Genomic DNA, 56,841 nt, shown 5'->3' on the forward strand with positions numbered 1-56,841 from the left:
TGAATCTGTTGGGCGGATTAATCGCGTACTGCTTGAGGGATAAAAAGCCCAGTCTAGATCTAACAGCTCAAGAGTTTGAGCTGTTAGAGAGTAATTGCTTAGTTCTGGCTTAACCAGATCTCAGGTTAATTAAGATTTAAGTGATAATAAAAAACCCAGCATAAGCTGGGTTTTTTTATAAATGGTGCGGAAGGAGAGACTTGAACTCTCACACCTTGCGGCGCCAGAACCTAAATCTGGTGCGTCTACCAATTTCGCCACTTCCGCACAAATTTTTTAGATAACTTGATTGACTCAAATCATCATTGTAATTGGCAGGTCTACCTGGATTCGAACCAGGGAATGGCGGCATCAAAAGCCGCTGCCTTACCGCTTGGCGATAGACCTACAATGCTGTTAATTTAATAACAGTCTTATCGATAAAGCAACTGTTCAACAGTAACTAACGATAAATGGTGGCTACGACGGGATTCGAACCTGTGACCCCATCATTATGAGTGATGTGCTCTAACCAGCTGAGCTACGTAGCCACGACTAATCAATGGTGCGGAAGGAGAGACTTGAACTCTCACACCTTGCGGCGCCAGAACCTAAATCTGGTGCGTCTACCAATTTCGCCACTTCCGCACAAATTTTGTAGATAATCTGATTGACTCAAACCATCGTTGTAATTGGCAGGTCTACCTGGATTCGAACCAGGGAATGGCGGCATCAAAAGCCGCTGCCTTACCGCTTGGCGATAGACCTGTTGTTGATAGCAGGCTATGCTAACTCAATAAATGGTGCGGAAGGAGAGACTTGAACTCTCATACCTTGCGGCGCCAGAACCTAAATCTGGTGCGTCTACCAATTTCGCCACTTCCGCACAAATTTTTTAGATAACTTGATTGACTCAAATCATCGTTGTAATTGGCAGGTCTACCTGGATTCGAACCAGGGAATGGCGGCATCAAAAGCCGCTGCCTTACCGCTTGGCGATAGACCTGTAATACTGAACTTGGTGCGGAGGGAGGGACTTGAACCCTCACGTCCTAACGGACACTAGCACCTGAAGCTAGCGCGTCTACCAATTTCGCCACCACCGCAAATTCAGTCAATGCTGACACAGTATTGATGGAACTAAATAGTTGGCAGGTCTACCTGGATTCGAACCAGGGAATGGCGGCATCAAAAGCCGCTGCCTTACCGCTTGGCGATAGACCTACATCGGTTAACAGCTATCTACTGCTGACCTCTAATATGGTGCGGAAAGAGAGACTTGAACTCTCACACCTTGCGGCGCCAGAACCTAAATCTGGTGCGTCTACCAATTTCGCCATTTCCGCAAAACTTTACTTTTATAACGAGATAATGGTGCGGAAGGAGAGACTTGAACTCTCACACCTTGCGGCGCCAGAACCTAAATCTGGTGCGTCTACCAATTTCGCCACTTCCGCATCTCGTTATTGTACCTAATCTCAAAGGAAGAGGTAAAATAAGTGGTGGCTACGACGGGATTCGAACCTGTGACCCCATCATTATGAGTGATGTGCTCTAACCAACTGAGCTACGTAGCCATCTTTTTAGAGCGAGAAACTATAATCTATTCTCGCCATCAGTTCCAATAGTTTTTATGTATTGAAACCTAAAGAAATAATGGCAGGTCTACCTGGATTCGAACCAGGGAATGGCGGCATCAAAAGCCGCTGCCTTACCGCTTGGCGATAGACCTACGGTGATAAGTAGCCCTTAGGCAGCCTATCGATAAATGGTGCGGAAAGAGAGACTTGAACTCTCACACCTTGCGGCGCCAGAACCTAAATCTGGTGCGTCTACCAATTTCGCCATTTCCGCATTATTTCCTAACTATTCTACTCAAAGAACACTTAGGAAATGGTGGCTACGACGGGATTCGAACCTGTGACCCCATCATTATGAGTGATGTGCTCTAACCAGCTGAGCTACGTAGCCAATTGCTAAACTGCTTATCACTCACAGCCAGCGTTACGCTCGGAGTTTCGAAGTTGCCTTCTCGCTGCGAACGGTGCGCATTATGCGGATATGGCTGTAGAGCGTCAATAGTTTTTTTGAATAAATTCCTCAAAACCAACTGTTCGAGTTTTTTTTAAACAAAGCTAGCTATTTCTGATCAAAATCTATCCCAAACCGAGTGATTTTCTCATTGTACGTCAAGCAGATGATCATGGTTTATTAGCGATGAATGTAAAAGTAAGCCATGAAAGTTCGATGCAAAAAAAAGCCAACATTGTGTTGGCTTCTTTCGATAGTGGTTAGGTTTTATACGTTAAAGCGGAAATGAATGACATCACCATCTTTGACAATATAATCTTTGCCTTCTAAACGCCATTTACCCGCTTCTTTGGCACCACTCTCGCCTTGGTACTGGATGAAGTCATTGTAACCGATCACTTCGGCACGGATAAATCCACGTTCAAAATCGGTGTGGATTTTTCCTGCTGCTTGAGGAGCTGTCGCGCCTACCGGAACGGTCCAAGCACGGACCTCTTTAACCCCTGCGGTAAAGTAAGTTTGCAAATCAAGCAGTTCATACCCTGAACGAATCACTCGGTTTAAGCCTGGTTCTTCAATACCCAGATCGGCAAGAAACTCAGCACGCTCTTCTTCTTCTAATTCAGAAAGTTCGGCTTCAATAGCAGCACACACGGCCACGACAGAGGCATTTTCTTGGGCTGCATGAGCACGGACCGCGTCTAAATAGGGGTTATTTTCAAAGCCATCTTCATTCACATTAGCAATGTACATGGTTGGCTTAAGGGTGAGGAAATTAAGGTATCCAACCGCAGCAAGTTCTTCTTTGCTTAAGGGGACAGAGCGTGCAGAGCCACCTTCAGTCAGTACTGGCAACAGTTTTTCTAAGACACTAAGCTCAAATTTAGCGTCTTTATCACCGCCTTTTGCACGTTTCGTTTGACGTTGAATCGCGCGTTCGCAACTGTCTAAGTCGGCTAAGGCGAGTTCAAGGTTGATCACTTCGATATCTTCAATGGGTGATACTTTACCGGCGACGTGAACAATATTCTCGTTCTCAAAGCAGCGGACAACGTGACCAATCGCATCGGTTTCGCGGATGTTGGCTAAAAATTTATTACCTAAACCTTCACCTTTTGATGCCCCAGCCACTAAACCTGCGATATCAACAAACTCCATTGTCGTTGGTAGTATGCGTTGTGGATTAACAATTTTTGCCAAGGCGTCGAGACGCAAATCAGGCACTGGTACCACACCAGTGTTTGGTTCAATAGTACAAAACGGGAAGTTAGCCGCTTCGATACCTGCGTTAGTCAGTGCATTAAAAAGGGTTGATTTACCTACGTTAGGTAAACCCACAATGCCACATTTAAAACCCATGTTTGGTAACCTTATTCAGCTTTGAACGTATGTAAGCGGTTTTGCGCTTTAGTTAGGCCATCTTTCAGTAAAATATCGAGACAGCGAACAGATTCATCTACTGCTGCTAGTATGCACTCGTGCTCTTTGTTAGGAGCTTTACTTAACACATAGCCTGCGACTTTGTCTTTGTGTCCTGGATGGCCAATGCCAATACGAAGACGATAGAATTCTTTATTGTTGCCTAATTTACTGATGGTGTCTTTTAACCCATTATGACCACCATGCCCGCCACCTTGTTTAAATTTAGCCACGCCGGGGGGAAGATCCAGTTCGTCATGAGCGATCATGATCTCTTCCGGTTTGATTTGATAAAACTTAGCAAGGGCTGCGACGGCTTTACCAGATAAATTCATATAAGTCGTTGGGATCAGTAAACGCAGATCTTCACCATTAACCAATATACGACCGGTTAATCCGAAAAACTTCACTTCACTTTTCAGTGTCGTATTGTGCACTCGGGCCAGTTCTTCGATGACCCATGCTCCTGCATTATGTCGAGTATTGACGTATTCAGGGCCCGGGTTGGCCAGACCGACAAGTAATTTAATTGGTTGACTCAAGGCTAGGATCCCTTCGGAAACGAAAAAAGCGCGGTATGATAGCATAGAAAAATGCAAAAGGGCGAGATGGCTGATGCTCGACGCCATGAAACAAAAATACCTCGTCATATTTGACGAGGTATTTTACCGATCCAAGACTATCGCTGCTTAGTTAAACATCGCTGAGATAGACTCTTCGTTACTGATTCGGCGGATAGCCTCGGCGAGCATGGTTGATAACGTTAATTGGGTAACTTTACCTGTTGCTGCCATTTCTTTAGATAAAGTGATGGAGTCTGTGACGATCACTTGGTCAAGCACAGAATTTTTGATGTTTTTTGCGGCATTGCCTGAGAAGACAGCATGGGTTGCATAAGCAAACACACGTTTTGCTCCGCGCTCTTTAAGTGCTTCAGCCGCTTTGCATAAGGTTCCGCCGGTATCGATCATATCGTCAACAATCACGCAATCACGGCCTTCAACGTCACCGATTAAGTTCATGACTTCAGAGACGTTGGCACGAGGACGACGTTTATCGACAATCGCGATATCAATATCACCGAGTGCTTTTGCTGTTGCACGAGCACGTACCACACCACCTAGATCCGGAGATACGACGACAGGATCTTCTAAGTTACGTGCTTTCATGTCTTCCAAGAGAACGGGTGTACCGAAGATGTTATCTACCGGTACATCAAAGAAACCTTGAATTTGCTCTGCGTGTAGGTCAATGGTTAAGACCCGATCAACCCCTACGTTAGAGAGAAAGTCAGCAACGACTTTCGCCGTAATTGGAACACGAGCAGAACGCACTCGACGGTCTTGGCGTGCATAGCCAAAGTAAGGGATGACAGCAGTAATACGGCCTGCTGAAGCGCGGCGCATTGCGTCAATCATTACCACCAATTCCATTAAATTGTCATTGGTTGGTGCACAAGTTGATTGAATAATAAATACATCGCTACCACGAACATTTTCGTTGATCTGCACTGCCACTTCTCCATCAGAGAAGCGAGAAACAGTAGCATCACCAAGGGAGATGTATAGACGTTCAGCAATACGTTGGGCTAGTTCAGGTGTGGCGTTACCAGCAAATAGCTTCATATCAGGCACGGTGGAAACCTCAGGGTTGCGTCCAGTTTTTAATTAGGTTGGGTGTCGGCTGATTGGTAATCAGCCAGTGTCTCTTTTAGTGGTGAAACGTTGCGGCCTTGAGCGACAAACGCAGAGACAGTGTCTGGGAGTTTCGCAAGGACAGCTTGCGCTTCTTTTTTGCTCGAAAATTCAGCGAAAACGCAAGACCCGGTCCCGGTCAATCTTGACGGCGCGTATTGTAGCAGCCATGAAAGTTGCTTATCAACCTCTGGGTACTCCAATCGGACAATTTTTTCGCAATCGTTTTCGTAGTTCGCATTGAGTAGAGTATTAATATCACGTTTTGCTGTGTTTCTCGGTAATTTTGGATGAGAAAAAATTACTTTTGTCGCAATACTCACATTTGGGCGAATCACGAGATAATGCTTTTCTTCGGGCTGTACCGGTTGGAGCTTTTCTCCAATACCTTCGGCAAAAGCTGAGAAGCCGTGAATAAAAACTGGAACATCGGCCCCTAAGGTTAGGCCAATCGTCGCGAGTTGATCATCGCTTAACCCACAGCTCCATAAATAATTGAGTGCGACCAACACCGTTGCCGCATTAGAAGAACCGCCACCAATCCCCCCGCCCATTGGTAAGCGTTTGGTTAGTTGAATATCTGCGCCGAATGAGCTCTCGGTTTGCTGCTGTAAGGCGCAAGCCGCACGGTAAATTAGATTATCTTGCAGTGCGACGCCAGGCAGTTGCGGTGAGAGTGTGATTTGCCCTGTCTGATTCGCGGTAATCGTCAGTTCATCGCCATAATCGATAAATTGAAATAATGTTTGCAGGTCGTGATAACCATCAGCGCGTTGTCCGGTAATGTACAAAAACAGATTTAATTTCGCGGGTGATGGCCATACGGTTGGTCGTTGTATCATGGCGTGAGTGTCCATTTAGATATCACAAGGTTAATCGAGGTGTCCTGTTGGGTGAGTAATACTCGGTCTGGCAGAGGGAGAGGTTTATCTTGCCAGAGATATTCGCGGTAGCGATGATAATCTACCGTCCAGCGCGAAAAACCTTGGTTTTTTTGTAATCTAGCCAAGGTATTGTTCGAATTTAATTCAAAGTGATCGGCTTGAGTGGGTAAGCCGACAATCCATGCTTGTAAAAGCTCAATAGGGAGCGTTAATCCAGTCAGAGAGGTAATCAATTGTTCGGCACTGTCAGCGCGGTAGACGTTGTCATCATGGGTGATGACTTGCGCTCCTTGTTGATCAATCGATAAGTTTAATACCGTCTGTCCTAAAAAGGTCGTTAGGCGGAGCTGGGTTTGCTGAGGTGAAATTTGCCACTGAAAATTAAGAGATTGACGCTGATTGGGGTCAATATAGGCGAGTTTTCCAACCAGTTGAAACTGCGTAATGGTCTTTAAGCGAGCTTGGTGCGATTGCCATTCAACGTCACTAATGGGGTCGGGAATGCTGCTACAGCCCCATAGTCCTAAGAGTAAGGTAATAATAAGAAAAATACGTGGCGGTGATATCATCATATGCTCGTTATTTATCCATTTATGGGACACAAGAGCCGTCACTATACCATTGATATCACGAACTCGGGAAAACAAATCCCAATCGCTCTTTCAATAAATAGGTGCATCAAGTAAAATTCGCCGCTCAATCCACTTCTTATCAGAGAACCCTCGATACATGTCCTTGCTTGTTATTGGTATCAATCACAATACAGCTTCGGTTGAGTTGCGAGAAAAAGTGGCCTTTGGAGCAGATAAACTGTCCGAAGCGTTGCGCCATTTATCTGGCCAACCTTACGTCAAGGGAAGTGTGATTTTATCAACCTGTAACCGAACTGAACTGTATTGTGACGTTAAGGTGGCAAGTAAGAATAAACTGATAGAGTGGTTATCTCAGTTTCATCAAGTCAATCTGGAAACCTTAAAGCCGAGTTTATATGTCCATGAAGAGCAAGCGGCAATCCGTCATCTGATGCGCGTTGCTTGTGGATTGGATTCATTAGTACTGGGCGAACCACAGATTTTGGGTCAAGTAAAACAAGCGTATGCGGATTCGCGAGAGAATCGCATGGTCGATTCGGCCTTAGATAAGTTGTTTCAAAAAGCGTTTTCGGTTGCTAAGCGTGTGCGGACTGAAACCGACATTGGTGGTCATGCGGTCTCTGTTGCTTATGCCGCCTGTACGCTGGCAAAACATATTTTTGAATCGTTAACGCAGGCTACGGTGCTATTAGTTGGCGCAGGAGAGACCATCGAATTGGTCGCTAAACATTTGGACGGTCATGGTTGTAAACGAATGATCGTTGCTAACCGAACACGCGAACGGGCCATGGCATTAGCGCAAAATTTTGACGCTGAAGTGATTACCTTAAATGAGATTCCAGATTATTTAGCACAGGCGGATATTGTGATTAGTTCGACCGCTAGTCCGCTGCCCATCATCGGTAAAGGGATGGTCGAAAGCGCGCTCAAAGCGCGTCGTCATCAACCGATGCTGTTAGTCGATATTGCCGTTCCGCGTGATGTGGAATCACAAGTCAGTGAACTTGACGATGCTTATCTCTATTCAGTGGATGATTTACAATCGATTGTTGAGAGTAATATTGAGCAACGTAAGATTGAGGCGATTCAAGCCGAAGCGATCGTCAGCGAAGAAAGCGCAGAATTCATGAGTTGGATGCGCTCGCTGCAGGCGGTCGACAGCATTCGTGACTATCGTCAATCGGCGAACAATATCCGTGAAGAATTACTCAGTAAAAGTTTACAAGCGTTAGCCGCTGGAGGCGATGCGGAAAAGTTATTGGTCGAATTAAGTAATAAACTCACCAATAGATTGATCCATACCCCAACGCGCGCGTTGCAGATGGCAGCCGAGCAAGGGGAGCCAGCAAAACTGGCAATTATTAGACAAAGTTTGGGTCTTGATGACCTGTAATAATTTGTAAATCCTTATTTATTAAAGAAGAAACTATGAAAGCGTCGATTTTAGTTAAGCTTGAATCTTTGGTGGAGCGCTACGAAGAAGTGCAACACTTATTAGGCGATCCTGCCGTGATCGGTGATCAAAATAAATTTCGATCGCTCTCAAAAGAGTACTCGCAGCTCGAAGAAGTCACCCAATGCTTCCAAGCCTATCAGCAAGCTCAGGAAGATTTGCTGGCCGCAGAAGAGATGACCAAAGAAGACGATGCTGAAATGCGCGAAATGGCCCAAGATGAAATGAAAGCGGCTAAAGCGGAAATTGAACGCTTAAGTGCTGAGCTGCAAATTCTTCTGTTACCTAAAGATCCGAATGATGATCGCAACTGTTTCTTAGAAATTCGTGCTGGGGCGGGTGGTGATGAAGCCGGGATTTTTGCTGGTGATCTGTTCCGGATGTACAGCCGTTTTGCTGAGAAAAAAGGCTGGCGGATTGAAGTCATGTCGGCGAGTGAAGCTGAGCATGGTGGTTACAAAGAGATGATAGCCAAAGTTAATGGTGACGGAGCTTACGGGGTATTGAAATTTGAGTCGGGCGGTCACCGAGTGCAACGTGTTCCCGCGACCGAATCTCAAGGTCGTGTACATACTTCTGCGTGTACTGTGGCTGTGATGCCTGAGATCCCTGAAGCCGAAATTCCTGAAATTAAAGCCAGCGATCTAAAAATTGATACCTTCCGCTCATCAGGAGCAGGTGGCCAGCACGTTAACACGACGGATTCAGCAATTCGAATTACTCACTTGCCAACGGGGATTGTGGTTGAGTGTCAGGATGAGCGTTCTCAACATAAGAACAAAGCTAAAGCGATGTCTGTACTTGGCGCTCGGATTGTTCAGGCTGAAGAGAAAAAACGTGCGGCGGAAATCTCCGATACCCGACGCAATCTACTTGGCTCAGGCGATCGCAGTGATCGCATTCGCACTTACAACTATCCACAGAGTCGAGTGTCCGATCATCGTATTAACCTCACCATTTATCGTCTCAATGAGGTGATGGAAGGCGATTTACAAGCCTTGATTGATCCTGTTGTCCAAGAGCATCAAGCGGATCTGCTGGCTGCGTTATCTGATAACCATTAATTCATTCATTATCATGACGATACAAGCCTTATTGGCTAACGCTAAGCGGCAACTTATCGAGAGCGGCAGCGATTCGTCGTCTCTTGATGCCGCGCTGCTGCTTTGCCATGTGTTACAAAAACCGCGCTCCTATTTATTGACGTGGCCAGATAAAAGGCTCGATGCAGACGCTATTTCTGCTTTCGAGGTGTTGCTCGCACGGCGTATCGCCGGTGAGCCGATCGCTTATATTATTGGTGAACGCGAATTTTGGTCGCTGCCCCTAAAAGTCGCACCATCGACCTTAATACCTCGTCCGGATACTGAACGCTTAGTTGAATTAGCACTGGATAAGGCCGCATTTATTGAGGGCGATATCCTTGATCTAGGCACAGGAACTGGAGCTATCGCATTAGCGCTTGCTTCAGAGCTACCTCAGCGCCACGTGCTGGGGATCGATCTGCGTTCAGAGGCCGTTGAGCTTGCCGAGGATAATCGCAAACGATTACAGCTCTCCAATGTCACATTTTTGCAAGGCAGTTGGTTTACCCCTCTCGCTAACGGTATAAAGTTTGCTTTGATTGCTTCTAACCCGCCTTATATTGAGGAACACGATCCCCATTTACAGCAAGGGGATGTTCGTTTTGAACCGAGAAGCGCTCTGGTCGCAGGCGATAATGGATTAGCCGATATTAAACATATCGCGACTTCGGCGCGTGAATATTTACTCGATCAAGGCTGGCTGTTGTTTGAACATGGTTACCAACAAGGCAAAGCAGTGCGAACTATTCTGAGTGAACTGGGCTATCAGCAAGTGGTTACGGAGCAAGACTACGCTGGTAACGATCGAGTCACCTTGGGTCAATGTCGATTTTAAAGAGGAACACATGTACGAAGTACTTAAATCACTCCATCTCTTCACTATAGCTACTAGCGCTTTCTTATTGAGTGTTCGTTATATTTTAATGATGATGGATTCCCATTGGCTACAACATAAGTTTCTGAAAATTTATCCGCACATTAACGATAGTCTGTTATTAGTTACTGGCATTTGGCTTATCGTGATCACTGGCTTTATACCTTATACGGCTGCAGCGCCGTGGATGACCGATAAAATTACTTGTGTCTTGGCTTATATCGCTTTGGGCTTTTTTGCGCTTAAGTTTGGTCGTAATAAGCTGTTACGCTCGTTTGCTTTTCTTGGCGCGATGGGCTGGCTGATCATGGCGGGTAAAGTGACGGCTTCTAAAGCACCGATGTTTTTCAGTTAATATTATGGACTCGATAAATCAATGCTGAATTTATTTGATGAAGATTTTGATGCAATGGATTTAGTGGAAGGTGCGCTGGCATTAAATAAAGCCATCAATCCGGAGACTAAAGTCGATTGGGCTCTCGCTGAATTGCAAAGGCTGTACCATCAAGCTGAGTTAGCTTTAGCTGATGAATCAAATAGAAAGCAGCGCTTTGCCCTATTTTTGGATGTTTTTTATCATCAATGGGGCTTTGTTGGCGATAAAGAAACCTATTTTCATTCTCGTAACGGTTTTATTGATAAAGTCCTCGAACGTCGTCAGGGAATACCGGTGAGTCTTGGAGCGTTGCTGCTCTATTTTGCTAGGCGCTTTGATTTTCCCGTGCAAGGAATTACTTTTCCTACCCAGTTTTTACTTGAAGTGCAGTGGCCTGATGAAGCTCCGCTGTATCTCAATCCTTTTTCCGGCGAGTTTGTCTCGAAATACATGCTCAATGCGTGGTTGGTTGGTCATAAAGGCCCTTTGGCCCGCTTGCAGGCTGAGCATCTAAAACCGACCGATAATCCAACGATTATTGGTCGTTGGTTAGCCTTATTGAAAAGTGCCTTGTTGCGCGAAGAGCGCTATACTTTGGCGCTGCGCTGCACCAATTTAGCGTTAACCTTTGTCCCTGATGATCCTTATGAAATACGCGATCGTGGTTTTATCTATCAGCAGTTAGACTGTCATCAGGTGGCGTTATCCGATTTCCAATATTTTATTGAACACTGCCCTGATGATCCCGCAGCGCAGTTACTCAAGAATCAAATGAATGCGCTAACGGTTTATCCAGTGACGCTGCATTAATCACAACTTAAGAGAACTCACTATGGAACAAAAAATTGTTCATATCGGTCATATTCCGGTCGCCAATGATCATCCCTTTACTCTGTTTGCTGGTATGAATGTGTTGGAATCTCGTGATTTGGCGATGCAAATTTGCGAGTACTACGTCAAAGTAACCGAAAAGCTTGGTATTCCTTACGTGTTTAAAGCATCGTTTGATAAGGCTAACCGTAGCTCGGTACATTCATATCGTGGGCCAGGTTTGGAAGAGGGCATGAAAATCTTTCAAGAGCTGAAAGAGACCTTCGGGGTGAAAATTATTACCGACGTACACACCGAAGCGCAGGCTCAGCCAGTCTCTGAGGTCGTTGATGTGATTCAATTGCCAGCATTTTTAGCACGTCAAACGGATTTAGTCGAAGCGATGGCAAAAACGGGCGCAGTCATTAACGTTAAAAAACCGCAGTTTATGAGCCCAGGACAAGTAGGTAATATTGTTGAAAAGTTCGCGGAATGTGGCAATGAGCAAGTCATTTTATGTGAGCGTGGTGCTTGCCATGGTTACGATAACTTAGTAGTTGATATGCTCGGATTTGGCGTGATGAAAAAAGCCTCTAAAGGCAGTCCAATCATTTTCGATGTTACCCATTCACTGCAGATGCGCGATCCATTAGGAGCCGCTTCCGGTGGTCGCCGTGAACAAACCGTGGAACTGGCTAAAGCTGGTTTAGCGACGGGCATCGCTGGTTTATTTATCGAAGCTCACCCAACGCCTGATCAAGCGAAATGTGATGGTCCTTCGGCCTTACCGTTGGATAAGCTCGAACCTTTCTTAGTACAAATGAAAGCGTTGGATGATTTGATTAAGAGCTTTGCACCGATCGATATCCGTTAAGTTCAATCCTTACGTTTTAAAAAAACGGGTAAGATAATTCCTTACCCGTTTTGGTTTGGGCAATAAGGAGTAGTTAAGCATGACCCCAGCCATTGATTTAGCGAAAAAAAAGCACATCGCCCACACGATTCATCACTATGAGCATGATCCTAGTCATCCGAGTTATGGTTTAGAAGCTGCGCAAGCTTTAGGTCAGGACCCCGCGACGGTATTCAAAACGTTATTATTCTGTCTCAATGGCGAAGCTAAGCATTTGGCCGTTGCGGTGATCCCCGTTGAAAAAAAACTCAACTTAAAGCTCGCGGCAAAAGCGGCCAAAGCGAAAAAAGCTGAGATGGCCGATCCAGAGATCGCTCAAAAGATCACGGGTTATGTGGTGGGTGGGATCAGTCCGTTAGGGCAAAAGAAACGCTTGCCGACTTTTATTCACAGCAGTGCCGAGACATTGACCACTCTGTGTGTTAGTGCAGGCAAGCGTGGTTTAGAGATAGAGCTTAGTCCACAAGATCTCACTAAGCTCACTGATGGACAGTTTGTTGATTTGTGCCAATAAATCTGTCGATTTGTGGTTGCAAGTGGTGATATGGGAGGCCCTCGTTTATCTTGATGAAGTCTATTGATGGTCATCGGATGAACGAGAGCGTCACTGATCATTTTCTTATTTTAATTTGTCGCCATCTGGCGACATGATCAATGCTTATCCATTTGCGTATTGTCGACCACGTGGTTTTCACCGAGATCTTTTGGCAACACTAAGTTGAGAATAATTGCCACAATTCCACACAAACTCACACCTTGTAAACTAAATTCACCAATGCCAAACGCCATACCACCAATCCCGAAAACCAGAGTGACGGCGACAATCACAAGGTTACGAGATTTGTGTAAGTCGACTTGGTTCCGGATTAAGGTATTAAGTCCAACGGTGGCTATCGATCCAAATAATAGAATCATAATTCCGCCCATCACCGGGATTGGAATGGTTTGTAACAATGCTCCAAGCTTGCCGACCAAGGCTAATACAATCGCCGTTACTGCCGCCCAAGTCATGATCACCGGGTTAAAGGCTTTGGTTAGCATTACCGCGCCAGTGACTTCACTGTAGGTTGTATTTGGTGGTGCACCGACCATACTGGCTGCTATGGTCGCAAATCCATCTCCCGCAATGGTACGATGTAACCCCGGTTTTTTAAGATAATCTTTTCCGGTGACATTAGAAATTGCGAGCATATCGCCGACGTGCTCAACGGCTGGAGCAATCGCGACCGGAATCATAAATAAAATGGCATTAATGTTAAATTCAGGAAAGGTGAAGTTTGGCAATGCTAGCCACGCGGCTTGTTGAACCGGAACAAAACTTACCACACCAAAGTACAGAGAAACGCTATAACCGGCGGCAATCCCTGCACAAATAGGAATGAGTTTAAAAAAACCTCTCGAAAAGACACTGACACCAACGGTCACCAGTAGTGAAATCGCTGAAATCCATAACGCAGCTTGTGCATCAATCAACTGTACTGAACCATCCCCCGTTCTGCCCAGTGCCATATTGACCGCAGTAGGTGCGAGACCTAATCCAATCACCATGATAACTGGCCCAACGACCACGGGGGGTAATAGCGTATGTACAAAGCCCACGCCTCGAACTTTAATGATAGCGCCGAGTAAGACATAGACTGCGCCTGCGGCCATTAGGCCCCCCATTGTTGCCCCAATTCCCCAGGTCTGTACGCCATACATAATGGGAGCAATAAAAGCGAAAGAAGAGGCGAGAAAGATAGGTACAGAGCGGCGAGTAATGATTTGGAAGATTAAGGTGCCTACACCAGCCCCAAACAGAGCAACGTTAGGATCAAGCCCGGTCAGCAATGGAACCAGAACCAGAGCACCAAATGCGACAAATAGCATTTGTGCACCTTGAATGGCATTTTTCATCGTGTTTTCCCTGAAGCAAAATAAAATTCGCGGGATTCTATCATCTTTGCAAACGATTGCTATGGGTTATGGATCAAACTTTTTCTGGTTTCTGATCATTAATAAGCTGAAAAGGTTTGGCATTGCGACTGATGAGGCAGGAATCAGGAAGGAAAAACTGCGGAAAATTGACACTGGCTCTGGTACTGCGCCTTGCCCCGACCTAGATAGTTGCTTATCATCAATGCTCACTTGGAATTTATGGTAATCGTATGCGCTATTTCGTTTTGTTGTTGATGGGGTTAATCAGTCTGCCTGTATTGGCGTTAACCAAAATCAATCTGTACCAAGCTGAAGTTGTGATCGACGAGCAGCACAATAACCCAGAAGCTGAAGCTCGAATTCGTGCCATGCAAGAGGTGATTGTTCGAGCCACGGGGAGTCAGGACTCATTGAACAATGACGTTGTCAGTAAAGCGCTGCGTCAAAGTGCTCAATACGCGAATCAGATCAGCTATGGACAACTCAATGATCAAAGAACATTAAGAATTGCCTTTAGTGGACCACGCATCCGAGCTCTGTTAACTCAAGCGCATTTAGCATTCTGGCCAGAAGACCGGGCCAATATTTTAGTGTGGTTGGTAGAAGAATCTGACTATGAGCGGCGTATCATTTGGGAGCATTCACAAACCGACGTTGTATCGCAATTAAAAATGCAGGCTGAGCAACGTGGTTTACCGCTTACTTTTCCTGTCGGTGATTTTGAGGATGTGACGAGTATTCAAAGCTCCGATCTTTGGGGCGGCTTTACGGAGTCAATTGCGACGGCGAGTCAACGCTATACCAGCGATGCCATTTTAGTGCTACGAGCTCAAGGTTCCACTTTGCGTTGGGCGTTGTACGATCAATCCGCCGAACAGATGCTAACCTCTCCTAAAGTCCCAGTCAGTGGTCAGACTTCTGGCGAGGAGGCAATGAACACATTCATCGATGTATTGGCTAATCACTACGCTAAAAAAAGTGCGGTGTTAGTGGGTAGCGAGTCTTCACAAACGCTGTGGGCGGCATTTAAACCGATTAATAATGCTCAGGCTTTCTTTACCTTGGAGGAGAGCGTGAGACGCTTAAGCTCAGTCGCCTCTTTGGATATTGTGAGTATTCGAGGGGATGAAGTTATCTTCAATGTGCATTTATTAGCTAGCGAAGCTGATTTCGCTCAGGAAGTGCTTCGTCTGCGCCAAGTAACGCAGAGAGCGGTACCGAAACTCGTTGAGCGTGAAAATATTGAGCAAGAACAGGAGAAAGAATATCGTGAACCAGAGGATAAGCGACCGGTGGTGACACCACCTAAAAGAACCCAGCTTTATTTTTCTTGGCAAGATTAACTTCCCCCTGTTTAAGGGGATTGATGGTTGCTGAAGATGTTAATCGGTAAAGTCAGACAAAATCCCTCCCACCGATTTAATTGACTTGTCCCAGCCCTTTTTAGAGGTTGGGACTCACGTTTTCAATTAATGATTATCACCCTCGTTTAAGGCAACGGCGAGTTGAGCAAGGCGTTGACCAAGACGTTGGGCTAATTCACTCTCATCATGGGTTAAGGTGCTATTTGCAGAGTCAGCCACATGACTGGCGCCGTAAGGGGTGCCACCAGATCGAGTGGTATGCAGCTTGGGTTCTGAATAAGGAATCCCCATAATCAACATGCCATGGTGCAGCAAAGGTAGCATCATGGTCTGTTGAGTCGTCTCTTGTCCGCCATGTAATGTTGCCGAGCTAGTAAATACGCAGGCTGGTTTATCAATTAACGAACCTTTTACCCATAGTGGGGTGGTTTGATCCCAAAAATGTTTTAATGGTGCCGCCATATTTCCGAACCAAACGGGGCTACCGACGGCTAAGCCATGACACTGTTCTAACTCATCGAAGGTTAAGTAAGGATCACTCACGTTTCCTTGCGCAGGTTCTAGCTCAGGAACAGTACGTAAAATTGCCTCACATCCAGAGACCGACTCAATACCTCGGGCAATATGCCGAGCCAAGCTACGGGTACTTCCGTGACGACTGTAGTACAGAACGATCAGACGAGTCATAAAATATCCAGTACCTGTTCTGGTGGACGACCGAGACGCGCTTGTTGATTGGCAATCACAATAGGGCGTTCGATCAGAATGGGGTGTTCTACCATGGCTGAAAATAACGCCTCGTCAGAGAGGGTAGGATCGGCTAAATTCAGGGTTTTATATAAGGCTTCTTTACAACGCATCATGTCTCGAACCTGACTATGAGGTAACTTTGCATGAATGGCTTTGAGTTGTTCAATGGTCAATGGGGTTTGTAAATAGTGGATAATGTTCAGCTGCAGGTTACGTGCTTCTAATAGAGCTAACGTTTCGCGGCTTTTAGAGCAGCGTGGATTGTGATAAATGGTAACGGACATCCTCTCTCCTTAATAAAGATGGTTTATTATTTAAGTTGCTTATTGTTCTGCGAGTTGACGAGGCTGTGGTATTGGCTGCGTCATTTTCCCCAATCACATAGTTTGTCGATATGATTAGGGTTTCACTCGCTTACCAATCATCAATTACTCCCAGTCATTGTTGGCTAACAATCGCCTTGAGTCGCTAAGTTTATCGTAGGGCTAAAAATCGATCTCTTTGTACCATGAGTTGATCGAGTCGTGCATCATAGCGAGCTTGTTGCAAACTACCCAAAGGAGCAAGCTGACTGGCTTGGGTATAAAATTGAATCGCTTTATTCCAGTTCGCACCTAAAGCAAAAATTTCAGCCCTGGCTGCCAAATCTTCTGCGCTATTACCGCTTCGGCTATTCGCTTCTGCTAACAAATGCCATCCATTGACGTCATTGGGGCGCTCATGGGTGTAGCGTTGTAAAATACGAATGGCTTCTGAAAATTTTTCATCTTTGATCAAGACATTGGCGTAGTTTATCACCAATACAGGATTATTGGGTTTTCGTTGCAGTGCTTGAGCCAGCATGGATTGTGCTTCTGTGGCGCGTTCAGTATCAACCAAAAGGTCACTCATCGCATCGAGATAAAAATTATTATCAGGATGGCTTTGTAGCAACTTTTTCAAGCGACTTTCGGCTTCGTCGTATTGCTTAGTATCAAGATAAACGAGAGCTTTACCATAATCAAAGGCGGCGGCCATACCCGGATCAGCTTTTCTTTGGTTACGCTTAAACCAATCTAATGCGGCTTCACTGTTGATTCCTGCATAACGAGCGACAACTCGCGAGCGCGTTAAATGATAATTCAGAGATGGAGCAACGCTAACACTAGGAAATTGTTGTGCTCGAGAACGACTATCTGTAATACGATCTTCGGGTAAAGGGTGGGTGAGGAGCATCGGTGGCGGCGTACTGGCATAACGATATTCGTCAGCAAGACGACCAAAAAAGCGTGGCATGGCATGCACATCAAACCCAGCTTTAGCTAAAGTCGCAATCCCAAAACGATCCGCTTCTTTTTCATTACTGCGCGTGTAGTTAATTTGGCTTTGCATACTGCCAGCTGTCGTCGCGGTGATCGCTGCAATTCCCGCTTGAGGCGCTGCGATGGCTAATAGCAGTGAGCCAGCTAAAGCGGCAATTGTGGCTGGGGAGCGACGAGCTTGCTCTTCCATACTACGCGCTAAATGACGTTGAGTGACGTGAGCAATTTCATGCGCCATGACCGACGCGAGCTCACTTTCTGATTGAGCATGCAGTAGTAGACCAGAATGCAGCGCAATATAACCACCGAAAAACGCGAAAGCATTAATATTACGATCGCGGATCATAAAGAAGGTAAACGGCGTTTTGACATCATCTGAGTTAGCGACCAAGCGATAACCTAGCGCATCAATATACTCATTGATAACCGGGTCGTTGATGATCGGACGGCTGTTACGTAACATGCGCATATACGCATCACCATAGATAAGCTCTTGATCAATTGTTAATGTTGAGCCTGCCACGGTACCAATATCGGGCAATTCTATGCTATCACTCCCAAAACGATTCGCATATGCGCCAGAAAGTGGACTTAAGGTTGCCGCGAGGCAGAGGTAAACAAGAGAACGTTTTATTTTCATAGTGATAGGTAATGCTCCAAGCTTATCTTTCTCTAAGACACTGTGCGATGCCATTGGTTTCCTACACCGCAGAAAGTCATCTCGTTTACTCACTCCGGCAGTGGTATGATTGAGGCTGATTTATTTTACACACTGTGTTGCGGTTTCTTCTCAATAGTGATGATGAGGCTGACCGCTCCATCCATCAGTAGTTTGAGTCTATATTAAGGATTGAACCCTAAAATGGAACCCAAGATTGTTGATTTACCTAAGTCGTGCTGTCCTATGACATTATTACTTGCAAACCGTCACATCTTAACGCTTGATGATAGAAAAAATCACACTATTCTGATTGGCAGGCAAGATACGGTTGATGCTCCATATTATCTCAATACCATTGCTGTTCAGCACATGAATTTGCCAAATAATCATTATTTTTCTCGTTCTATTGTTAAGGGGAGCCCGCTCGATGTTTGAAATGCTCAATCGTTGGTATCAAAGACGATTCTCCGATCCTCATGCGGTTAGTTTGGTCGCTATCTTATTTTTTGGTTTTATCATCATCTATTTTTTTGGTCATCTGATCGCCCCATTATTGGTTGCGATTGTTTTAGCCTATTTGCTTGAGTGGCCAGTAACCCAGCTATGCCGTTTAGGAATTCCGAGAACCTTATCGGTTTTGGTCATCGTGTCATTGTTTCTTGGACTCATGTTAGTTGCGTTATTTGGTATTGTTCCGACCATTTGGCAGCAAGTCATTAATTTAATTAATGATATCCCTAATATGTATAACGATTTGCAAAACTTTATTGCCAGTTTACCGGAGCGCTACCCAGAACTGGCCAACTTACAAATCATTGAGTCATTAGTTAATAATGCAAAAAATAAAGCGCTAAGCATGGGAGAGTCGGTAGTCAAAGGGTCATTAGCGTCATTAGTTAGCTTAGCAACGCTGGCGGTATATTTGATTTTAGTGCCGATGTTGGTGTTCTTTTTACTTAAAGATAAACAAGAAATGATGTCGATCGCCAGTGGCGTTCTACCTCGAAATCGACGTTTGGCGACTAAGGTATGGTTAGAAATGAATCAACAAATTTCTAATTATATTCGTGGTAAAGTGTTGGAGATTCTCATCGTCGGTGGCGTGAGTTATGTGACGTTTGCGATTTTGGATTTACGTTATTCTGCTCTGTTAGCTGTTGCGGTGGGTTTCTCGGTTCTGATCCCTTATATCGGTGCTGCGGCAGTCACTATTCCAGTCGCAATTGTTGGTTTGTTTCAATGGGGATTAACGCCTCAATATTATACCTTGTTGATTGCGTATTTTATTATTCAAATTTTAGATGGCAACGTGCTGGTGCCGATTCTATTTTCTGAAGCGGTCAATTTGCATCCGGTTGCCATCATCATTGCGGTTTTAGTTTTTGGCGGATTATGGGGTTTTTGGGGCGTCTTTTTTGCTATTCCTCTGGCCACATTAGTTAAAGCCGTGTGGCATGCTCTACCCAGTAATGATGATGAAACGGTCTCGATTGATAGTTAAGTGACGATGTGTTTTTTACTCGTTATCTGATTGCAAAGCCTCATTGTCGTTAATGAGGCTTTTTGTTTAAAGATAATTAAGCGCTGTTTATGTTGTCGTTGCGGCAAAAGCGTTAACTTTTGCTTACACTCTTAATATCCTCGTTTAAGTTTTGATTGAACTTGGCGATACAGTGATTAAGGCCAACTTCACCCGAATAAAAAATAAAAATAACATTAGGAAGATTAGTAGAGGGAAATTATGAAATTTAGTCAAAAAATTGTGGCAGCTTCATCTGCATTATTGTTGGTCATTGTCGTTTCATTGTCTGTGCAACAGTTGACGACGGTTCGCTCAGAAGTTCAAGCATTGGTGCACAGCAGTTTAAAAGAGATGGTTGCAGGGGTAAAAAACACCATTACCTTAGATATGGGCAGTAAGAAGGGAATGGCCAAAACCATCACCGAAACCTTAGAACTTGATCCTTTAAATCGTCAATATGTAACCAATGTGCTAGAAAAGCCAACGCTCAAAGGTAGTTTTTTATCTATTGGCTTAGGGTATGAATCTGATGGTTCAATGGTCGAAAATGACGATGGCTGGGAGCCTGGTAGTGATTACGATCCAAGACGTCGCCCATGGTATATCGGCGCTAAAGCTCAGAATTCACTCGTCGTTACTGCGCCTTATGCTGATGCATCGACCAATAACATTATCATTTCTATTGGTACGCCTGTACGCCATGCCGGACGCTTTATCGGCGCGATGTTTTATGATTTAGAGCTCACTCAATTAGCGGAAATGGTCAATCGGATCAACCTGTTTGATGCGGGTTACCTGTTTATTGTGACTGCCGATGGCTCAACTATTGCTCACCCTGAGACTCGGTATAACGGTCAGAAGTTGACCGCTTATTTGCCCGATGTTCAATTAAAAGAGGGACTAAAACAGGTTGATATTAATGGTCAGTCACATTTGGTGTATTTTAGTCATGTACCCAGTGAAAATTGGTATGTGGGGGCGGTGATTGATGAGTCGCTCGCATTCGTTGCTCTGACTAAATTACGCAATAGCTCGATTATTTATACTTTGATTGGGGTGATTGTCAGTATTATAGGTTTAACCTTACTAATTAATGTATTAATGCGCCCGCTGAGCGTGCTTAATCAAGCAATAAAAGATGTCGCTTCAGGACAAGGTGATTTAACTAAGCGTCTAGATACCAATACCGATCAAGAGTTCGCAGAGCTTGCTCACGGCTTTAATACCTTTACTGAGACGTTACAAACGCAAATCAAACAATCGAAAGCGATTGGTGAGGAGATCATGCGTGGTGCTGAATTAACCATCATGAGCGTTGAAGGTTCATCTTCAGCGATGCGTTCTCAGTTACAAGAGCTTGAGCAATTAGCGACAGCGATGCATGAAATGTCAGTAACCGCGACGGAAGTCGCCAATAACGCTCAAGGGGCCGCCTCTGCCGCAAAAGAAGCCGATGAAGCAACCATTGAGGGCTCGCAAGTCGTGAGTGTGACGACACAATCGATTGATAAGTTATCCGCGCATATTGAAATGGCCGTTAAAGAAGTTCAAGGCTTGGAGTCGGCAACGGCTAATATTGAAACGATTTTAAAAGTGATTAACGATATTGCGGATCAAACCAATCTATTAGCACTGAACGCGGCGATTGAAGCAGCGCGTGCGGGTGAATCGGGGCGTGGTTTTGCGGTTGTTGCTGATGAAGTACGTACCTTAGCGCAACGAACTCAGCAATCGACCACTGAAATTCGCGGTATGATTGAGCAACTGCAAATCGGCTCTAGCTCGGTCTCGAAAGCAATGAAAGAGAGTAAAGATACCGCGGTAGATGTCGTTGCCAAAGCACAGTTAGCCGATGGTGCATTACAGCGTATCCGTCATGCCATTCAGCAAATCAGTGACATGAACTTACAGATTGCTTCTGCAGCAGAGCAGCAAAGCTTGGTGGCCGAAGAAATTAACAGCAATACGGTGAAGATAAAAGATTTATCAACCCAAGTTTCTGATTCTGCAGAAGAAGCAAATATTGCCATGCAAGTTCAAGCTGAGAACGTGCGTGAGCAAGACGCCATTTTAGGTAAATTTATTGTCTGATATCGTTTATCGATAGTCAGTCGTAATAAAAAACCGCTTCGTTAATAACGGGGCGGTTTTTTTCGTTGCCGAGGAGAGTTTTCAGGTAGGCTTAGTGCTGGTTTAAGTAGTTAAGAACCACCTGATGATGATCTTTGGTTTTAAACTTATCAAACACATGGGCGACGTTACCTTGTTCATCAATTAAAAAACTGATCCGATGCAGGCCATCGTAAGTTTTACCCATGAATTTTTTCTCCCCCCAAACGCCAAATTGATCCGCTAACTGATGATCTTCATCGGATAATAACGTGAAGTTAAGCTTATCACGCTCGATAAACTTACCTAACCGAGCAACAGGGTCAACACTGACACCAAGTACCACCACATTGTGTGCGGCAAGTTCTGCTTGAATATCACGTAAACCTTGCGCTTGTACGGTACAACCTGGAGTCATGGCTTTTGGATAAAAATACAGCAGTACTTTTTTTCCTGCAAAGTCAGCCAGTGAGATGGGATTGCCATGTTGATCAAGGCGAGTCAGCGTCGGTGCCGTTGAACCTACGTGTAGAGGAGTCATGGTGATTCTTTTCCTTTTATTGACTGTTTTTTATGAAATTGAGCGAGCCACGTACAGCCAGTTGATGACAGAGTGCAGCAAACTCTTCTTGTAATTGCATAAGATTATAGTCGGCATTGACTTGAGCAGTAATCGCGATATGAAATTGGTCATGCTCTGTGCTGAGCTTTGATTTGTGAATTGTTTGTGCACTCAATGAAGCCATGCCGATATGCCGTTCGGCAAAAAAATGAGTGAATTTTTCAGTTAAGCCAAGTTTATCGTCAGATTCGACATACACTTCAACGCTATAAGCATAATGTGGCTGATGATGCGGAGAGGTTCGTTTCATCATTGTGATAAGATCGTGTTGTTGTCCGAGCAACGGAAGGGTGCTTTCGATACGAGTAATACTATTTGTATTGCCAGAGACCAACATAATTAAAGTAAATTCATTGCCAAATAAAGCAATCCGGCTATCAATAATATTACCACCAGCTTGAGTCACCAGCTGGATAACTTGGTTACAAATACCCGCACGGTCAGAGCCTATAGCGGTTATCACGAGATGTTGAATCATAAGGCCACTTGAGTTGAATGTTTTCATTGATGTTAACACGGTTAATAAGCGATATAAAAATCGTACATCCGGTGAATGGTCATGAGTTAATCATGGCTGATAACCTTCTTACTTAAGTTTGACAACAAGTAGGTGAAACCGGTGTAGATCATGCCTATCCGACGCTGTCATGGCATTCTCGACGTTTGCTTAGCCATAACCATATCGTTTGCTTTGCGTATAGAGATCATTCATTGACCGCCCACTTGCAACGCTAAGTCGTTTAGGTATATAACCCAACTAAGATCAAGTAAGGTTCAGTGGCGCTGGTATAAGATTTGATAAATATTCACGGTTAGGTGTCATTTAAGCAGATTTCCCCCCTTGTGTTTTTTAAGTGCCATGCAGTACCATGCAAAAGTTATCAATTTAGGGAGATAGACATGTTTTCAGGAAGTATCGTCGCGTTAATTACGCCTTTCGACCATGACGGTGAAGTAGACTACGTTAGTTTACAAAAATTAGTCGATTATCATGTCGCAGCAGGAACCGACGCGATTGTTTCTGTGGGTACTACTGGTGAGTCATCGACCCTTTCGGTAGAAGAACATGTCAAAGTCGTGGCGAAAACGGTCGAGTTTTCTGCTGGGCGTATACCAGTCATTGCTGGAACCGGTGCCAATGCGACTCATGAATCCGTGACGTTTAGTCGTTTACTGAATAATACTGGAATCGCGGGTTATCTGAGTGTCACTCCTTATTATAATAAGCCGACTCAAGAGGGGCTATTTCAGCACTATAAAGCGATCAGTCAAGAAACGGATATTCCGGTTATTCTTTATAACGTGCCGAGCCGAACGGCTGTTGACTTAAAACCAGAAACGGTTGCTCGTTTAGCGGAACTAAAAAATATTGTTGCACTCAAAGACGCAACGGGTGATTTAAGTCGTATTGCGTTGCATCGTGAGTTGTGCGGTGACCAGTTTATTTTGCTGAGTGGCGATGACGCGACTGGGCTTGAGTTTGTTAAACTGGGTGGTAAAGGAGTTATCTCGGTTACCAATAATATTGCCGCTGCAGATATGGCTCAAATGATGTCACTTGCGCTTTCCGGTCAGTTTGCGGAAGCGGAGGTCATCAATCAACGTTTAATGCCTCTCCATAAGGGGTTGTTTGTTGAGTCTAGCCCCATTCCGGTGAAGTGGGCCGCCCATAAATTGGGTTTAATTGCACACGGTCATTTACGTTTGCCTTTGACTGAGCTTTCAGAATCTGCTCGCCCGTTCGTTGCCCAAGCTATGACAGAAGCTTGTATTCTATAACGTTTTACGGCTGAGTCTCTTCTCAGCAACTTAGGAGTTTCAATGAAGTTATCCCACCAGCTGGTTGTTGGTTCGCTGGCTGTATTGGTGTTGAGTGCTTGTTCAAGTAGTCCGGCACAGCGGCGTCAAGCAAAAAATGATTTTGCCTACTTAGAGACCAAACCATTAACGCCTTGGGTATTACCTGAAGGTGCGTTACCTCAGTTTTACCCTAACTATACGATTCCCGAAGGACAATTTCCTGGAAAAATTGGCCGGAAAGTGGATATTCGTCCACCTCAACAAATTCTTGAGTTAATTCCTGGCGCTCGTGCGGAACGGCAAAATGGTGAAGTGACGTTGTGGATGATTCGTCAAGATGAAGCCGATAGAGTATGGCAAACGGCATTAACCATGATGGAAGAGCGAGGCATTGGCGCGGTAGAGCAGAGCGATAATCGTGTCGAAACCAGTTGGATTAATTGGGTCTCTGAAGATGAGGACACCACGCTTGGTAGCCGCTATGAGTTAACTCGCGTTGAGGCTAATAATCGCTTTGGTTTTAAAATTTCCCTGATAGATTGGCGGGAAGATGGCAAGTCAATGCCGGTGACCGCAAGTAATAAAGAACGTTATAACGCTTTTATGACCAATTTAGTCACCAGCCGCTATGATCAGCAAGTACGAGAAGAAGCGACGCGTCGAGCGCAAGAGTTAGTCAAGCAGATACCCATCACGATGGGCTCCGACCGTAGTGGTTTACCGGTGATCATTGCTCGTACGCCTTATGATGTGTTATGGCAGCGTTTACCGACTTTATTACCTGAGATGGGCTTTACTATTGAAGAGCGCAATCAGTCACAGGGCACCATCAAAGCGAAGTACGCGTCCCCCGATGATCAATTTTGGAATCACATAGGTGTCAAGCCAATGAATCTAAGAGCGGGCACTTATACCTTCTTATTTGGTGATTTAGGCAACCGAACGTCAGTCAACGTAACCAACTCGGCAGGTAAACCTGTTGAGGAAGAGCTACTGAAAGAGATGGCTCCGGTACTGGCTGCGATTGCAGAGAAATAGTTTGATACTAAGTAACCAATTATAGCGATGAGGGATACTAATGATCAGTATCCCTCTCTTTTTTAGCTTGTTCTTTTTTTTCTGTTTCCTGCTCTGATGGCGTCGGTTCTGAGGAATCAAGTTCGGCAGTCATCGATTGCAGTTTTTTGTCTAGCTCGCTGAGCTTTTCAAAGTCCTTTTTTTTGCTCATGGGTTGGAATTTGATTTTGGAGAGGTATTTGAGCGCCGCTAAATTACCAATAATCAGGCTCATGGCAGCAATTGAAATCACCCATGGGTTGAATAAAAAGTCCATATCCGTCCTGCCTATGCAATATTGATGATGTACTGATTGTAGATCGTCTCTAGGTTTTGTAATACGGTTTGTTTGCCTAATAGCTGTTCTGGTGCTAATTGTTCGGCGAGTACGTCAAGGGTTAATTGTGTTAAGCACCTTTCCGCGGTCAGTCGGTGACTAATATGCCAAGGTTCAAAGGCGACCCCGATACCATTCTGTTGGTAAGGGAAAAAAAATCCAAACGGTTCGATATGTGCTTTTAACCATAAATAGAAAGGGTGTTGATGAGCCTGCAAATATTCCCAAGGTTCTAGCTGTAATGACTCTCCGGCTGGTAATCCATGACGATCAAAAACGTCAAAATCGGTTCCCCAGTGATGGCGACTTGCGCCAGGTAACGCTGACCAACGTAAAATAGCCCATACTCGTTGTTCTTCTGAGTAATGAGCGGTATCAATAGGCTGACTTGCTTCATCTAAGATCGCGAGTTCGCCACTCATTTTACGATTCCATATACTCTGCTGACGTGCAAAAGATCGAAAGCCGCTGGCGATATTAAAATTAAATCCAGCTGAATCGACCGCTTGTTTTAAAGCAAGCAGATCTTGGCTTACCTCTGGGTGAACCCAAAAGTTTTTTTGGCCAACGATCACCGCATTGAGGTGATCGTCGGTTTTTCCGGTTAATTGTTCAGGTGACATCATTGGCCGAAAAGGTGCTCCAGCACGTTTTGATACATGTCCGTGAGTTTTTCTAAATCTGCGATGCTGACACATTCATTGACTTTATGAATGGTGGCATTGACAGGTCCTAACTCGACGACCTGTGCGCCCATTTTAGCAATAAAGCGGCCATCAGAAGTGCCTCCAGTGGTTAATAACTGGGGCTGTTGATGATTGACCTCTTGGACAGCGCAAACAACCGCATCAAGTAGCGAGCCGGCATCAGTCAGAAAAGGATCGCCACTCAATGTCCATTTTAGCTCATAGTCTAAACCATGCGCATCCAATACCGAGTGAACGCGGCGTTTGATCTCTTGCTCGGTCAATTCGGTACTAAATCGGAAATTGAATTGCACGCTAAATTCGCCAGGTATCACATTTGACGCGCCCGTTCCTGCTTGCAAGTTCGGGATTTGGAAGCTGGTTGGCGGAAAGTAAGCATTGCCGTTATCCCACGTGGTTGCCGCGAGTTCCGCTAAAGCGGGTAGCGCTTGATGTACGGGGTTACTGGCTAAATGAGGGTAAGCAACATGGCCTTGTGTTCCTTTAATGGTCAGATCACCGGTGATCGAACCACGACGCCCATTTTTAACAACATCGCCGACCTTTAAGGTACTAGAAGGTTCGCCGACAATACACATATCAATCAGCTCATTGCGAGCCATTAACGTATCAACCACTTTAGTGGTCCCGTTAATAAAAGGGCCTTCTTCATCAGAGGTAATTAAAAAACCGATGGACCCCTTGTGATTGGGATGTTTCGCTAAAAAGCGTTCCACCGCCACTATCATGCAAGCTAATGAGCCTTTCATATCCGCGGCACCACGACCATGCAGATAGCCATCAATGACGGTTGGTTCAAAGGGCGGTGTGTGCCACTGAAAAAGAGGTCCTGCTGGGACTACATCGGTATGACCTGCAAACACAAACAAAGGACCTTCGGTTCCTTTACGAGCCCAAAAGTTGGTCGTATCTTCGAAGATCATCGGCTCAATATTAAAGCCCAGCGCGATAAGGCGTTCAATCATCACCTGTTGGCAACCTGCATCATTTGGGGTGACGGATTCGCGACTAATCAAATCTTTTGCCAGCGCGAGTACGGGGCTATCTATCATCCTTATTGTCCTTGTGGTGATGGAAAAAGAGTAGCGTAATCATCGGTACTAAAACCGACATAGAGTAACTTCTCGATACGTAAAATAGGGCGTTTAATCATCGCAGGTTGGTCAAGCAACAAAGGGAGAGCGGTCGTTTCATTGAGGTTCTCTTTTTGCTGTGGGCTCAATTGGCGATAAGTCGTTCCCCGTTTATTGATCACATTCTGCCAACCGAGTGCTTGAAAAAACTCATTCACTAACTCAGCAGTAATACCATCTTTTCGGTAATCATGAAATTGATATTCGACCCCTTTGGCGTCTAACCATTTTCGCGCTTTTTTGATGGTGTCACAGTTGGGGATGCCGTAAAGAGTAATAAGCATAAGATTCCTTTTCCTCGCTCTGGTGCCAATTTATTGTGATTATTGGCCCGTTAACAATAGGGGTGAATTCAGTGTCTAAATCCTAACAGGAAGCGTAAGCGGTGACAAAAAAACCTATTTGGCGGTTTGCTATTGTTAAGATGATTTGGCTGTGCATGTACAAAAAACATACGGATGACAGGTTAAGGATAAGAAAGTGGTTCGTTAGCACCACCGATTGGCTTGTTATTGATCGAACGCAACATCTTAACTGACAAAACAGAAATAATGTGCTCTGCACCATTTAGGAGGTATCAATGGAATTGAGTCCTGTTTTTGCAAGGCGTTTGTATCTCGCCTTATTAGTTGAAAGCCTTGAACGGCCAAATGTCCCTAAGTTGATTGAAAAAACCGGATGGCCGCGTCGCACCATTCAGGATGTGATCAAAGCGATGCCGGGGATCGGAATTGAGCTCAGCTTTGTTCAAGATGGACGTCGTCATAATGATGGCTATTATCGGTTATCGGATTGGGGACCGTTTGATAGTCAATGGGTCATCCAACGTAAAGCGGCGATTGCAGCAAGCCTTGGATTTCATGCTTAAGCCAGTCTATGCTGGCTTTTTTTATCAGCTGGTTTTTGTTGAGAGATAAATAATAAACCCCATCCAACTGATGATTAACAGTCCCCATGGTAACCATGGTATTGATTTTGCGCTGGGTTTGGGAGGGAGTGGCATGACTTCTTTCGTCGTATTCTCTGCCGTATGCCTTAATTGCTGAGACTTTTTTTTGGCTCTATCAGCCTGACGGCTTTTCTCTTTTTGTTGTTTCTTATAGAGTGCGATACCTTTTTCTATACCTTGCGCAATTAACTTGGTTTGTTCTTTCGTTTGGCCCGGTTTTTGTGAGGCTTTAGCAATGGCTTGTGCTTCTTGCTGAGTTTGTGGTGACGGAATAATGGTCTGTTTCATTAATAACCCCTTTTCAATATTGATCAGATTAACATGCCTTGATTCATTTCCTCAACTGAGGACGAGTAAGGTTAAAACTTGAGTTGTTAAGGCATAGGCGATGAATAAGGATTACGTTAAAGTAGCAGGCATAATAGTATGAATTTATGATGTATTATGCGATATCCGATCGAACACTATGACCGTTATGGTTACCTTAATGCTTCGTTATGGCTCTGGTTGTGCTGGTTGTTTTTAGCTCGCGCTTGGGTCGTTTTTGTGGTGGCAGGAGTAAGCCGAGAACATGGTTCAACCATTCTGAGTTTTGTGTATCCCGATCACGATATGCTGTACTTAGGGTTAATGACTGGTTTACCTAGCTTACTATTGATGTGGCTTATTCACCTTAGACAAGAGCAGCGACGTTTACTTATCGCCGGTTTCCGTTTAGGACGCGCCATGACCCTTTGTGTACTCATTATCCAATTAGTACAAACGGTTTATCATGTTTATTTAGATCATGGCGCATTCCAGTGGGCTAATGCATTGACGCTGCTCATCTTACTGTGGTTTGGTTTTTACTTGATACGTAGTCGTCGAGTTAAAGCGTGCTTTGATTCTACTGGCCCGTTGAGTTAAACGGTTATTGATTACGTACCCAAATCTATCTTGTCGGGCGCTCTTCTTATTTCATTACCGATCATCAATGATGATCGGTATCATGACTCAAGATTCTGTTCATTTTGCCGATACGCTAGTTAAGTATTTGTTCACAGAGCAATTTGATAAAACAGCATGTCTCTTTCGGTCAACACCAATGTTTCGGCTTTAGTCGCTCAGCGCCATCTTAATCAAGCGTCAGTAGCCCTTCAGCAATCACTGGATCGATTATCTTCCGGTAAACGAATTAATCGAGCGAAAGATGATGTCGCTGGGTTGCAAATCTCCAATCGATTAGAAACACAGATGCGAGGTTTAGGCGTCGCAGCGCGTAATGCGAATGACGGTATTTCGATCATGCAAACCGCAGAAGGTGGGATGCAAGAGACAACAACCCTTTTGCAGCGAATGCGCGATCTCTCCTTACAGTCAGCGAATGGCTCGAATAGCCAAGCTGAGCGACAAGCACTACAAGAAGAAATGAGTGCTTTGAATGATGAAATAAACCGAATTGCAGAAACCACCTCTTTTGCTGGGCGAAAATTACTCAATGGACGTTTTGGTTCGGCTTCTTTTCAGATTGGTGCGGCCTCTGGAGAGGCGGTACAAGTCGGTTTGAAATCGATGCGGAGTGACCAGTTGCTAATGGGTGGCTTTAAATATGTTTCTCTTCCTAAAGATCCCGATTGGCAAGTTGAACAAGGTAATCATCAGCTTTCTATTTCGTATATGAATCGCGCAGGCATAACAGAAACTGTCGATATTCAGGCTAAAGTCGGTGATAACATCGAGTCTTTAGCCACTTATATTAATGGTCAAACCGATAAACTGTCCGCCTCAGTTAACGAAAATGGACAATTACAGATTTATTTCGAAAATCAACATAGTCATTTTATTCACGGCCAGCCTTATTTTTCAGGTGGTTTGGCTGACCAGTTACAGCTTACCTTTGGAAAATATGAAACCGTTAATGATCTTGATATCACTTCTGTTGGTGGTGCGCAAAGTGCTGTCGCTGTGATTGATACTGCATTGCAGTATGTCGATAGCCATCGGGCTGAATTAGGTGCTCTCCAAAATCGTTTTTATCATGCCATTAATAATCTTGATAATATGCATGAGCACTTGGCTGCTTCAAATAGTCGGATTAAAGATACTGATTTTGCTAAAGAAACTACTCAAATGGTTAAACAGCAAATACTGCAACAAGTCAGCACATCTATTCTTAGCCAAGCGAAAAAGCAGCCTCATCTTGCATTGTCTTTACTGAATAATTAAAAAAACGATCGTTATCGACAGGTCATTTAAAAGCTTGAGTAAAAAAAACGCTATTTTTGTTATTTTTCCTAGTTTGGTGCGTTTTTAACCACAAAGTGAGTTTTTTTAAAGAAAAGCAAAAAAAAATCTAAAGGTTTTTCAAAACACGCCGCTAAGAAAATAACTTTGAGAGAACTACCTTGGTTTTACGAGACGTCGAAAACCGGAAACATCGGAAAATCAATTGGAGAAATTACCATGGCAGTGAATGTAAATACCAACGTAGCCGCAATGACCGCACAACGTTACCTAAATAGCGCGACTAATGCGCAACAAACATCGATGGAGCGTCTGTCTTCAGGCTTTAAGATCAACAGCGCTAAAGATGATGCTGCTGGTCTACAAATCTCTAACCGTTTAAATGTACAAAGCCGTGGTTTAGATGTCGCAGTACGTAACGCCAATGATGGTATCTCAATGGCACAAACGGCTGAAGGCGCGATGCAAGAAACCACTAATATCTTACAACGTATTCGTGATCTATCATTGCAATCAGCTAACGGTTCTAACTCAAAATCAGAGCGTGTCGCGATTCAAGAAGAAGTAACCGCGCTGAATGATGAGCTCAATCGTATTGCTGAAACCACGTCTTTCGGTGGTAACCGCTTACTTAACGGCACCTTCCAAACCAAGGCATTCCAAATTGGTTCGAACAGTGGTGAAGCCGTCATGTTGACTCTTAACGACATGCGCAGTGATAACGTTAAAATGGGTGGTACGAGTTATGTCGCTGCTACTGAAGCCGATAAAGATTGGACCGTTAGTGATGGTAATAATGAACTAACCTTAACGCTTAATGATGTCAATGGCGTAGAGCAAACCATTAATATCAGTGCTAAAGTTGGCGATGATATCGAAGAGCTGGCCACTTACATTAATGGCCAAACTGATATGGTTCAAGCATCGGTCAATGAAAAAGGGCAACTACAGATCTTTAGTGGGGAGCATAAAGTTACTGGTGATGTGACCTTTGGTGGCGCATTAGCGACTGAGTTGGCGATGGGCCCAGCACAAGCGGTGACGGTGAATACGATTGATGTCACCAGTGTTGGTGGAGCTCAAGAGTCTGTTGCTATCGTGGATGCCGCGTTACAGTATGTCGATAGTCATCGAGCCGAGCTTGGTGCCTTCCAAAACCGCTTTAACCATGCTATCAACAACTTGGATAATATTAACGAGAACGTTAACGCATCGAAGAGCCGCATTAAAGATACTGATTTTGCGAAGGAAACCACAGCGTTAACCAAAGCGCAAATCCTTGGTCAAGCCTCAAGTTCTATCTTAGCTCAAGCCAAACAGGCACCGAATGCCGCATTAAGTTTACTTGGCTAATCAATCTCTGCCTTTACAAAGAATCCAGCTTCGGCTGGATTTTTTTATGTTTGAAATTGAGTTAGGTGCGGCGGTTGCTTGTAATCTTTAGCCATAGACGAGCGTTATTTTTTGAGCTGGATCGCTTTTTAGCGATGAGAAGAAAAAAAATAGAAAAATGTCGACTATTTCCCTAAAGGATATTTAATTGAGGCCGTTAAAGGATACGAGAGAAATGAGGTATACCGACGAGAGGTGAGAGACTTGAAGGTATGCCAACTATCCGCCTAAGGAGATCAAACTATGGCAATTAACGTAAACACCAATGTGTCGGCGATGACCGCACAGCGCCACCTGAATAGTGCGGCTGACGGTGTGCAAAAATCAATGGAACGCCTATCATCGGGGTATCGTATTAACAGTGCTCGTGATGATGCAGCAGGCTTACAAATCTCAAACCGATTGACTTCGCAAAGCCGTGGGCTTGATGTCGCGGTACGCAATGCTAATGATGGGATCTCTATTGCTCAAACCGCAGAAGGTGCGATGGGCGAAAGTACCAATATTTTGCAGCGTATGCGAGATCTTGCTCTGCAATCTTCTAACGGTTCAAACTCACGCTCTGAGCGTGTCGCGATTCAAGAAGAAGTTACGGCCCTTAACCAAGAACTTAACCGGATTGCAGAAAGTACCTCCTTTGGTGGTAACCGGCTGCTGAACGGCACTTTTGGTAGCAAATCTTTCCAAATTGGTGCCGAATCAGGGGAAGCGGTGCTGCTAACGATGGGAAGTTTGCGCTCTGATACGGCTGAGATGGGCGGAAAAGCGTATCGAGCAGAAACAGGCCAAACGCCGGATTGGAGAGTCACCACTGCGACCGAACTCACGCTTAACTACACAGATAAGCAGGGTGAAGCGCGAGAAATCACTATTAACGCGAAAGTCGGTGATGACCTTGAGGAGGTTGCGACTTACATTAATGGTCAAAGTGAAGATATCAACGCGTCAGTCGGTGAAGATGGCAAGCTTCAACTGTATGCCTCTTCGCAAAAAGTAACCGGTGATGTGACGATAGGTGGCGATCTTGCTACCGAAATTGGTTTTGGTACAGGGCAAGATGTTAACGTGAAAAACATCGATGTGACTACCGTGGCTGGCTCACAAGAAGCGATTGCTATCCTTGATGGCGCGTTAAAATCGGTGGATAGTCAGCGAGCTTCACTAGGTGCTTTTCAAAACCGATTCTCTCATGCGATTAATAACTTAGAGAATACCAATGAAAACGTTAATGCCTCGCGCAGTCGTATCCAAGATACGGATTACGCACGTGAAACAACGGCAATGACTAAAGCACAAATTTTGCAGCAAGCGAGTACCTCAGTATTAGCTCAAGCGAAGCAGTCACCATCTGCAGCTCTTAGCCTGTTAGGTTAACTGACGGTGCAATGGGCAGCATGGGTAGCTGAACGCGCAATTAGCGATTAAGCTACCTATAAGGTGGAAGGGAGATTGTTATGGAAGTACCATCCTACACATCGAACATCCAGCCTTACGGCTCGCAAAGTGGCACTAAACTTGCTTCAGGAAACGACAGCGTGGTAAGTGCTTCTTCGCAGGAGAGTCACCGTTCGGTGCGCAAGACAGAAAAAGTCAATGCGCAAGTGTCTGAACAACTAAAACGCAACCAAGAACAAGCGTTGCAAGCCGCGATTAAACAATCTCAACAAAGAGAGCGGATAAACGAGCAGCAACGCGCAGTGGTTATTGAGAAAATGGACGAGTTTGTTAATTCGATCAATAAAGGTTTGGCGTTTCGGGTTGATGAAGAATCCGGACGGGATGTTGTGACGATTTATGAAGCCTCTACGGGCGACATTATTCGGCAGATCCCTGAAGAAGAAATGCTTGAAGTATTACGACGTCTCTCTCGTGAGCAGAGTCCAAAGTCAGGCTTGCTGGTGATTAAGGCGTAATCGTATGATTGAGGTGATTGGATGAGTTTAGGCCCAATGGGGATGAACACTGGTTTTGATATCAATAGCGTCGTAAGGACGATTGTTGATGCTGAGCGTGTACCAAAACAGCAAAGCATTGATAATAAGCGCTATGATAATGAAGCCAGTATTAGTGCCTATGGCAGGCTCAGGGAATCACTGGATACCATGCGAAATCTCATGGCGAATTTTCGTCAAGAGAAAGCGTTTGCTGTGCGCAAAGTTGACACTTCTGATGACCAGATTGTTTCTGCAACCGCTTCAACCGATGCGATTGCTGGGAGATACTCAGTCGATGTGTTGCAGCTTGCTCAAAGCCATAAAATTGCGTCAGAGGTTATACCGAGTGACACAAGATTTGGTGAGGGGAAGCTGCAAATTTCTCTGGGTAAGAGACAATTCACGGTTGATGTCGCCAATAATTCTCGGCTGACAGATGTGATACGAGAGATTAATGGCCATAAAAATAATCCCGGTGTGCGAGCATCAATTATCAATGATGTCGAAGGACCTCGGCTGATCATTGCTTCTAATCTATCGGGTGAAAAACAGCAAATATCAATTCAAGCGCAAGCTGAGTCAGGTAACCCATTAAAACGCTTAGAGTATAAAACCTTAGAACAAAGGGTTAAAGATTTAGAGAAAGCACGAGCTGAAGCGCAACAAATCATTGCCCCTCTGACAGCGGAGCAACAAGAAGTCGCGGCCCAAGTCGCTGAAAAAATTGGTGCGGCTGCACGTGAAGTGGATAAAGAGCTCGCGGCCCAAGCTGAACAAGCGGTATCAACAACACAAGATCTTGATGATATCTCTGGCGAAGGGATCAAAGCTGCAGAAGAAGCCAATCGTTATTTAAGACCTGAAGAGCGCATTCCCGGTTGGACAGAAACCGCGTCAGGCACCTTACTTGATTCTTATTCCGAACCTCAACCGGAACTCGATGAAAATGGCTTAGCAAAGGCCGCCGATATTCCTGGTTGGAGTAATACCGCGTCAGGCACGTTGCTTGATTCTTATGTGACCCCCAAAGAAGCCCAAGCTAAAATTGATGCCAAACTTGCCCAAGAGCAAGCTGCAATACAAGAAGCGATAAAAAGCGGCAATATGACTCCGGAGGAGGCAAAAGCCGCTGAAAGAGCAAAATTATCTCCTGAAGAGCTCGCGGTGCTTGAAAAAATGGAACAAGTTCAAGCTCAATTAAAAGCGGCGCAGCACTCTTTTGATGAATATCAAGGGATGATCCAAGTTCAAGCGGGGCAAGATTCGTTGGTCTTGCTGGATGGTATTGCGACATTATCCAGTGAAAATAACATCATTGAAAACGCTATCGATGGCGTTAATCTTACTCTTAAAGGTCGACATGACGCCAATCAACGGCCTGCAGAAATTGGCATTGAGTACGACAGAGATAGTGTTCGTCAAGATATTGAGCAGTTCGTTGCGGCTTACAATCAATTTTACCAAATTAGTAAAGAATTATCGGGTGTCGATCCAAGGACGGGCCGTGCTGGACCACTCGCTGGAGATAGTATTGTTCGTAGTGCCGATACGCGATTGAAATCAGTCTTTTCATCGCCGATTGAGCAAGGGCCTGAGCAGCTAAAAAGCCTGACGGAATTAGGTATTACTACCACTCGCCAAGGGAACTTAGAAATTAACTATGCTATGCTCAACCGTCAGCTAAATAATAATTTTAATCAACTGGGTGATTTTTTTGGTGGCAATCAAGGCTTTGCTCGACGAGTCGAAGAAGCCATTCAAGGATTGACTGGGGCAACGGGATCGATCCGCACTCGCGAGAACAGCATCACCGAACAAAATCGTCGCTTGGTCAATGATCAAGACGCCTTGGATCGTCGTATGGACGGTTTAGAGAAGCGAACTCACGCTAAATTTTCGGCTATGCAGGATGCAACGGGTAAGATGCAGTCTCAACTTGCTGGTATGATGAATGCTCTGGGTTAGTGATATGCAGACTGAGCTACAAGCGTTATTTGATATTAATCAACAAATAAAAGAAAAGTTAACTATTGACGACATTAACACTGAAGAAATTCATCGCTTGGTCGATAATAGGGAACAACGGTTAGCGGTATTGCTGAGTTATATCGTAGACAATCCGCAGTTTGCGCAATCACCAGAATGGCAGAGCGCGATCGAAGAGACACAACATCTTGTTGAACTGATGCAGTCTAAAACCCTGTCTATCGGTAAATCATTGCGACAATATCGATACGGTAATAAATCGCTTCAACAATACAAAAAGTTTTTATAAAGAGGAAGACTATGCGCGGTTCTTTACAAGCGTACAAAAAAGTATCAGTGGATAGCCAGCTCAGTGCGGCCTCACCGCATAAAATCGTCCAGATGCTGATGGCCGGTGCCATAGAACGTTTGATCCAAGGTAAAGCGGCAATGCAGCAAGGTAATATCCCTGTTAAAGGTGAGCGTTTAGGCAAAGCACTGGACATTATTATTAGTCTGCGTGGCTGCTTATCGATGGACGATGGCGGGGATATTGCAAAAAACCTTGATCAATTGTATGAATTTATGATCACGCAAATCACCACCGCTAACCATAAAAACGAGCCTCAACCATTAGACGATGTGATAGATATTCTGCGTGAAATCAAGTCTGCATGGGATCAAATCCCTACTGAATATCATAATTTGACCGCGACTGATGTAGGGATATAAGTTTTATCTTAAACTTTTAACCAATATCACATCAGCTAAATGCTTGGTTGCCTTATTTTTTTAATTAAATAGAATAGAAGCCACTAACTAGCCGAGTGGCTTTTTTTGTTGCTGAATTTCACACGTTGTCTATTGTTTACTGAATTTGACGTACAATTTTAGTCAGAATGAGTAAATAATTGGTAATGGTGTAACCACAACGTCCCTAAATTAAGGCAAATATTCTCACCTATGCAAGGTTTAGCACAACTACTTGTCATTGAAGACGATCCTGCAATTCGTCAAAGTTTTCGTACTATATTGGAATTTGTCGGGGAGCAATGTGAGGTCATAGATTCTTCTCAAGCTGACCGTATCGATTGGTCTGCGCCTTGGTCTGGGTGTATTTTGGGCTCGATTACTACGCCTTTGCTATCTGATGAGCTTACGCAGGCGTTGAGTCAAGCTAACCATATACCGTTATTAGTGGCTAACCAACACCATTTTTCTGTTGAATATTTCCCTCAATTTGTTGGTGAATTGGAGTTTCCCCTTAACTATCCACAACTCAGTGATGCATTGCGTCATTGTAAAGAGTTTTTAGGGCGTAAAGGGATAGCGCTGTCAACGCCTTCGCGAAATAACGCTTTATTTCGTAGCTTAGTCGGACAGAGTCTTGGTATTCAAGATGTGCGTCATTTGATTGAGCAAGTGGCGAATACAGAAGCAAATGTATTGATTTTAGGTGAATCTGGTACCGGTAAAGAGGTGGTAGCGCGCAACATTCATTATCACTCTTCACGTCGTAAAGGCCCTTTTGTACCGATTAACTGCGGAGCGATCCCCGCTGAATTACTAGAGAGTGAACTGTTTGGTCATGAAAAGGGATCGTTTACTGGGGCGATCACCTCACGTAAAGGGCGCTTTGAACTCGCTGAAGGCGGAACCTTATTTCTCGATGAAATTGGTGATATGCCAACTAATATGCAGGTTAAGTTACTGCGAGTGTTACAGGAACGCTGTTTTGAGCGAGTCGGTGGAAATACAACCATCAAAGCGGATGTGAGGATTATTGCCGCCACTCATCGAGATTTAGATAGCATGATCACTGAGCAGCGATTTCGAGAAGATCTTTACTATCGTTTAAACGTTTTTCCTATTGAGATGCCAGCATTAAAGGATCGTAAAGAAGATATTCCTTTATTGCTGCAAGAGTTGATGACCCGTATGGAGGCAGAAGGCGGAGCGCCGATTTGCTTTACTCCTCGGGCGATCAATTCATTGATGGAGCATGATTGGCCGGGTAACGTTCGTGAATTAGCGAATTTAGTTGAACGTATGGTGATTCTGTACCCCAATAATTTGGTCGATGTGAATCATTTACCGACCAAATATCGTTATAGTGATATACCTGAGTTTCAGCCTGAACCATGTCGGTTTAGTTCCGTGGAAGAGCAAGAGCGTGATGTGTTAGAAGATATTTTTTCAGAAAACTTCACGTTCGAATCTCATGATGATCTTAATGGTCATTTTGATGCAGCAAAGTCATTACCGCCAGAAGGGGTGAATTTAAAAGAGCTGCTCGCCGATCTTGAAGTGAGTCTAATTAATCAAGCGCTTGATGCTCACAGTGGCATTGTTGCTCGTGCTGCGGACATGCTAGGTATGCGTCGTACGACATTGGTCGAGAAAATGCGTAAGTATAATATGCAACGCTAAAGCGACTTTCTGGCGTGGTCAATATATTGACTGTCGTTAACGCATTGAAATTATTGAATAATAGTCTGGCTTGCATTTTGCATTTCAGACTATTGTTGTATATTAAGGCAAATTTTCGACGATGAATGATCCCGTACACAAACAACAGTCGCACTTAGACTCATTGGAAGATCAAGTTGAGCGTTATAAACAAGTGCTCGATGTAATGCCTGCTGGCGTGATATTACTGGATACTCAAGGGATCGTTCGTGAAGCGAACCCTGAAGCGCAACGGCTATTGCAAGTTCCGTTAGTCGGTGAAAAATGGTACAGCGTGATTCAAGTCGCTTTCGCACCTCGTGAGGATGATGGACATGAAATCTCATTACGTAATGGCCGAAAAGTTCGCTTAGCCATTTCTGCTTCAACAACGGGCCAACTTATCCTAATAACCGATTTAACCGAAACTCGCCTCTTACAATCACGGATCGGTGATTTACAGCGCTTATCGTCTTTGGGGCGGATGGTGGCATCGTTAGCCCATCAAGTTCGAACGCCATTATCGAGCGCGATGCTCTATGCTTCTAACTTAGCCGCGGCGAATTTACCGACTGCAACCCGTGAACGATTTCAATCTAAATTGGTTGATCGATTACACGACCTAGAAAAGCAAGTGAACGATATGTTGCTGTTTGCTAAGGGCGGTGATAACCGAGTCATCCAGCCTTTTTCTGTGGCTGAATTGGTGGCAGAGTTCTCACCTATGATTGAAATGGCATTAAAAAACAATCAAATCGATTATGATTTACAGGTTGAGCAAGACGATACCGTATTATTAGGGAATGCTAACGCATTGGCTTCGGCGCTCAGTAATTTAGTCATGAATGCTATTCAGATCATTGGTAAAGGGGCGCAAATTGATGTTTTTTTTCGTGCCGTCAACGGTGAATTAAAAATATCCGTTCAAGACAACGGTCCCGGTATCGCACCAGAGCTGCATCATAAAATAATGGAGCCTTTTTTTACGACGCGTTCACAAGGAACAGGGCTTGGGCTGGCGGTAGTCCAAATGGTCTGTCGTGCCCATGATGGGCGATTAGAGTTATTGTCGCAGCCTGGTGAAGGAGCCTGTTTTACTCTGTGCCTTCCCATCGAACGTCAATCGCCCTCACCTCAATCAGATAACGGAGAATGATCATGGCGCAAAGTAAAGTCTTAATCGTTGAAGATGATGAAGGGCTCCGTGAAGCCTTAGTGGATACTCTGGCCTTAGCTGGATATGAGTGGTTAGAAGCTGACAGCGCGGAAGATGCACTTATCAAACTTAAAACGCATCCAGTCGATATCGTCGTCTCTGACGTACAGATGGCCGGAATGGGCGGGTTAGCGCTACTTCGCAATATTAAACAGCATTGGCCAAATGTTCCGGTGCTATTAATGACCGCTTATGCCAATATCGAAGATGCCGTGGCGGCGATGAAAGAGGGGGCCATCGACTATATGGCGAAGCCTTTTGCGCCCGAAGTACTGCTTAATATGATCAGCCGTTATGCACCAGTAAAATCCGATGATGACGGTGATGCGGTGGTGGCGGATGAGAAAAGCTTGAAGCTGTTAGCGCTAGCGGAAAAAGTGGCGAGAACCGACGCCAACGTGATGGTTCTTGGCCCAAGTGGTTCTGGTAAAGAGATTATGTCACGTTATATTCATAACGCTTCACCACGTAAAGATGGACCATTTATTGCCATTAATTGTGCTGCTATCCCAGACAACATGTTAGAAGCGACACTCTTTGGTTATGAAAAGGGAGCTTTTACGGGGGCGGTGCAAGCCTGCCCAGGTAAATTCGAACAAGCTCAAGGTGGAACTATCTTATTGGATGAAATCAGTGAGATGGATTTGAATCTACAGGCTAAATTGCTTAGGGTCCTCCAAGAGCGAGAGGTTGAGCGGCTGGGCAGTCGGAAAAGTATTCAACTCGATGTACGAGTTCTTGCGACCAGCAACCGAGATTTAAAAGCTTACGTTAAAGAAAACAAATTTCGCGAAGATTTATACTATCGATTGAATGTGTTTCCGATCACATGGCCTGCATTGTGTGAGCGAAAAGGAGATATTGCGCCATTAGCGACACACCTCGTGGAGCGCCATTGCAAAAAACTCGGTTTACCGGTTCCCAGCATTTCTCCCGCAGCCATGGAAAAGCTTCATCAATACACATGGCCTGGTAATGTCCGTGAGCTTGATAATGTGATTCAGCGTGCGTTAATTTTAAGTGAACAGGCGGACATTACTCAGCAACATATATTACTTGAGGGACTTGATTGGCAAGATGCGTCAGGTTTACAGCAGTTGGTTGAGCAAGAAGAAGTCTCGTGCCCCCAGATTAAGCCTGTTGCGCAAAGTTCGCCGATCAACCACACTCCAGCGAGTCCCGTCGGATTAGGTGATGAGCTACGTGATCAAGAGTTTACCATTATTATGGAGACGTTAGTTGAGTGTCACGGTCGACGTAAAGAGATGGCCGAAAAATTAGGCATTAGTCCGCGAACGTTACGTTATAAATTAGCGAAAATGCGTGATGCAGGGATCGATATTCCAGGTTGATTTGACGTGGCATATTAATTGCTCATTTACTCAATATGAATGAGAGAGTCAAAGAATTGGCATTTAGAGGTGGTTATGAGATTAGATGGCTTAAACAGTGAGATGCAAGCAATGATGGCGGAAGCAGCGAATGCTCGTCCGGCGGCAACTGGACAAAAAGTTGGCGCTGATTTTAGCCAAATGCTGACTCAAGCCATCAATACTGTTAATGGATTACAGCAGTCATCGAGTAACCTACAGACACGCTTTGATCGCGGAGATGAAGGTATCTCTTTGTCTGATGTGATGATTGCTCGTAATAAATCGAGTGTGGCGTTTGAAGCGACTATTCAGGTACGTAATAAGCTCGTTGATGCGTACAAAGAGCTGATGAACATGCCAGTATAACCATAGGATGTAAACTGTGGCCGAAGATAAACAAACAACCGATCTGGCAATATCTTCTGGTGGAGAGCAGGCGCTTTCTACCTCGATGAGCTTAGATGATGGCTTACAAAATCCCGATTTAGAAGAAAAAAGTACTTCTAAGCTTGATTTTGCCATGGGCGATTTAGATCTCTTGCGACAAATTGTACTTGTCCTATCTATCTCTATTTGCGTCTCATTAATCGTGATGTTGTTTTTCTGGGTCAAAGAGCCGGAAATGCGTCCGCTGGGTGCTTTTGAAACCGAAGAGTTGATCCCCGTTTTGGATTATCTCGATCAGCAAAAACAGAACTATCGATTAGACGGCAATACGATTTTAGTACCCAGTAAAGATTTCAATAGTATTCGACTCAATATGGTTCGTTCTGGGTTGCATCAAACTCGTCATGCTGGGGATGATATTTTATTACAAGATATGGGCTTTGGCGTATCTCAGCGTCTTGAACAAGAAAGACTAAAACTCAGTCGCGAGCGGCAATTAGCTAAAGCGATTGAAGAGATGCGTCAAGTCAACCGCGCTCGAGTCTTGCTTGCCTTACCACAACAAAGCGTCTTTGTGCGCCATAACCAAGAAGCTTCTGCCTCGGTATCATTAACCTTACGTACAGGAATGAACTTGAAGCAAGAAGAGGTTGATTCTATCGTTGATATGGTTGCCAGTGCGGTACCCGGTATGCGTCCGACTCGAGTGACGGTCACTGACCAACACGGACGCTTACTCAGCTCAGGTTCACAAGATCCAATCGCCACGGCTCGTCGCAAAGAGCAAGAGCTTGAGCGCCGTCAAGAAGAAAATTTACGCAATAAAATTGATTCAGTCTTGATCCCAATTTTAGGCTTAGGCAATTACACGGCCCAAGTTGATATTGAATTGGACTTCAGTGCGATTGAGCAAACCCGTAAAGTTTTTGACCCAAATACTCCAGCTACGCGCAGCGAATATACCTTAGAAGACTATAATAACGGTAATGTTGTGGCCGGAATTCCTGGCGCATTGAGCAATCAACCCCCCGCCGATGCTTCTATCCCACAAGATATCGCCCAAATGAAAGATGGCTCTATTTTGGGGCGAGGTTCTGTTCATCGTGAAGCGACACGCAACTTTGAACTCGACACCACGATCAGCCATGAGCGGCGTCAAACAGGGGTGATTAATCGTCAGACGGTGGCGGTGGCAATTAAAAATCGCGCTGTAGTTAATCCTGAAACAGGACAGGTGACTTATCAAGCATTAAGCGAGAGTGAAATCAATGCAATTCGTACCTTATTGATAGGTACGGTTGGGTTTAATGAAAATCGTGGTGATTTACTTAAAGTACTCAGTATGCAGTTTGCTGAGCCAGAAACCGATCCATTGATTGATATTCCTATTTGGGAAAACCCACACTTTAACGATTGGGTACGTTGGTTAGCCAGTGCGCTAGTGATCATTGTGATTGTTCTGGTCTTGGTGCGCCCCGCGATGAAGAAACTACTTAATCCAGTGGTTGATGATGACGATCAATTATATGGACCTGATGGTTTACCGATAGGAGCTGATGGTGAAACCAGCTTAATTGGCAGCGATATTGAAGGGGGCGATCTCTTCGAGTTTGGCTCAGGAATAGATTTACCTAACCTACATAAGGATGAGGATGTACTCAAAGCGGTACGTGCTCTAGTGGCTAACGAGCCTGAACTTGCGGCTCAAGTAGTGAAGAATTGGATGCAAAATGCCTAACGATATAGTCAAAAAAGACGGTGCTGAAGAAGGGATTGATATTTCAACGATTCCTGGTGAAGAGCGCGCGGCCATTTTATTACTGAGCCTCAATGAAGATGATGCGGCTGGGATTATTCGTCACTTAGAACCCAAGCAAGTGCAGCGAGTGGGCAGTGCGATGGCAAAGGCAAAAGATCTCAGTCAAGATAAAGTCAGTGCCGTCCATCGTGCATTTTTGGAAGATATTCAAAAATATACCAACATTGGTATGGGCAGTGAAGACTTTATGCGTAATGCACTTATTGCCGCATTAGGTGAGGATAAAGCGAATAACTTGGTCGACCAAATTCTCCTAGGGACCGGTTCGAAAGGGTTAGATTCGCTGAAATGGATGGATCCTAGACAAGTGGCGACGATTATTGTTAATGAACACCCACAAATTCAAACCATTGTTCTCTCCTACCTTGAGCCGGACCAATCAGCAGAAATTCTCGCGCAATTTTCTGAGCGAGATAGGCTTCAATTATTAATGCGTATCGCTAATCTTGAGGAAGTTCAACCATCAGCACTGGCTGAGTTGAACGAGATCATGGAGAAACAGTTTGCGGGTCAAGCCGGTGCGCAAGCGGCGAAAATTGGTGGCTTGAAAGCGGCTGCTGATATTATGAACTATCTAGATAATAGCATTGAAAGCATCGCTATGGAGCAGATGCGTGAGCAAGATGAAGATCTCGCTACCCAGATTGAAGACCTGATGTTCGTGTTTGAAAACTTGGTCGAAGTGGATGACCAAGGTATCCAAAAATTACTTCGAGATGTACCACAGGATGTGTTGTTGAAAGCGCTCAAAGGTGCCGATGAAGCGCTACGAGATAAAATCTTTAAGAACATGTCTAAGCGTGCCGCTGAACTGATGAAAGATGACTTGGAAGCGATGGCACCGATTAAAGTGTCGGATGTCGAATCGGCTCAAAAAGAAATCTTGGCGATTGCTCGTAAGATGGCAGACAGTGGCGAGTTGATGTTGTCTGGTGGCGCAGACGAATTCTTGTAATCGAGAGACGGTGGTTTGTTACCTTGTGCTCTCGATGTCTTTCTTAATGAACTAGCGGCCTTTTTAGTTCGCGATAGGATGTTTCATGACTGGACAAAGAAAACGGGGTTTTATCCGTTTAGGCTCGGATGAGAATGTTGAGCCACCCAAAAAATGGGGATTACCAGATTATGGCGCAGAGCTGGGTAAGAAAGCCAAAGAAACGGCAATGAATTATGATCCCGCTTGGATGCCAAGCTTTGATGATCCTGAACCTGAGCTACCACAAACCTTAACGGATGAAGAAATTGAGTTAATCAAACGTTCCGCTTATCAAGAAGGCATCGAGCAGGGCAAAGCAGAAGGGTATCAACAAGGATTTGAACTGGGTAAACAAGGTGGTTTTGAGGTTGGCCACCAAGAAGGATTACAAACGGGTAAAACAGAAGGGCTTGAAGCGGGGCAACAAGCCATTCAAGAGCAGGTGAATGTTTTGATTGAGTTGGCCGATCAATTTGCTCAACCATTACAATTAATGAATGCACAAGTTGAAAAGCAGCTTGTGGATATGGTACTGACTTTAGTCAAAGAAGTGGTGCATGTGGAAGTTCAAACCAATCCACAAGTGATTTTAGATACGGTGAAAGAGTCAGTCGAAGCGCTCCCTGTTACTGGACATGCCATTCATTTAAAACTCCATCCTGAAGATTATGAATTGGTTAAAAATGCTTATGGTGAAGCGGAGTTAAATTCACGTCAATGGACACTCAGTAGTGAGCCTGCCTTAAATCGCGGTGATGTACAAATCGAAGCCGGTGAGTCGAGTGTGAGTTACCGTATGGAAGAACGTATTCGTAGCGTATTACAACGCTTTTGTGGCACAAATCGCCACCAAGTAGGACAAGAGTAATGTTGTCACTGGCCGAACGATTAGCACAGTACAAAACACAAGGCTTAACAACCAGACCTGTCGCGTCAGGCAAGCTGGTACGCGTCGTTGGACTGACGTTAGAAGCAACGGGGTGCCGAGCACCAATTGGTAGTTTATGTAAAGTCGACACCATGTCTGGTGAAATGGAAGCGGAAGTGGTTGGGTTTTCTGGTGATAGTCTGTTTCTGATGCCCAGTGAGCAAGTCAACGGTATCTTGCCGGGAGCCAAAGTAACCCCACTGACCGAAGAGGCAGGATTAGCGGTAGGGATGGAGCTACTGGGTCGAGTGATTGATGGTGTCGGCAATCCTTTGGATGGACTTGGACCGATTTACACCGATCAACAGGCCACGTTTAATGCTCAACCGATAAACCCTTTATTGCGTAAACCGATCACCGAACCATTAGACGTTGGAATCAAAGCCATTAATGGGTTACTGACGGTTGGTAAAGGCCAACGTATCGGTCTTTTTGCAGGCTCTGGTGTCGGTAAATCGGTTACCTTAGGGATGATGACTCGTGGCACGACTGCGCAAGTGGTCGTGGTGGGACTAATTGGTGAACGTGGCCGAGAAGTAAAAGAGTTTATCGAAGAAATACTTGGCGTGGATGGCCGTCAACGCGCGGTTGTAGTCGCAGCGCCCGCAGATTCCTCGCCACTGATGCGTTTGAAAGGTTGCCAAACGGCATTGGCTATCGCGGAATATTTTCGCGATCAAGGGCTCGATGTACTCTTATTGATGGACTCATTAACTCGTTTTGCTCAAGCGCAACGGGAGATCGCACTATCGGTGGGAGAGCCGCCAGCGACTAAAGGTTATCCACCTTCGGTGTTTGCTAAATTACCCGCATTGGTTGAACGAGCGGGCAATGGTGGTCCGAACCAAGGCTCGATCACCGCCTTTTTTACGGTGTTGACCGAAGGGGATGATTTACAAGATCCGATAGCTGATGCGTCGCGCGCCATTCTGGACGGCCATATTGTTCTCTCAAGAGAAATGGCAGACGCTGGTCATTATCCCGCGATTGATGTTGAAAAATCCGTCAGTCGGGTAATGCCACAAATCACCACAGATGAGCACATGTTGATGTCTCGAGCGGTACGACAAATCTTATCGATTTGTCGTAAAAACCAAGACTTAGTCTCAATTGGCGCCTATAAACCTGGCACCGATAAAGCGATTGATAGTGCATTTACTCTCAAACCAAGGTTGGATCAGTACCTTCAACAAGAAATGAAAGAGTCGGTACCTTATGAGATGTGCGTTGGTATGTTAAAAAATGTCTTGAGCATGGAGTAGTCTTGCTATGGACAATGCGTTGGAATTTTTATTAGACCAAGCCAAAGAGAAAGAAAGCCAAGCAATAATGGTATTGAGTAAGGCTCGTAATGAGCTTGAAGGTTACTATCAACAATTAAAGCAAATTGAGCAGTATCGACTTGAATATTGCCAACAGCTTGTCGAGCGGGGTCAAGCGGGATTGTCCGCCAGTCAATATGGTCATTTAAACCGATTTCTTACTCAGCTTGATGAAACCCTAGCTAAACAACGTGGCGCAGAAAATCATTTTAAGCAGCAAGTTGAGAATAGTCAGCAACATTGGTTACATATTCGGCAGCAACGTCGTTCATACGAATGGTTAATTGACAAAAAACGCACGGAGCAACGGCGCATTCAAGAGCGAAGAGAACAAAAGCAAATGGATGAATTTTCGACGCTCAATTTTAATCGTCAACGGAATATTCCTAAGTAATTATCCCGTTCAGATTGTTCTTTGTCCGACCGCGATACTGGTGCTTGGTGCTTCTAAATGTTATCCGTTCCAATACTTTATCCATTCCAATAAATAGATCTTATTGTGGCGTAGTTTTTGCATTTATTTAGGCACAGAATCCGATCATCTCATGCTACACACGATAACTATCGCGCGTGGCTTTATGATTCAGTATCAATGCGAGCGATGTGCCTATGAATATTAATTCAACTTCTTCTGTCGATAACACTTCTATTGCCAATCTGGCAAAAGGCTCCGTTGGGCAAAGTGGTCAAGATTCAGCAAGCGCTGAGCCAAGCAGTTTTCTCGATAAGTTAACCGCACTGCTGTTTAGCGCCAAAAGTGATACTCAAACGGCTAAGCACAATGAGGCTTCGATAGCGACGGTGGTATCGAGTGATGAAACTAGCTCTGAACTTTCAGCATCAGACCCCTCTGATGAACGACAGACTTTCGCCGAGTCTGATTCTGAGCACACGGCTTCATTTGACGCCGCTGTCGATGTTGGCCTCACACGTGCAATCGCTGAACCTCAATCTGAACCGCTCCTGGAGAATAAAAGCACGCAAGTGATGAATGAAGGCGATGACTTGCTGGTACGTTTACAGCAGGCTAATCAGGTGCTCACTGGGCATAACGGCAAGCCTTTGCCTCATAGTCTCTCCGCTAAGCATGACGATGCTGAGATAGCAGTGCCGGTTGTTGCTGACCAATACTCGCACTCAGATGACTGGACATCACCAATACAAACTCAGGTGATGTATGGCGCGAGCACTTTAGACAATAGCACTCGTCATCAATATGGCGATGATGGTGAGAATGAGCGGAACAACACAGTCGTATCTCATCGGGTCACTGAACTTGAGACTGATCTCGCGTCAATGGTTGCTCATCCAGAATTGACGGAGCGAGACGCTATCAGTAATACAGCGTTAACGACCGATATTCATCTTCCAATCGATAGTCAACCCACTTTATTAACCGATGAACTTGATATCGATCCGAGCTTGGTTACTCAAGCCACCCATTTCTCGGCGAACCCACATAGTCAATCTTCTTCTGGATCAATTGATGGAGATCTCTCTAAAGTTGAAGGTCATATAGAGCTTCAAGATGGGCAACGTACCAAAAAAGCGGTTGCGGTCGGGGTCTCTGCGGCATTGGCGACACAGTCCGCCGCTGCTTCTCCTGTTGGAGCATCTCAAACAATAGCTGCTCCTGTTAGTACAGCGATGAGCAACGCTACTTCACTGGATGCTGAGATGAGTAGTACAACGGCCGTTAATCGAGCGGCTGGTCAAGCGATGGCTCAGCCAGATTTAGTAAATACTCAAGCGGCTAACGCCGCCTTAGCGAGTTCAATGTTGCTTGCCGGAGCAGCAGGAAAAACGCGTTCGGCGAGTGATAGCGATGATACCTCATTAGCTCAACAAATAGCGGCAACCGCGACCCAGTCTGGGGTAAGTAGTTCGACACCATTGCGTCATGAAGCGACGCCGATTCAAGCTCAACCACTGCCTTTGATGCTCAATAAAGGATTGGTTGCGGATGAGATGGCTGAGCGGATCCAAATGATGATGTCGAAGAATTTAAAAAATATTGATATCAGGTTGGATCCGCCAGAGTTAGGCCGATTGCATATTCGTATGAATATGCACGCTGATGGAGCTAGTATTCAATTTACGGTAACCAATGCTCAAGCACGAGATGCTTTAGAGGGCGCGATGCCTCGTTTAAGGGAAATGTTAGCCCAACAAGGTGTACAATTGGCGGATACATCAGTGCAACAGCAGAGCTCGGGTCAGCAACAAGGTTATGCTGCTGAGCGAGGCCAGTCTGGTCATTTAAGTGACGATGATACGCTATTAGGCGATGAAAACATTGATGCTAACGTCAAACTTGATTTGAATGTGACAACAAAGCGTGATGGAATCAGTTATTACGCTTAAACTAATAAAAATAAACAAAACCACGTAGAGGATGTTATGGCTGCTGATGAAAATTCACAAGATGCACCGAAGAGTAAAAAGAAACTGCTGATCATTATCGTTGCGGCGGCGGTTTTGCTGTTAGGTGGCGGCGGTGCAGCGTTCTTTTTAATGGGATCTGGCAGTGATCAGCAAAGTGCCGATACAGCGAATCGCCGAGCGGCACCTAGCGTTGCTCCAGTTTCTTACGTTAACATTGCTCAGCCGTTTGTGTTTAATGTCAGTGGTGATACTCGGGGACGTATGGTCCAAGTTAAAGTCCAACTGATGGTTCGTGGTACTAATAACGAAAACCTAGCTCGTTTTCACTCCCCGTTAGTAGAAAGTACCTTATTGGCGACGTTTGCTTCAGCGACGGTTGAACAACTGCGTACTCCATCGGGGCGGGTTGAATTACGAGATAAAGCCACCGAAGATATTAAAGCCGCCATGACACAAGTGGTGGGAGAACCCGTTATTGAACGTGTTTTATTTACCGATTTTGTAATGCAGTAGGTGAGTCCGTGACCGATTTACTAAGCCAAGACGAAATTGATGCGCTCCTTCATGGCGTTGATGGAGTGGATGACGAAGAAGAAGAGTTAGATTCGTCGACTGCCTCTTCATTTGATTTTTCGTCACAAGATCGTATCGTTCGTGGACGAATGCCGACGCTTGAGCTGATTAATGAACGCTTTGCACGGCATATGAGGATTAGTCTGTTTAATATGCTGCGTAAAACCGCCGAAGTTTCGATTAACGGCGTACAGATGATGAAGTTTGGTGAATACCAAAATACACTATACGTTCCGACCAGTCTTAACATGGTGCGTTTTCGTCCATTAAAGGGGACAGCGCTGGTGACAATGGAAGCGCGACTGGTATTTATTCTGGTTGAAAACTTTTTTGGTGGTGATGGCCGCTATCATGCGCGAATTGAAGGTCGAGAATTTACACCAACCGAACGACGAGTTATCCAATTATTGTTGAAAATCGTTTTTGCCGATTATAAAGAAGCATGGTCACCAGTAATGGGGGTCGAGTTTGAATATTTAGACTCGGAAGTGAATCCGAGTATGGCGAACATCGTCAGTCCAACCGAGGTAATCGTTGTCTGTTCATTCCATATTGAAGTGGATGGTGGAGGCGGTGATTTCCATATGGTCATGCCTTATTCGATGGTTGAACCGATTCGAGAATTGCTCGATGCAGGGGTTCAATCGGATAAAATGGAAACCGATGTTCGCTGGAGCTCAGCACTACGCGACGAAATTATGGACGTGCCGATTAATTTTCGAGTCAATTTATTAGAGCAAGACATCGCGCTGCGAGATCTAATGGATTTGCAGGTTGGCGATATTATCCCGATAAAAATGCCAGAACATGCCATTATGTTTGTCGAAGAGCTACCCACTTATCGCGTTAAAATGGGACGCTCAGGTGACAAACTCGCGGTGCAAATTTCGCAAAAAATCAAACGTCCTGAAGCAATGAAAACCGATTTGGCCTTTTTAGGTAAAGATATCATTGCTGAATTAGAAAATGACGAATTAGCCGATGAAGAACAATCTTAAGCGTAAGAATAGGTAGCAAAGATGTCAAAATCAGATGATCAAAAATTGGCAGATGAATGGGCGGCAGCATTGGGCGAAGATCCAAATGCTCCTGATGTTGATGTCGATGAAATATTAGCAGCCCCATTGGATGAATTAAAAGATACTTCACCGCCGATCACTGAAGATGAGCGGCGCAAGTTAGATACTATCATGGATATTCCGGTGACCATTTCGATGGAAGTGGGCCGATCTAAAATTAGTATTCGTAACTTGTTGCAATTAAACCAAGGTTCAGTCGTGGAATTGGATAGAATTGCCGGAGAATCACTTGATGTTATGGTCAATGGAACCTTAATTGCTCATGGTGAAGTCGTTGTCGTCAATGATAAGTTCGGTATCCGTCTCACGGATGTTATTAGTCAAACAGAACGGATTAAGAAGCTGAGATAGCGGATGAAAAAAATCTTAGGGCTAGCCTTGCTCAGTTGCCCAGCTTTTGCCGCTCCCAGCAGTTCGTTGGATATAGCGACCACCTTAGGGTCGCTTTTATTCGTCCTGGGTTTTATTCTGTTTCTAGCTTGGTTACTTAAACGGATGAAAGTCCCGGTTTTTGGTCAGCAAAAAGGATTTCAGATCATTCGCCAGCTTCCTGTTGGGACCAAAGAACGAATCATGATAGTCCAAGCAGGGGAGGAGCAGTTTTTGATTGGGGTGACCAGTCATTCGATCCAATTGATTGCTAAATTAGACTCACCATTAACTCAGGAGGCGCAAGATCCAACGCCTTTTGCTCATCAATTGACGCAGCTGCTAAAAAAACATGACAAATAATCGCCAATATCACCGACTCACCCATTTACTCTGTAAAGCAATGATGCTGCTCAGTTTACTTATTTGGGCGTTTTCCTCCCCACTTTATGCTCAGCAAGAGCTTGCAACGGCCATTCCTCCCACTGCTGCCGGTGCGCAAGGTGTTACCGTATCAGCAATGGAGAGTGAACAAGCCGGTTCAAGGAGTTTGGCCTTATCCAGCCGTAGTGGTGGCGGTGGGATTCCCGCATTCACGATGACAACTAATGCGGATGGCGGTGAAGATTATTCGATTAATCTACAAATTCTCGCTCTAATGACCATGCTGGGCTTTTTGCCAGCGATGGTTATTTTAATGACGTCATTTACGCGGATTGTTGTCGTGATGTCGATTTTGCGTCAGGCGATGGGCTTGCAGCAAACTCCCTCGAATCAGGTCATTATTGGTATTGCGATTTTTTTAACGTTTTTCATTATGTCGCCAGTGCTCAATCAGATTAATGACCAAGCGGTACAGCCTTATCTTAATGAGCAGATCAGTGCTCGGCAGGCATTTGATTTAGCCCAGGATCCGATGAAATCTTTTATGCTTAAACAAACACGACTTAAAGATTTAGAGACGTTTGTTAACATTGCCGGTTCGAATGCGCAAAATCCGGAAGATGTCTCGATGGCGATTCTTATTCCTGCGTTTATTACCTCTGAATTGAAAACGGCATTCCAAATCGGTTTTATGCTCTTTTTGCCTTTTCTTATTATTGATTTAGTGGTGGCTTCGGTATTAATGGCGATGGGTATGATGATGTTGTCACCGATGATCGTTTCCTTACCCTTTAAGCTGATGTTATTTGTCTTAGTTGATGGATGGAACCTAATTTTATCGACCTTAGCGGGCAGTTTTGCTTTATAGCGGGAGAGACAAATGACACCTGAGCTGTTTGTTGAGCTATTTCGTGAAGCATTATGGTTAGTGCTGATCATGGTTTGCGCCATCATTGTACCTAGCCTAATAATTGGTTTAGTTGTGGCGGTGTTTCAAGCCGCAACCTCAATCAACGAACAGACACTAAGCTTTTTACCTCGTTTGATTGTGACTTTATTGGCATTAATGATGTTTGCTCATTGGATGACTCAAACACTGATGGAGTTTTTCTTCGCCATGATTGAGCGCTTGCCACAAGTCTTATTTTAGGAGCTGCGATGGAATACCCAGCCAGTGTAGTCCTAGATTTTATTGCACACTACTTTTGGCCTTTTACACGTATTTCAGCCATGTTGATGGTGATGACCGTCACTGGCGCGCGGTTTGTGTCGCCGCGTATTCGCCTATATCTTGGTTTAGCGATCACACTCGCCGTAATGCCAGCAGTGCCAGTGATTGCCGATGATTTGCAACTCCTCTCCTTTCAAGGCTTTTTAACCACACTAGAACAAATCATTATTGGCGTGGCGATGGGTATGGTGACTCAGTTTTTAATTCAAACCTTTGTTATTCTTGGTCAAATACTCGGTATGCAAGCCAGTTTGGGGTTTGCTTCTATGGTTGATCCTGCTAATGGACAGAATACGCCGCTGTTAGGCCAATTGTTTATGTTTTTAGCAACGATGTTTTTTTTGGCGACGGATGGCCATTTAACTATGATTCAGTTGGTGGTGCTGAGCTTCACCAGTTTACCGATTGGCGCAGGATCGCTGACTAATGTCGATTATTATGAGCTCTCTCAATGGTTAGGGATTATGTTTAAAGTGGCGTTGAGTATGTCACTGTCTGGGATCATTGCGTTATTAACCGTTAACCTTTCCTTTGGGGTAATGACTCGGGCTGCACCACAATTGAATATCTTTTCGCTAGGTTTTGCCTTTGCTCTTTTGGTCGGATTACTGATTTGTGGTTATATTGTCAGTGGTCTATTTGCGCACTATGATCTGTTTTGGGCAGAGGGTGAGCAGCAACTGTGTCGTTTGATCCGCCTGAACTGTTAGGAGAAACCCGTGGCAGAGTCTGATGGACAAGAAAGAACCGAAGAGGCGACCCCAAGGCGCTTGCAACAAGCCAAAGAAAAAGGGCAGGTTGCAAGGTCGAAAGAGTTAGCGTCGGTATCGGTATTAATCATTGGTTCGGTAGCCCTAATGTGGTTTGGCGAAATGTTAGCCAGTCGCTTGTATACCACGATGGGACGGTTGTTTTCTCTGAGTCGTGAAGAGATTTTCGATAGCAGCAAACTGTTCGATATTATTGCTGGTACGCTGACCCATTTAATTTTCCCACTACTACTGATCCTCGTCACCTTATTTGTGGCTGCGCTGATCGGGGCTGCTGGTGTTGGCGGAGTCAGTTTTTCTGCTGAAGCGGCAAGACCTAAGTTATCAAAGATCAGTCCGTTGAGCGGCTTTAAACGCATGTTTGGTATGCAGAGTTTAGTTGAGCTGTTTAAGTCGATACTCAAAGTACTCTTAGTGGCTGGAGTCGCTTTCTATCTGATTGACGCTTCGAAAAATGATCTTTTTCAACTCAGTATGGATGTTTATCCACAAAATATTTTCCATGCTTTAGAAATTCTACTCAATTTTATTTTGTTGATCAGTTGTTCACTGCTGGTAGTCGTCGCGATTGATGTGCCTTTTCAGATTTGGCAACACGCTGAAAAACTGAAAATGACCAAGCAAGAGATTAAAGACGAATACAAAGATACGGAAGGTAAACCTGAAGTCAAAGGGCGAATTCGGATGTTGCAGCGTGAAGCGGCACAACGCAGGATGATGGCTGATGTCCCTCAAGCGGACGTTATTATCACCAACCCCGATCACTTTTCAGTGGCGCTACGTTATAAGCAAGGAACGGATAAAGCCCCCATTGTGGTTGCCAAAGGCGGCGATTTTCTGGCCCTTAAAATCCGTGAAATTGCCCGTGAGCACGAGATTATAATTGTTGCCGCTCCTCCGCTAGCGCGGGCGCTGTACTACACCACAGAGCTAGAGCAAGAAATTCCAGATGGTTTATTCGTGGCCGTCGCTCAGGTATTGGCTTATGTGTTCCAGATTAAGCAATATCGCCGCAAAGGAGGTCAGCGCCCAGTGTTGAAAACGCAAGAGTTGCCAATACCACCGGACATGCGCTACTAGCGGAGACTCTCTCTCGTTGAGCCGTATTATTGCCAGTGGTTCCGTGTTATTCCAGACCAATACCGCATTACTTATCGGGAACCGACAATAAGATCAACAGAGCACCATTGCCACCAAACTCTAATGGCGCTTGATGAAAAGCGAGGACATCAGGATGTTGAGCCAACCACAACGGCACTTTCTGTTTAAGAATATGTTTACCAATCCCATGTTGTACGCAAGCACAGTGAACCTTTTCTTTTAGGCAATAAGCAATCATTGCACCGAGTTCTCGTTTGGCTTCCTGTTGAGTCATACCATGCATGTCGAGAAACACCTCAGGCGAATACACACCGCGGCGCAGTTTTTTAACTTCATACTTAGAGATATCACTCCGAGCATAACGGGTTGGCCCTTCTTCACTAAGTAGCGGCACAAATTCATCGGAAAAATAAAAATGGGTATCACTGGCTTCTCGTGAGTGACGGCGAATTTCTTTTTGCTTGGGATTTCTGTTTGGCGATTGGGTTATGGTATCCTGAGATAACTTTTTTACGCCTTTTACTGCCTCGTGAAACAGAGCAAAATCATCATTCGCATCGAGATCATGACAGTGACTGATGTCGGTGTTTTTTTTGTTCATGAAAGTTAAATTATCAGTTATTTTCGGTATTGGCAGTATTGTAGCGCTTTTCGGAGGCAATTTTGGATAAGATTTTTGTAGATGAGGCGGTTTCTGAACTGCATACCCTTCAGGACATGATCCGTTGGACGGTGAGTCGTTTCAATGCGGCACAGTTATTTTATGGTCACGGAACCGATAATGCATGGGATGAAGCCGTTCAGTTAATCTTACCGACACTCTATTTACCGATTGACGTTCCGCCTCATGTACTGAATTCCCGTTTAACGGGCAGTGAGCGATTACGTGTGGTGGAGCGAGTCATTAAGCGGATTAATGAGCGCACGCCTATTGCTTATTTAACCAATAAAGCGTGGTTTTGTGGTCTAGAGTTTTTCGTTGATGAGCGAGTCTTAGTGCCTCGTTCGCCGATTGGTGAATTGATTCAAGCGCAATTTTCACCTTGGTTACTTGATGAGCCGACTCGGATTATGGATTTATGTACGGGCAGTGGTTGTATTGCAATTGCTTGTGCCTATGCTTTCCCTGAAACTGAAGTGGATGCGATTGATATCTCTGCTGATGCTTTGCAGGTGGCTGAACAAAATATTCAAGATCACGGTTTAGAGCAGCAAGTGTTCCCAATTCGCTCAGATTTATTTCGCGATTTACCGAAAGAGCAATACGACATTATTGTTACTAATCCACCTTATGTCGATCAAGAAGATATGAACAGCTTGCCGGATGAGTTTAAGCATGAGCCAGAGCTAGGGCTCGCGGCAGGTACGGATGGTTTAAAGCTGGCACGACGTATTTTGGCTAATGCGCCTCATTATCTAACGGATAATGGGATTTTAATTTGTGAAGTCGGCAACTCAATGATCCACTTGGTGGATCAGTATCCTAATATTCCGTTTACTTGGTTAGAGTTTGAAAATGGTGGTCACGGGGTCTTTTTATTAACCAAGCAACAGTTACTTGATTGCGCCGGTGAATTCTCACTGTATCGTGATTAACCCAGCTGAGATTAAAGCTTAATCATTTTTTCATTAATCATGCTCTATCTACGCCGACGCGATGTCGGCGTTTTTTATGGATGGTAGCGCGGAGTGAGATAGTGTCTGGGGCAATTTTTATGACATGAGCGATGGAGTAAAGCAAAGCCGCATTTTAAGGAAAACGTCAGTCGGGACTTTACATCATTGGCTAATCAAGCGAGTATGATTTCATGATTAACAAAAGCTCCGTCCTTGATGAGATGATCCCCAAGCTAGTGGGCGTGGTAGGTAGGCGGCAGATGAGCGACTCCCTATGAGCATAGGTAACGATGCGATTGGGGGCGAACGTAGCCAACACCACTGTAGCTTCAAGTAGCAAAGGGATAGCTAGGAATAAGGATGCTGGTAAGTCAATACGGATTTACTTATTGATGGGAAGTTTGAGGAAAACATGGCAGGAAACAGTATTGGACAACATTTTCGAGTCACCACTTTTGGCGAAAGTCATGGTGTCGCATTAGGGTGTATCATCGATGGTTGCCCTCCTGGTCTAGAAATCAGTGCGGCTGATTTACAAGTGGATTTGGATCGCCGTCGTCCGGGTACATCGCGCTATACTACTCAGCGCCGTGAAGCGGATGAAGTGAAAATTCTTTCTGGTATTTTTGAAGGTAAAACGACAGGGACTTCTATCGGCTTATTGATTGAAAATACCGATCAGCGTTCGACCGATTATTCAGATATCAAAGATAAGTTTCGCCCCGGACATGCGGATTATACCTACCATCAAAAGTATGGTGTTCGTGACTATCGTGGTGGTGGTCGTTCATCGGCACGCGAGACGGCGATGCGTGTGGCGGCTGGTGGTATTGCGAAAAAATACCTGCAACAAGAATTTGGTATTGAGATCCGTGCTTATCTTGCCCAAATGGGTGATATTGCGATTGAAAAAGTGGATTGGAATGAAATTGAAAACAATGCCTTTTTTTGTCCTGATATCGATAAAGTCGCTCAGTTTGATCAATTAATCCGCGATTTAAAAAAGCAAG

The 56,841-nt window shown here is 44.8% G+C and carries 58 protein-coding genes and 15 tRNA genes (1 of these 73 only partly in view); 41 read left to right on the forward strand and 32 right to left on the reverse strand.

The window, feature by feature from the left end; genetic code table 11:
- Positions 1-182: 182 nt before the first annotated feature.
- From FKN93_RS01075 to lolB, 20 genes are all read right to left on the reverse strand, one after another.
- Positions 183-267: transfer RNA gene (locus tag FKN93_RS01075), tRNA-Leu, on the reverse strand.
- A gap of 45 nt (positions 268-312) precedes the next feature.
- A tRNA-Gln gene (locus FKN93_RS01080) sits at positions 313-387 on the reverse strand.
- Between the two features lie 66 nt (positions 388-453).
- A tRNA-Met gene (locus FKN93_RS01085) sits at positions 454-530 on the reverse strand.
- A 12-nt stretch (positions 531-542) separates the two neighbouring features.
- Positions 543-627, reverse strand: a tRNA-Leu gene (locus FKN93_RS01090).
- Between the two features lie 45 nt (positions 628-672).
- Positions 673-747: transfer RNA gene (locus FKN93_RS01095), tRNA-Gln, on the reverse strand.
- Positions 748-780: 33 nt separating this feature from the next.
- Positions 781-865: transfer RNA gene (locus tag FKN93_RS01100), tRNA-Leu, on the reverse strand.
- A gap of 45 nt (positions 866-910) precedes the next feature.
- Positions 911-985 (reverse strand) — tRNA-Gln (locus FKN93_RS01105).
- A gap of 13 nt (positions 986-998) precedes the next feature.
- A tRNA-Leu gene (locus tag FKN93_RS01110) sits at positions 999-1,085 on the reverse strand.
- 43 nt (positions 1,086-1,128) lie between these two features.
- Positions 1,129-1,203 (reverse strand) — tRNA-Gln (locus FKN93_RS01115).
- A gap of 37 nt (positions 1,204-1,240) precedes the next feature.
- Positions 1,241-1,325: transfer RNA gene (locus tag FKN93_RS01120), tRNA-Leu, on the reverse strand.
- Between the two features lie 26 nt (positions 1,326-1,351).
- Positions 1,352-1,436: transfer RNA gene (locus tag FKN93_RS01125), tRNA-Leu, on the reverse strand.
- Positions 1,437-1,479: 43 nt separating this feature from the next.
- Positions 1,480-1,556 (reverse strand) — tRNA-Met (locus FKN93_RS01130).
- An 80-nt stretch (positions 1,557-1,636) separates the two neighbouring features.
- A tRNA-Gln gene (locus tag FKN93_RS01135) sits at positions 1,637-1,711 on the reverse strand.
- Positions 1,712-1,748: 37 nt separating this feature from the next.
- A tRNA-Leu gene (locus FKN93_RS01140) sits at positions 1,749-1,833 on the reverse strand.
- Between the two features lie 40 nt (positions 1,834-1,873).
- A tRNA-Met gene (locus FKN93_RS01145) sits at positions 1,874-1,950 on the reverse strand.
- A gap of 327 nt (positions 1,951-2,277) precedes the next feature.
- Entirely contained in the window at positions 2,278-3,369 is a 1,092-nt protein-coding gene (gene ychF / locus FKN93_RS01150; protein WP_154170403.1) for a redox-regulated ATPase YchF, read from the reverse strand.
- Positions 3,370-3,380: 11 nt separating this feature from the next.
- Positions 3,381-3,971, reverse strand: a complete 591-nt coding sequence (pth, locus tag FKN93_RS01155; RefSeq protein WP_158139056.1) for an aminoacyl-tRNA hydrolase — start codon at positions 3,969-3,971, stop codon at positions 3,381-3,383.
- A gap of 147 nt (positions 3,972-4,118) precedes the next feature.
- A complete protein-coding gene (locus tag FKN93_RS01160; RefSeq protein ID WP_004394723.1) occupies positions 4,119-5,063 on the reverse strand; it encodes a ribose-phosphate pyrophosphokinase in 945 nt (314 codons plus the stop codon).
- Positions 5,064-5,092: 29 nt separating this feature from the next.
- Complete coding sequence (gene ispE, locus FKN93_RS01165; RefSeq protein WP_154170405.1) at positions 5,093-5,965, reverse strand: 4-(cytidine 5'-diphospho)-2-C-methyl-D-erythritol kinase; 873 nt, start codon at positions 5,963-5,965, stop codon at positions 5,093-5,095.
- Positions 5,962-6,576, reverse strand: coding sequence for a lipoprotein insertase outer membrane protein LolB (gene lolB, locus FKN93_RS01170; protein ID WP_154170743.1), 615 nt, complete (start codon positions 6,574-6,576; stop codon positions 5,962-5,964). The genes ispE and lolB overlap by 4 nt, the downstream gene beginning before the upstream one ends.
- A gap of 160 nt (positions 6,577-6,736) precedes the next feature.
- Between lolB and hemA the strand changes: the two genes are divergently transcribed.
- From hemA to ybaK, 7 genes are all read left to right on the forward strand, one after another.
- Positions 6,737-7,993, forward strand: a complete 1,257-nt coding sequence (hemA, locus tag FKN93_RS01175) for a glutamyl-tRNA reductase (RefSeq protein WP_004394726.1) — start codon at positions 6,737-6,739, stop codon at positions 7,991-7,993.
- 35 nt (positions 7,994-8,028) lie between these two features.
- Positions 8,029-9,117 (forward strand): peptide chain release factor 1, encoded by a 1,089-nt coding sequence (gene prfA / locus FKN93_RS01180; protein WP_154170407.1) that lies wholly within the window; start codon positions 8,029-8,031, stop codon positions 9,115-9,117.
- Positions 9,118-9,124: 7 nt separating this feature from the next.
- On the forward strand, positions 9,125-9,973 hold the full coding sequence (prmC, locus tag FKN93_RS01185) for a peptide chain release factor N(5)-glutamine methyltransferase (RefSeq protein ID WP_170904353.1): 849 nt from the start codon (positions 9,125-9,127) through the stop codon (positions 9,971-9,973).
- Between the two features lie 10 nt (positions 9,974-9,983).
- The gene (locus tag FKN93_RS01190) at positions 9,984-10,367 is read left to right on the forward strand and encodes a SirB2 family protein (RefSeq protein WP_040904120.1); all 384 of its coding nucleotides are present in this window, start codon (positions 9,984-9,986) and stop codon (positions 10,365-10,367) included.
- A 21-nt stretch (positions 10,368-10,388) separates the two neighbouring features.
- Positions 10,389-11,198, forward strand: coding sequence for a SirB1 family protein (locus FKN93_RS01195; RefSeq protein WP_158138786.1), 810 nt, complete (start codon positions 10,389-10,391; stop codon positions 11,196-11,198).
- Positions 11,199-11,220: 22 nt separating this feature from the next.
- On the forward strand, positions 11,221-12,072 hold the full coding sequence (gene kdsA / locus FKN93_RS01200; protein WP_158138785.1) for a 3-deoxy-8-phosphooctulonate synthase: 852 nt from the start codon (positions 11,221-11,223) through the stop codon (positions 12,070-12,072).
- A 79-nt stretch (positions 12,073-12,151) separates the two neighbouring features.
- Entirely contained in the window at positions 12,152-12,625 is a 474-nt protein-coding gene (gene ybaK, locus FKN93_RS01205; RefSeq protein WP_170904289.1) for a Cys-tRNA(Pro) deacylase, read from the forward strand.
- Between the two features lie 137 nt (positions 12,626-12,762).
- Here the strand turns inward: ybaK and FKN93_RS01210 are convergent, their stop codons facing one another.
- Positions 12,763-14,007, reverse strand: a complete 1,245-nt coding sequence (locus FKN93_RS01210; protein ID WP_004394733.1) for a uracil-xanthine permease family protein — start codon at positions 14,005-14,007, stop codon at positions 12,763-12,765.
- Between the two features lie 251 nt (positions 14,008-14,258).
- On the opposite strand from FKN93_RS01210, the gene FKN93_RS01215 reads away from it, so the two are divergent.
- Positions 14,259-15,371, forward strand: coding sequence for a DUF2066 domain-containing protein (locus FKN93_RS01215; protein ID WP_170904290.1), 1,113 nt, complete (start codon positions 14,259-14,261; stop codon positions 15,369-15,371).
- Between the two features lie 126 nt (positions 15,372-15,497).
- Here the strand turns inward: FKN93_RS01215 and wrbA are convergent, their stop codons facing one another.
- The 3 genes from wrbA to FKN93_RS01230 all read right to left on the reverse strand — a co-directional run bounded on the left by wrbA (position 15,498) and on the right by FKN93_RS01230 (position 18,083).
- Positions 15,498-16,079: an NAD(P)H:quinone oxidoreductase gene (gene wrbA / locus FKN93_RS01220; RefSeq protein WP_154170411.1), complete on the reverse strand. Its 582-nt coding sequence runs from the start codon at positions 16,077-16,079 to the stop codon at positions 15,498-15,500.
- Entirely contained in the window at positions 16,076-16,426 is a 351-nt protein-coding gene (arsC, locus tag FKN93_RS01225; protein WP_161439426.1) for an arsenate reductase (glutaredoxin), read from the reverse strand. The genes wrbA and arsC overlap by 4 nt, the downstream gene beginning before the upstream one ends.
- A 190-nt stretch (positions 16,427-16,616) precedes the next feature.
- Positions 16,617-18,083, reverse strand: coding sequence for a M48 family metallopeptidase (locus tag FKN93_RS01230; RefSeq protein WP_040904734.1), 1,467 nt, complete (start codon positions 18,081-18,083; stop codon positions 16,617-16,619).
- 448 nt (positions 18,084-18,531) lie between these two features.
- Between FKN93_RS01230 and FKN93_RS01235 the strand changes: the two genes are divergently transcribed.
- Positions 18,532-19,605 (forward strand): AI-2E family transporter, encoded by a 1,074-nt coding sequence (locus tag FKN93_RS01235; protein WP_004394738.1) that lies wholly within the window; start codon positions 18,532-18,534, stop codon positions 19,603-19,605.
- 240 nt (positions 19,606-19,845) lie between these two features.
- A complete protein-coding gene (locus FKN93_RS01240; RefSeq protein WP_004394739.1) occupies positions 19,846-21,717 on the forward strand; it encodes a methyl-accepting chemotaxis protein in 1,872 nt (623 codons plus the stop codon).
- 91 nt (positions 21,718-21,808) lie between these two features.
- Here FKN93_RS01240 and bcp read toward each other — a convergent pair whose 3' ends face one another.
- Complete coding sequence (gene bcp, locus FKN93_RS01245; protein WP_004394740.1) at positions 21,809-22,276, reverse strand: thioredoxin-dependent thiol peroxidase; 468 nt, start codon at positions 22,274-22,276, stop codon at positions 21,809-21,811.
- Between the two features lie 16 nt (positions 22,277-22,292).
- The gene (locus FKN93_RS01250; RefSeq protein WP_040904125.1) at positions 22,293-22,835 is read right to left on the reverse strand and encodes a glycine cleavage system protein R; all 543 of its coding nucleotides are present in this window, start codon (positions 22,833-22,835) and stop codon (positions 22,293-22,295) included.
- Positions 22,836-23,257: 422 nt separating this feature from the next.
- Here FKN93_RS01250 and dapA point away from each other — a divergent pair, with 422 nt between their 5' ends.
- Together dapA and bamC are read left to right on the forward strand one after the other, a co-directional pair.
- Positions 23,258-24,136 carry a 4-hydroxy-tetrahydrodipicolinate synthase gene (dapA, locus tag FKN93_RS01255; RefSeq protein ID WP_004394742.1) on the forward strand — a complete coding sequence of 293 codons (879 nt, stop codon included), beginning with the start codon at positions 23,258-23,260 and terminating at the stop codon, positions 24,134-24,136.
- Positions 24,137-24,178: 42 nt separating this feature from the next.
- Entirely contained in the window at positions 24,179-25,195 is a 1,017-nt protein-coding gene (bamC, locus tag FKN93_RS01260; protein WP_004394743.1) for an outer membrane protein assembly factor BamC, read from the forward strand.
- 37 nt (positions 25,196-25,232) lie between these two features.
- Here the strand turns inward: bamC and FKN93_RS01265 are convergent, their stop codons facing one another.
- From FKN93_RS01265 to FKN93_RS01280, 4 genes are read right to left on the reverse strand one after another with little or no spacing between them, the layout of a single operon-like run.
- On the reverse strand, positions 25,233-25,490 hold the full coding sequence (locus FKN93_RS01265; RefSeq protein WP_040904127.1) for a DUF2897 family protein: 258 nt from the start codon (positions 25,488-25,490) through the stop codon (positions 25,233-25,235).
- An 11-nt stretch (positions 25,491-25,501) separates the two neighbouring features.
- Complete coding sequence (locus tag FKN93_RS01270) at positions 25,502-26,173, reverse strand: M15 family metallopeptidase (RefSeq protein ID WP_170904354.1); 672 nt, start codon at positions 26,171-26,173, stop codon at positions 25,502-25,504.
- On the reverse strand, positions 26,173-27,309 hold the full coding sequence (dapE, locus tag FKN93_RS01275) for a succinyl-diaminopimelate desuccinylase (protein WP_004394746.1): 1,137 nt from the start codon (positions 27,307-27,309) through the stop codon (positions 26,173-26,175). Before dapE ends, FKN93_RS01270 begins: the two co-directional genes overlap by 1 nt.
- A 2-nt stretch (positions 27,310-27,311) precedes the next feature.
- On the reverse strand, positions 27,312-27,674 hold the full coding sequence (locus tag FKN93_RS01280) for an ArsC family reductase (RefSeq protein ID WP_004394747.1): 363 nt from the start codon (positions 27,672-27,674) through the stop codon (positions 27,312-27,314).
- Between the two features lie 296 nt (positions 27,675-27,970).
- Here FKN93_RS01280 and FKN93_RS01285 point away from each other — a divergent pair, with 296 nt between their 5' ends.
- Positions 27,971-28,258, forward strand: coding sequence for a helix-turn-helix domain-containing protein (locus FKN93_RS01285; RefSeq protein WP_004394748.1), 288 nt, complete (start codon positions 27,971-27,973; stop codon positions 28,256-28,258).
- A 24-nt stretch (positions 28,259-28,282) separates the two neighbouring features.
- On the opposite strand, the gene FKN93_RS01290 is transcribed toward FKN93_RS01285, so the two are convergent.
- Entirely contained in the window at positions 28,283-28,627 is a 345-nt protein-coding gene (locus FKN93_RS01290; RefSeq protein ID WP_170904291.1) for a DUF2956 domain-containing protein, read from the reverse strand.
- Positions 28,628-28,783: 156 nt separating this feature from the next.
- Here FKN93_RS01290 and FKN93_RS01295 point away from each other — a divergent pair, with 156 nt between their 5' ends.
- From FKN93_RS01295 to flhB, 26 genes are all read left to right on the forward strand, one after another.
- A complete protein-coding gene (locus FKN93_RS01295) occupies positions 28,784-29,245 on the forward strand; it encodes a DUF2919 domain-containing protein (RefSeq protein WP_170904292.1) in 462 nt (153 codons plus the stop codon).
- A gap of 156 nt (positions 29,246-29,401) precedes the next feature.
- Entirely contained in the window at positions 29,402-30,544 is a 1,143-nt protein-coding gene (locus tag FKN93_RS01300) for a flagellin (protein ID WP_170904293.1), read from the forward strand.
- A gap of 237 nt (positions 30,545-30,781) precedes the next feature.
- A complete protein-coding gene (locus tag FKN93_RS01305) occupies positions 30,782-31,915 on the forward strand; it encodes a flagellin (protein ID WP_004394751.1) in 1,134 nt (377 codons plus the stop codon).
- Positions 31,916-32,197: 282 nt separating this feature from the next.
- On the forward strand, positions 32,198-33,328 hold the full coding sequence (locus FKN93_RS01310) for a flagellin (protein WP_004394752.1): 1,131 nt from the start codon (positions 32,198-32,200) through the stop codon (positions 33,326-33,328).
- An 80-nt stretch (positions 33,329-33,408) separates the two neighbouring features.
- Positions 33,409-33,867, forward strand: a complete 459-nt coding sequence (gene flaG, locus FKN93_RS01315; protein ID WP_040904131.1) for a flagellar protein FlaG — start codon at positions 33,409-33,411, stop codon at positions 33,865-33,867.
- A 21-nt stretch (positions 33,868-33,888) separates the two neighbouring features.
- Positions 33,889-35,853: a flagellar filament capping protein FliD gene (fliD, locus tag FKN93_RS01320; RefSeq protein ID WP_040904134.1), complete on the forward strand. Its 1,965-nt coding sequence runs from the start codon at positions 33,889-33,891 to the stop codon at positions 35,851-35,853.
- A gap of 4 nt (positions 35,854-35,857) precedes the next feature.
- Positions 35,858-36,163, forward strand: a complete 306-nt coding sequence (locus FKN93_RS01325) for a flagellar protein FliT (protein ID WP_040904736.1) — start codon at positions 35,858-35,860, stop codon at positions 36,161-36,163.
- Positions 36,164-36,174: 11 nt separating this feature from the next.
- On the forward strand, positions 36,175-36,585 hold the full coding sequence (fliS, locus tag FKN93_RS01330; RefSeq protein ID WP_004394755.1) for a flagellar export chaperone FliS: 411 nt from the start codon (positions 36,175-36,177) through the stop codon (positions 36,583-36,585).
- Positions 36,586-36,816: 231 nt separating this feature from the next.
- The gene (locus FKN93_RS01335; protein ID WP_004394756.1) at positions 36,817-38,283 is read left to right on the forward strand and encodes a sigma-54 dependent transcriptional regulator; all 1,467 of its coding nucleotides are present in this window, start codon (positions 36,817-36,819) and stop codon (positions 38,281-38,283) included.
- Positions 38,284-38,404: 121 nt separating this feature from the next.
- Positions 38,405-39,457 carry an ATP-binding protein gene (locus FKN93_RS01340; protein ID WP_170904294.1) on the forward strand — a complete coding sequence of 351 codons (1,053 nt, stop codon included), beginning with the start codon at positions 38,405-38,407 and terminating at the stop codon, positions 39,455-39,457.
- Between the two features lie 2 nt (positions 39,458-39,459).
- Entirely contained in the window at positions 39,460-40,869 is a 1,410-nt protein-coding gene (locus tag FKN93_RS01345; protein ID WP_004394758.1) for a sigma-54 dependent transcriptional regulator, read from the forward strand.
- Between the two features lie 75 nt (positions 40,870-40,944).
- Entirely contained in the window at positions 40,945-41,256 is a 312-nt protein-coding gene (gene fliE / locus FKN93_RS01350) for a flagellar hook-basal body complex protein FliE (protein WP_040904136.1), read from the forward strand.
- 16 nt (positions 41,257-41,272) lie between these two features.
- Positions 41,273-43,015 carry a flagellar basal-body MS-ring/collar protein FliF gene (gene fliF / locus FKN93_RS01355; RefSeq protein ID WP_040904138.1) on the forward strand — a complete coding sequence of 581 codons (1,743 nt, stop codon included), beginning with the start codon at positions 41,273-41,275 and terminating at the stop codon, positions 43,013-43,015.
- Positions 43,008-44,051 (forward strand): flagellar motor switch protein FliG, encoded by a 1,044-nt coding sequence (fliG, locus tag FKN93_RS01360; protein ID WP_115152658.1) that lies wholly within the window; start codon positions 43,008-43,010, stop codon positions 44,049-44,051. Before fliF ends, fliG begins: the two co-directional genes overlap by 8 nt.
- A gap of 85 nt (positions 44,052-44,136) precedes the next feature.
- The gene (gene fliH, locus FKN93_RS01365) at positions 44,137-44,940 is read left to right on the forward strand and encodes a flagellar assembly protein FliH (RefSeq protein ID WP_004394762.1); all 804 of its coding nucleotides are present in this window, start codon (positions 44,137-44,139) and stop codon (positions 44,938-44,940) included.
- Positions 44,940-46,262 carry a flagellar protein export ATPase FliI gene (gene fliI / locus FKN93_RS01370; RefSeq protein ID WP_004394763.1) on the forward strand — a complete coding sequence of 441 codons (1,323 nt, stop codon included), beginning with the start codon at positions 44,940-44,942 and terminating at the stop codon, positions 46,260-46,262. The genes fliH and fliI overlap by 1 nt, the downstream gene beginning before the upstream one ends.
- 7 nt (positions 46,263-46,269) lie before the next feature.
- Positions 46,270-46,716 (forward strand): flagellar export protein FliJ, encoded by a 447-nt coding sequence (fliJ, locus tag FKN93_RS01375; RefSeq protein WP_004394764.1) that lies wholly within the window; start codon positions 46,270-46,272, stop codon positions 46,714-46,716.
- A 215-nt stretch (positions 46,717-46,931) separates the two neighbouring features.
- A complete protein-coding gene (locus FKN93_RS01380) occupies positions 46,932-48,686 on the forward strand; it encodes a flagellar hook-length control protein FliK (RefSeq protein ID WP_170904295.1) in 1,755 nt (584 codons plus the stop codon).
- 36 nt (positions 48,687-48,722) lie between these two features.
- Positions 48,723-49,220: a flagellar basal body-associated protein FliL gene (fliL, locus tag FKN93_RS01385; protein ID WP_115152657.1), complete on the forward strand. Its 498-nt coding sequence runs from the start codon at positions 48,723-48,725 to the stop codon at positions 49,218-49,220.
- 8 nt (positions 49,221-49,228) lie between these two features.
- On the forward strand, positions 49,229-50,278 hold the full coding sequence (gene fliM, locus FKN93_RS01390; RefSeq protein ID WP_040904139.1) for a flagellar motor switch protein FliM: 1,050 nt from the start codon (positions 49,229-49,231) through the stop codon (positions 50,276-50,278).
- 21 nt (positions 50,279-50,299) lie between these two features.
- Positions 50,300-50,710 (forward strand): flagellar motor switch protein FliN, encoded by a 411-nt coding sequence (fliN, locus tag FKN93_RS01395; RefSeq protein WP_004394768.1) that lies wholly within the window; start codon positions 50,300-50,302, stop codon positions 50,708-50,710.
- A 3-nt stretch (positions 50,711-50,713) separates the two neighbouring features.
- Complete coding sequence (gene fliO / locus FKN93_RS01400) at positions 50,714-51,091, forward strand: flagellar biosynthetic protein FliO (protein ID WP_040904140.1); 378 nt, start codon at positions 50,714-50,716, stop codon at positions 51,089-51,091.
- Between the two features lie 40 nt (positions 51,092-51,131).
- Positions 51,132-51,980 (forward strand): flagellar type III secretion system pore protein FliP, encoded by an 849-nt coding sequence (gene fliP, locus FKN93_RS01405; RefSeq protein WP_224215257.1) that lies wholly within the window; start codon positions 51,132-51,134, stop codon positions 51,978-51,980.
- Positions 51,981-51,992: 12 nt separating this feature from the next.
- Entirely contained in the window at positions 51,993-52,262 is a 270-nt protein-coding gene (gene fliQ, locus FKN93_RS01410; RefSeq protein WP_170904296.1) for a flagellar biosynthesis protein FliQ, read from the forward strand.
- A gap of 8 nt (positions 52,263-52,270) precedes the next feature.
- On the forward strand, positions 52,271-53,053 hold the full coding sequence (gene fliR, locus FKN93_RS01415; RefSeq protein ID WP_170904297.1) for a flagellar biosynthetic protein FliR: 783 nt from the start codon (positions 52,271-52,273) through the stop codon (positions 53,051-53,053).
- A gap of 9 nt (positions 53,054-53,062) precedes the next feature.
- Positions 53,063-54,193: a flagellar biosynthesis protein FlhB gene (gene flhB / locus FKN93_RS01420; RefSeq protein ID WP_170904298.1), complete on the forward strand. Its 1,131-nt coding sequence runs from the start codon at positions 53,063-53,065 to the stop codon at positions 54,191-54,193.
- A gap of 67 nt (positions 54,194-54,260) precedes the next feature.
- Here flhB and smrB read toward each other — a convergent pair whose 3' ends face one another.
- Complete coding sequence (smrB, locus tag FKN93_RS01425) at positions 54,261-54,815, reverse strand: endonuclease SmrB (protein WP_170904299.1); 555 nt, start codon at positions 54,813-54,815, stop codon at positions 54,261-54,263.
- Between the two features lie 62 nt (positions 54,816-54,877).
- Between smrB and prmB the strand changes: the two genes are divergently transcribed.
- Complete coding sequence (gene prmB / locus FKN93_RS01430; RefSeq protein WP_170904300.1) at positions 54,878-55,810, forward strand: 50S ribosomal protein L3 N(5)-glutamine methyltransferase; 933 nt, start codon at positions 54,878-54,880, stop codon at positions 55,808-55,810.
- 433 nt (positions 55,811-56,243) lie between these two features.
- Positions 56,244-56,841: the 5' portion of a chorismate synthase gene (aroC, locus tag FKN93_RS01435; RefSeq protein WP_170904301.1), read on the forward strand. The gene runs 488 nt beyond the window's last position; 598 of the gene's 1,086 nt are visible here — the first part of the coding sequence; the start codon lies at positions 56,244-56,246; the stop codon falls past the right edge of the window.

Source organism: Vibrio sp. A8-1 (assembly GCF_013048685.1).
In the GTDB taxonomy this organism is placed as follows: domain Bacteria; phylum Pseudomonadota; class Gammaproteobacteria; order Enterobacterales; family Vibrionaceae; genus Vibrio; species Vibrio metschnikovii.

Bases quoted from the DNA above. Each gene is read 5' to 3' on its own strand.
- FKN93_RS01250 (WP_040904125.1), bottom strand. From the start codon at position 22,835: ATGATTCAACATCTCGTGATAACCGCTATAGGCTCTGACCGTGCGGGT.
- FKN93_RS01310 (WP_004394752.1), top strand. From the start codon at position 32,198: ATGGCAATTAACGTAAACACCAATGTGTCGGCGATGACCGCACAGCGC.
- fliJ (WP_004394764.1), top strand. From the start codon at position 46,270: ATGGACAATGCGTTGGAATTTTTATTAGACCAAGCCAAAGAGAAAGAA.
- FKN93_RS01190 (WP_040904120.1), top strand. From the start codon at position 9,984: ATGTACGAAGTACTTAAATCACTCCATCTCTTCACTATAGCTACTAGC.
- FKN93_RS01235 (WP_004394738.1), top strand. From the start codon at position 18,532: ATGTTTGAAATGCTCAATCGTTGGTATCAAAGACGATTCTCCGATCCT.
- kdsA (WP_158138785.1), top strand. From the start codon at position 11,221: ATGGAACAAAAAATTGTTCATATCGGTCATATTCCGGTCGCCAATGAT.
- FKN93_RS01270 (WP_170904354.1), bottom strand. From the start codon at position 26,173: ATGTCACCTGAACAATTAACCGGAAAAACCGACGATCACCTCAATGCG.
- FKN93_RS01305 (WP_004394751.1), top strand. From the start codon at position 30,782: ATGGCAGTGAATGTAAATACCAACGTAGCCGCAATGACCGCACAACGT.
- FKN93_RS01340 (WP_170904294.1), top strand. From the start codon at position 38,405: ATGAATGATCCCGTACACAAACAACAGTCGCACTTAGACTCATTGGAA.
- FKN93_RS01230 (WP_040904734.1), bottom strand. From the start codon at position 18,083: ATGAAAATAAAACGTTCTCTTGTTTACCTCTGCCTCGCGGCAACCTTA.
- fliD (WP_040904134.1), top strand. From the start codon at position 33,889: ATGAGTTTAGGCCCAATGGGGATGAACACTGGTTTTGATATCAATAGC.
- dapA (WP_004394742.1), top strand. From the start codon at position 23,258: ATGTTTTCAGGAAGTATCGTCGCGTTAATTACGCCTTTCGACCATGAC.
- arsC (WP_161439426.1), bottom strand. From the start codon at position 16,426: ATGTCCGTTACCATTTATCACAATCCACGCTGCTCTAAAAGCCGCGAA.
- FKN93_RS01345 (WP_004394758.1), top strand. From the start codon at position 39,460: ATGGCGCAAAGTAAAGTCTTAATCGTTGAAGATGATGAAGGGCTCCGT.
- fliL (WP_115152657.1), top strand. From the start codon at position 48,723: ATGGCTGCTGATGAAAATTCACAAGATGCACCGAAGAGTAAAAAGAAA.
- fliH (WP_004394762.1), top strand. From the start codon at position 44,137: ATGACTGGACAAAGAAAACGGGGTTTTATCCGTTTAGGCTCGGATGAG.
- fliQ (WP_170904296.1), top strand. From the start codon at position 51,993: ATGACACCTGAGCTGTTTGTTGAGCTATTTCGTGAAGCATTATGGTTA.
- fliE (WP_040904136.1), top strand. From the start codon at position 40,945: ATGAGATTAGATGGCTTAAACAGTGAGATGCAAGCAATGATGGCGGAA.
- fliO (WP_040904140.1), top strand. From the start codon at position 50,714: ATGAAAAAAATCTTAGGGCTAGCCTTGCTCAGTTGCCCAGCTTTTGCC.
- FKN93_RS01285 (WP_004394748.1), top strand. From the start codon at position 27,971: ATGGAATTGAGTCCTGTTTTTGCAAGGCGTTTGTATCTCGCCTTATTA.
- wrbA (WP_154170411.1), bottom strand. From the start codon at position 16,079: ATGACTCGTCTGATCGTTCTGTACTACAGTCGTCACGGAAGTACCCGT.
- fliN (WP_004394768.1), top strand. From the start codon at position 50,300: ATGTCAAAATCAGATGATCAAAAATTGGCAGATGAATGGGCGGCAGCA.
- fliR (WP_170904297.1), top strand. From the start codon at position 52,271: ATGGAATACCCAGCCAGTGTAGTCCTAGATTTTATTGCACACTACTTT.
- FKN93_RS01195 (WP_158138786.1), top strand. From the start codon at position 10,389: ATGCTGAATTTATTTGATGAAGATTTTGATGCAATGGATTTAGTGGAA.
- flaG (WP_040904131.1), top strand. From the start codon at position 33,409: ATGGAAGTACCATCCTACACATCGAACATCCAGCCTTACGGCTCGCAA.
- bamC (WP_004394743.1), top strand. From the start codon at position 24,179: ATGAAGTTATCCCACCAGCTGGTTGTTGGTTCGCTGGCTGTATTGGTG.
- fliI (WP_004394763.1), top strand. From the start codon at position 44,940: ATGTTGTCACTGGCCGAACGATTAGCACAGTACAAAACACAAGGCTTA.
- FKN93_RS01335 (WP_004394756.1), top strand. From the start codon at position 36,817: ATGCAAGGTTTAGCACAACTACTTGTCATTGAAGACGATCCTGCAATT.
- bcp (WP_004394740.1), bottom strand. From the start codon at position 22,276: ATGACTCCTCTACACGTAGGTTCAACGGCACCGACGCTGACTCGCCTT.
- FKN93_RS01290 (WP_170904291.1), bottom strand. From the start codon at position 28,627: ATGAAACAGACCATTATTCCGTCACCACAAACTCAGCAAGAAGCACAA.
- prfA (WP_154170407.1), top strand. From the start codon at position 8,029: ATGAAAGCGTCGATTTTAGTTAAGCTTGAATCTTTGGTGGAGCGCTAC.
- hemA (WP_004394726.1), top strand. From the start codon at position 6,737: ATGTCCTTGCTTGTTATTGGTATCAATCACAATACAGCTTCGGTTGAG.
- FKN93_RS01215 (WP_170904290.1), top strand. From the start codon at position 14,259: ATGCGCTATTTCGTTTTGTTGTTGATGGGGTTAATCAGTCTGCCTGTA.
- ychF (WP_154170403.1), bottom strand. From the start codon at position 3,369: ATGGGTTTTAAATGTGGCATTGTGGGTTTACCTAACGTAGGTAAATCA.
- FKN93_RS01240 (WP_004394739.1), top strand. From the start codon at position 19,846: ATGAAATTTAGTCAAAAAATTGTGGCAGCTTCATCTGCATTATTGTTG.
- fliS (WP_004394755.1), top strand. From the start codon at position 36,175: ATGCGCGGTTCTTTACAAGCGTACAAAAAAGTATCAGTGGATAGCCAG.
- FKN93_RS01295 (WP_170904292.1), top strand. From the start codon at position 28,784: ATGCGATATCCGATCGAACACTATGACCGTTATGGTTACCTTAATGCT.
- ybaK (WP_170904289.1), top strand. From the start codon at position 12,152: ATGACCCCAGCCATTGATTTAGCGAAAAAAAAGCACATCGCCCACACG.
- FKN93_RS01380 (WP_170904295.1), top strand. From the start codon at position 46,932: ATGAATATTAATTCAACTTCTTCTGTCGATAACACTTCTATTGCCAAT.
- fliP (WP_224215257.1), top strand. From the start codon at position 51,132: ATGATGCTGCTCAGTTTACTTATTTGGGCGTTTTCCTCCCCACTTTAT.
- dapE (WP_004394746.1), bottom strand. From the start codon at position 27,309: ATGATAGATAGCCCCGTACTCGCGCTGGCAAAAGATTTGATTAGTCGC.
- FKN93_RS01265 (WP_040904127.1), bottom strand. From the start codon at position 25,490: ATGGACTTTTTATTCAACCCATGGGTGATTTCAATTGCTGCCATGAGC.
- FKN93_RS01300 (WP_170904293.1), top strand. From the start codon at position 29,402: ATGTCTCTTTCGGTCAACACCAATGTTTCGGCTTTAGTCGCTCAGCGC.
- FKN93_RS01210 (WP_004394733.1), bottom strand. From the start codon at position 14,007: ATGAAAAATGCCATTCAAGGTGCACAAATGCTATTTGTCGCATTTGGT.
- fliG (WP_115152658.1), top strand. From the start codon at position 43,008: ATGCCTAACGATATAGTCAAAAAAGACGGTGCTGAAGAAGGGATTGAT.
- FKN93_RS01280 (WP_004394747.1), bottom strand. From the start codon at position 27,674: ATGCTTATTACTCTTTACGGCATCCCCAACTGTGACACCATCAAAAAA.
- lolB (WP_154170743.1), bottom strand. From the start codon at position 6,576: ATGATATCACCGCCACGTATTTTTCTTATTATTACCTTACTCTTAGGA.
- ispE (WP_154170405.1), bottom strand. From the start codon at position 5,965: ATGATACAACGACCAACCGTATGGCCATCACCCGCGAAATTAAATCTG.
- FKN93_RS01325 (WP_040904736.1), top strand. From the start codon at position 35,858: ATGCAGACTGAGCTACAAGCGTTATTTGATATTAATCAACAAATAAAA.
- smrB (WP_170904299.1), bottom strand. From the start codon at position 54,815: ATGAACAAAAAAAACACCGACATCAGTCACTGTCATGATCTCGATGCG.